The following is a 57,479-nucleotide window of genomic DNA, read 5'->3' as shown; positions in this document are numbered from 1 at the left end:
GATCTTCAGAAGCGGCCGATGCGCGTTCTTCGCGGCTTCGGCCTTCATCTCGTCCGCGGGCAGCAGTGAGATCGTGTAGGCGGTGATCTCCGGCCCCGGCGCGGGCAATCCGGCCAGTTCCCAGGCCCGCTTGCCTGCCTTCTTGCACCCAAGATCCCACAGCGCGCAATCGACGGCATTCCGCGCAGCACCCGCCGGCAGCAGGTCATACAGATCAGCGCGCGTGAACGCCTCCGGCAGCCCGGCGATCTCGGCCTCGACCGAATCCAGCGTCTCGTCATAGCGCGCGTAAGGCACGCACTCGCCCCAGCCCGCGTGATCGCCATCCTTCAGCGTCACGCTCAGCACCTGCGCTTCGGTCCTCGCCCCCCGGCTGATCGTAAAGACCTGAGCCAGGCGGAAGACATCCCGCGTCACGATCCGCTCCATGCGCCTGCCCCTTCTTCTCTTTCCAAATACTCCCGCCGGAGGCACCCGCCGGGAGACGTGTCGGACCGGCCCGCTCAGGGCTACCGGTCAGACCCGGTTTCAGATTTTCGCCAGCGCATCCACCAGCTTGCCCGCGCCGGTCCGGAACGGATCGACGGCCGGCAGGCCCATCCGGTCTTCGGTCGCCTTCAGGTGATCCAGCGCCTCGGCCTCGGACATTGCAGCGGTGTTCACCGACACGCCGATGACCTGGCAATCCGGGTTCGCAACCTGCGCCAGCGACAGCGCCATGTCCCGCACGGCTTCCAGCGTCGGCAGCTGATAGCCCGGCAGGCCGCGCATGTGGGCGCGGGTCGGCTCGTGGCTCAGCACCAGCGCGTCGGGCTGGCCACCATGGATCAGGGCCAGCGTCACGCCGGAATAGGACACGTGGAACAGGCTGCCCTGCCCTTCGATGATGTCCCAGTGATCGGGGTCATTGTCGGGCGTCAGGTATTCGATGGAGCCGGCCATGAAATCGGCAATCACGGCGTCCAGCGGCACACCATCGCCGGTGATCAGGATCCCGGTCTGGCCGGTCGCGCGGAAGGAGCTTTTCATGCCGCGCTTGCGCATTTCCTCGTCCACGGCCAGTGCCGTGTACATCTTGCCCACGGAACAGTCGGTGCCCACGGCCAGCATCCGCTTGCCGGTACGCTTCTCGCCATTGGCGATGGGGTACTGGACCGACGGGATCCGCACATCGTGCAGCATCCGGCCGTTGGCCTTGGCCGCCATCACCAAGTCGGCCTCGTTCCGCAGCAGGTTGTGCAGGCCAGACGCAAGGTCAAAGCCCATCGACAGCGCCTCGATCAACACGGCCTTCCACTTGTCCGAAATCACGCCGCCCCGGTTGGCTACGCCGATCACAAGCGTCTTGGCACCGGCGGCCTTGGCCTCTTCCAGCGTCATGTCGTTCAGGCCCACGCTCACGGCGCAGCCCGGCAGGCGGAACTGGCCCACGGCGTTGTCGGGGCGCCAGTCGCGGATGCCTTGTGCCACTTTTGCAGCCAATTGGTCCGGAGCGTCGCCCAGGAACAGAAGATACGGTGTTTCGATCATGGTGTCAGACTCCCGTCTTTGGACGAACTGTAACGCGCCGCGTCAGGCGATCCAGCCGATGAGATGGCATATCATTTCGCCCGGATTCGGGAAGGGCGAATTGCCCCGGATTGAGGCAAAGCTTTGAAACAACTGCGCGATCCGGCCCGTTCCGGCCTAGGGCCACGGCCCTGAAACCCATCGGTCCAGACCGAATGCATTGGCCTCTCATATCGGGGCCGCGCATAAGCTTCCATATCCTTTCGGCCAATTTTCTGCACTTGCACAGTAGCCCGCGTAATTTTATATCACAATCAAAGCAGGATTGAGAAAGATCCTTACCTTCACCCTTCGAATCGAACGAGGTTTTGCCCAATGAGTTTCCGTGTCCAGCCTGCTCCGCCCGCGCGTCCGAACCGGTGTCAGCTGTTCGGCCCGGGATCGCGTCCGGCGATCTTCGAAAAGATGGCAGCCGGCGCGGCCGATGTCATCAACCTCGATCTGGAAGATGCCGTAGCCCCCGATGACAAGGCCGAGGCGCGCAAGAACATCATTCAGGCCATCGGCGATATCGACTGGGGCAAGAAGACGCTGTCTGTCCGGATCAACGGTCTTGATACGCCCTATTGGTACCGCGACATCGTCGACGTCGTCGAACAGGCGGGCGAGCGACTCGACATGATCATGATCCCGAAAGTGGGCTGTGCCGGCGACATGTATGCCGTTGACGCGCTGATCACCGCGATCGAGCGTGCCAAGGGCCGGACCAAGAAGATCGCGCTTGAAGTGATCATCGAAACCGCCGCGGGCATTGCCCATGTCGAAGAAATCGCCGCCGCCTCGCCGCGCTTGCAGGCCATGTCGCTGGGGGCTGCCGATTTCGCGGCTTCGATGGGGATGCAGACCACCGGCATCGGCGGGACGCAGGAAAACTATTACATGCTGCGCGAAGGCCAGAAGTACTGGTCGGATCCGTGGCACTGGGCGCAGACCGCCATCGTCGCCGCCTGCCGGACCCATGGCGTGCTGCCTGTCGACGGGCCCTTCGGCGACTTTTCGGACCCCGAGGGCTTCAAGGCGCAGGCGCTGCGGTCGGCCACTTTGGGCATGGTCGGCAAATGGGCGATCCACCCCAACCAGGTCGCGCTGGCGAACGAGGTCTTCACCCCGTCCGAGGCCGCGGTGGCCGAAGCGCGCGAGATCCTGGCCGCGATGGAAGACGCCAAGAAATCCGGCACGGGTGCGGCCGTCTACAAGGGCCGGCTGGTCGATCTGGCGTCGATCCGTCAGGCCGAAGTGATCGTGGCGCAGTCGGAACTGATCTCCGCCGCCTGAACCATATGTACCATCAAAGCGCGCGTGGCCCCGGGGCGGCGCGCGCTTTGTCTTTCAAGTCATTGCGTTTCAGTGGATTCAGCAGCGGCCCGGATCGCCTCCGATGCGCCGGGGCACAGGTCATCGACCTCTTCGACCGTCATCTCGTCCCCGTTGGGCGCCATCGCTTCCAGCTCTCCGTCGCGGCACAAGATCACGGCCAGCGGCCATTTCGCGCCCGTGAAGCCGCTACTGCCCTCCGTCCAGACGCTCCGTTCCACCCGGACCACGGCGGCCACTGCGCCGCCCGGAATGCGCAGCGGCGTATCAAGAACGACCCGGTGCTTGCGGGAGTCACTCATCTTTTCGCGCACGGTAAAGGGCCAGGCCAAAGCGCACGGCGGGCGGGATCAGCGCGATCGGGCGCAGTTTCAACGCGGCGTCGACTTCGCCTTCCAGGACCTTCCGGTTGAAATCGGGACGCAAGGCAATCTCTGCCGGCCACACCCCGCGTGCGCCATACAGGAACGACATCGACTTGCCGTAGATCTCTCCGGTCTCGGCCGGGTCGCCGGTCCCGTAGACAATATCGGCCCGCAAGTGCACGAAATGAATGACGTTCAAAAGGTCGCGCAGCAACCGGAACGCCGCCGGAAGGATCTGGCGCACGGGCGGGATCTGACGTTTTCCCGATTTGGGCTTGGGGGATTTCTCCGGCTTCTCCGGCGCTGTCTTGGCATCCTCGACGTTCCCCCTGTCGCTGTCGAACAGAACGATCTCGGGCGCGAGGCCACCAAGGACCGCGGCGGCAACCCGCAGATGCGCCGGATCTTCGCCGATAGTGCTGCCGCGGAACCGGACGTGAACGGGGAAGATGACGAGGATCAGAACGACGGCAGCTGCCAGCCCCAGAAGGGCCAGCAGCACAAACAACACGTCCCAGATGACATCGGGCACGAGACCGCCGTCGGGGCGTCAGGTGTCCGAATCGTCCTTGTCCTTGTCGGACTTGTCCTTCCGCTCCATCGCCTTGCGCGCCACATCTGCCAGATTGGCAATGATGGCCGTGGCCGTGCCCTGCACCGCTTCGACTCGCGCGCCGGTCTTGTCGATGATGATCGCGCCCACGGGCTTGATCCCGCCACCGGCGCCGGCACCCGCACCGGGACCCGACTTCACGTTCGATCCGGCGGCGACGCCGAAACCGAAGCCGAAGCTGACCATGGGAATCACCGTGGCGCCTTCGCCCTTGATCGGCTCGCCCAGAACATTGCGGGCATTCAAAAGCTTATCCAGCTCGGCAACAGTGCCTTTCAGCAGGTTTTCGACGTCGTCCATCACATTCACTCCCAATATCGCTACAGGCACGATACTGCTGAAATATGATCTGGAAACCAATCTTCCAGTTCCGTCGCAAATTTGATTGATTGCCTGGCACCGGCTTGCATCGGCCCCACGGGCCGCAAACGCGATCGGAGCCGACCGGCAGGTCCCACCACTATGGCCCTGCCGGTGCGGCTCCGTTCAGCACGCTCTCTTGATACGGATCCCGTACCGATATCCCCATGGGCCACCCAGCCCTGAACCGGTTCGGTTATCTGCGCCGCCCACCCCTGGCCGGCACACCGTGCAGTCTTGTTGTTTTCTGTTGTTTCGCCCGGCACTTCTGCGCGGGGTTTGAATTTCTCCGTCGGGCCCGGACACCCCTATCCGGGCCCAATGAGAAATATCACCGCGGTATTCCTACCGCCTTCCGTCCTGATCCTGCGCCCGTTGCTGACCCCCCCGGCCCCAACACCCGCCACGTTTCTTCTCCGGTCTTGCCGGTTCCTGTCCGCATCCACCACAGTGCGTCGGGAACCATCGGAAAATAACGTGTTATCAAGACAGTGCCGAATTTTCCGGCGTACTCGTTAAAAGAACTTCCAGTCGTCTAACCCTTACCACTCTCACCTCGTCTCCACACATACAGGTCTAAATGATTCGCCGCCCGTGCACCTTGATCTGAGTCACATCCAACACCTGTTTTGATCCGTAACCGGCCCAGATATAAACAATTTGAAATGGGTCAGGCGGGCTGCATGGCCTGCGAAACGCATGTCACGGTCGCCGAACGGATCGGATCAGGATTTCGGGAAAGAATGTCCGCGCTGGCGGCGTCAGGGCCAGGGACGCAAACACTGCCCCTGAAAAGGCTTCGGAGCCGCCCGGCAAAACCCCACCACAGGTTCTGCCAACGCGACTCCGAAAATTCGAACTGCTCCGTGCAGGGAGAGACGGCGCCGTTGATCCATGTGAGGCCCCCGACCCCGGATCCTGTCTGCCGCTGCGTGGCCGCTTGGGCCCTGCGCTCTGCCGTGCTGCAAGTGCAGCCTTTATGTGCTATCCCGCGCCGCGTTTCGCGGGCTGATTGGCATCGCTCCGATGGGCCCGGCCACCCCTGACCGGGCCCAAGGAGAGAGTAATGCGCACGGCTTCTGAACCGTGCTGCGCGTCCCTGAAACCGCCTCTGCCGTGGACCCCCCGGCCCTGGCCAATGCGACGCGTACCTTCGGTAACCGGATCCGTTGCGCACCCACCACGATGCTTTGCCGGATCCCCGTCAGTCTGCGTTTTTCAGAGATTTGCCGAATTTCTTCCGACTGGCTGAACTTCAGCCCTTCTTGCCGTTCACCCCGGATACTCCCACCGTACCCACGGTCATAGGTGTACCTGCGCGGCCCCTTTGATTCCTTGATCTGGATCATGTTGGGGAATTTTTGTCGGGCCGGCAGCATTTTTCTGTCGGGACGAGGGTCATTTCATGTCAGGCGCGTAGATCCTTGCTCGATCCCATGACGACGTAGCTTGTCAGCGCCGTGACATGGGGCAGCGTGCCCAGCACGTCGGTGTGGAAGGTCTTGTAGGCCACCAGGTCGGCGCATTCCACACGCAGCAGGTATTCGATGGTGCCGGTGATGTTGTGGCATTCCACCACCTCGGGCACGTCCTGCAGCGCATCTTCGAACTGGGTCTGCGCGGCTTTCGTGTGTTCGTTCAACCCGACGCCGATATAGGCGACGAAGGCTTTGCCCATCGCCGCGCCGTTCAGTACCGCGCGGTAGCCCTTTATCAGGCCCGACCGCTCAAGCTCCTGCACGCGGCGCAGGCAGGCCGAGGGCGAGAGGCCGATGCGCTCCGCCAGGTCCAGGTTGGTGATCCGGGCATTGCGCTGAAGTTCCCGCAATATCCGGTCGTTTATCTTGTCTGTCTTCGTCATTTGTTGCAGGGATACCCGGTTAGGTCGCAGTTTTGCAATTTCATTCGCCGGTTTCAGGCAGATACTTGCGCCATGACCTACGAACTCCTCCTTGCGCTTGCGCTCTTTGCCTTCGTCTCGTCGATCACGCCGGGGCCGAACAACCTGATGCTGATGGCGTCGGGCGCGAATTTCGGGCTGCGGCGGACGCTGCCCCACATGCTGGGCGTGTGCCTTGGCTTCACCTTCATGGTGGCGCTGGTGGGTGCAGGGCTGATGCAGGTCTTCGACATGGTGCCCTACAGCCACATGGCGCTGAAGGTCGCGAGCGTGGGCTACCTTCTGTACCTCGCATGGAAGATCGCCAATGCCGGACCAGCGAAGGGCCGCGACGGCAGCGGGCGGCCGATGACCTTCCTGCAGGCAGCGGCGTTCCAGTGGGTGAACCCCAAGGCCTGGGCGATGGCGTTGACCGCCATCACCGCCTATGCGCCGGATCGCAGCCTGCTGGCCGTGGCGGTCGTGGCCGGCGTCTTCGGGCTGGTGAACCTGCCATCGGTCACAAGCTGGGCCGTGCTGGGCCAGCAGATGGCCCGCGTGCTGACCAACCCGCGGCGGCTGATGATCTTCAACTGGACAATGGCCGGGCTGCTGGTGCTCTCGCTCTACCCGGTGATCCGGGGGCACTGAACCTGCCGGATCGACATGCCTCTGCCACGAAACCGTGCAAGGGATCGCGCCGCGGGCCAAGGGGTGAGTTGCATCCGCCCGCCTAGCCGCCATATACCGTCCCGAACCGTTAGCGAGATCCCCGGCACATGACCCAATATCTGGAATTCGAGAAACCGCTGGCCGAAATCGAAGGCAAGGCAGAAGAACTGCGAGCGCTTGCCCGTGACAATTCCGGTATGGATGTGGGCGACGAAGCCACCGCGCTGGACGCGAAAGCGGCCACGCTGCTGGTCGATCTCTACAAGAATCTCACGCCCTGGCAGAAGTGCCAGGTGGCCCGTCACCCCGAACGTCCGCATTGCCGCGACTACATCCATGCGCTGTTCCAGGAATACACGCCGCTGGCGGGCGACCGGAACTTTGCCGACGATCTGGCCGTCATGGGCGGGCTGGCGCGGTTCAACGACCGGCCGGTGATGGTGATCGGGCACGAGAAGGGCCACGACACCAAGTCCCGGATCGAGCACAATTTCGGCATGGCGCGCCCCGAAGGCTATCGCAAGGCGATCCGGCTGATGGAGATGGCGGGCCGGTTCGGGCTGCCGGTGATCTCCATCGTCGACACGCAGGGCGCCTATCCCGGCAAGGGGGCCGAAGAACGCGGCCAGTCGGCGGCTATCGCGAAATCGACGGAAACCTGCCTGCGCATTCCCGTGCCGCTGGTCAGCGTCGTCATCGGCGAAGGCGGGTCCGGCGGGGCGGTGGCCTTTGCCACGGCCAACCGTGTCGCGATGCTGGAACATTCCGTCTACTCGGTGATCAGCCCGGAAGGCTGTGCCTCGATCCTGTGGAAGGATTCCGAGAAGATGCGCGAAGCGGCCGAGGCGATGCGCCTGACGGCGCAGGACCTGATGAAGCTGGGCGTCATCGACCGCATCATCGCCGAACCCCGCGGCGGAGCGCACCGCGATCCCGAGGCCACGATGGAAACGGTCAGCCAGGCGATCACGGCCATGCTGGATGGGCTGGACGGGCTGGACGGTCCGCAACTGGTATCGGACCGGCGGAAGAAGTTCCTTGCCATGGGCAGCCAGAAGCTGAGCGCCTGAGGCCCTCCCCCGCGTCACAGAGTTTGATTTGACACCTCCGATTCGGCGGGCCTAGCGTGGCCGTTGCCAATCGGGAGGTTTCGTCATGGATCTGGCAGAGCAGACATCGCTCGACATCGTCGATATCAGCGCGCTGTTCGGCCCGCCCGGCATGGCGCGCGATGCCACTGACGCAGCGCTGTGGACCGGGCTGCGGCGCACGGGCAGCGTGGTGATCACGGGCTACCCGGATGCCGACAAGGTCGACGGGCGGGCGCGCATCGGGTTGAAGGTCTTCGACCTCCCGCAGGACATGCAGCGGACGCTATACACGAAGCGTCTGAACCCCGGGAACACGAACCTCTATCGCGGCTTCTGGGCGCTGACGCCGAACCGGCGGCTGCAGAACGACTTCTACGACGTTGGCCCTGAAACACCGGGCACCGGCCCCGATCTGCCCGGCATCGATTTCCTAACGGAACCCACGCCGTGGCCGGATCCCGAACCGGAACCCGGCTGGCGCCAGACGGTGCAGGCGCATTTCGACCATCTGAACGGCGTGGCCATGGCGATGATCGCCTCGATCGGCCGGTCGGCGGGGTTCGATGACGCGGTGATCGCCGAACGGTTCGACGGCACGAATTCCACCCTGCGGTTCCTGCACTATCCCGCGGGCGCCGTTACCCCGATGGAGGCGGAGGACGGCGCGCTTCTATCCGCCGTGCGGCATACGGATTCGTCGGGCCTGTCGCTTCTGTGGCAGGACACGACGGGGCTACAGGCCGAAGGGCAGGACGGGATCTTCCGCAACATCCCGCGCATGGAGAACGCGATTTCCGTCCATGTCGGCGATGTGATGACCCAGATGACCAAGGGCGTCGTTCCGGCAACACCGCACCGGGTGCTGCATACCGGCGACGCATCGCGCCATTCGGTGGGCTTCTTCCTTGAACCCGCGCTGTCCGCCCCTGTCACCCCGGCCGACCACCCCGTAGGCAAACCCGCGGTGCAGGACACCTACGCCTTCCAGCTTCTCCGCACCCTGTCATCGCGCGTGGAATGGGACGGCATCGCCAAGGACCCGGCCGAAGCCCTGTAACGCCTCACCCCGCGAGGTGCCGCAGCCCTTGCGTCACATCCGACCGCACGGCAAGCCTGAGCCCGGGCTCGTCCCCTGCCCTCAGCGCGGCAAGGATCGTGCGGTGGAAGGCCGGCGGCTCCGTCCGGCCAAGGCGGCCGTACAAGGCCCGCATGGTGGGCCCCAGCTGCAGCCAGACGGTCTCTGCCATGGCGAGCATCGCGGGCGCCTGCGCCCTCAGGTACAGCGCGCGGTGGAATTCAAGGTTGGCACGGATATAGGCCACCGGATCGCGGGCGGCGACGGCGGCGCCGATGGTGGAATTGATGGTCTGCATCCGTTCAATCAGCGCGAAGTGCGCGCGCGGCAGGGCGCGACTGGCTAGCTCGACCTCCAGCAGCGCCCGCAGCGCGGCCAACTCCTCGATCCGGTCGTTCGACAGTTCCGGCGTGGATACCCGGCCCGAGCTGGAGAGCGTCAGCGCGCCTTCGGCGGTCAACCTGCGCACGGCTTCGCGTGCAGGCGTCATCGACACATCGAATTCCCGCCCGATGCCTCGCAAGGTCAGCGCCGCACCGGGGGCGAGGTCACCGTACATGATCCGCGTGCGCAGTGTCCGGTACACCCGGTCATGCGCTGCAGGGGCGGCATCGGTGGAACGTGCGGAGTTCATTGGCTCCCCTGCCCGGACCGGGCGGGCCAGCGGATCGGGCGGGCTGCGCCCCTGGCCATCATTCGGCATCGAACCGGTACCTGTGCAGATCGTTTCCTTCCGTCCTCAGCCAGGTTCGCGCCGTGTTGTAGGGGCCGTAGAGCCTCCCCACATGCGCCCAGAAGGCCGGCGAATGGTTCAGCTCGGCCAGATGCGCCACCTCGTGCGCGGCAACGTAATCCAGTATCTCGGGCGGCGCCATGACCAGCCGCCATGAATACATCAGCCCGCCATTCGACGAACACGACCCCCAGCGCGACCGCGTGTCCCGAAGCGTGATCCGCGTGTAGCCTCGGCCCAGCGTCGCGGCATGATGATCGGATGCCGCGACCAGACGTTCGCGGGCCAGCTCGCGCAGCCATGTCTTCAGGCGGACACCCGGCGAATCGCCCGGCACGGCGATCTCGCCCTCGCCCAACACCACGCGGCGGCCGCGGGCCGGCACGATCACGCGCGGCACGCCTTCGACGGGAACAGCCGCGCCGTAGCCGACCGTCACGTCGCTGCCGCGCTGTGAAAGGTGATCGCGGATCCAGTCTTCCTTGGTGCGCGCGAAGGCCAGCGCCTCGGACTCCGACACGCCACGGGGCAAGGTCAGCGTGACCCGTCCGTCCAGACGAGACACCCGGAGGATGATCCGTCTGGCCCTGGACGAACGCCGAAGTGTCAGCGTAACGGGCGGAGAGCCGGCAAGACAATGCTCAGCCATGGTCAGTGTCTTTGCTCCAAAGGCTTTGACAGTCACCATGTCATATGGCAGGAGCCCGGAATCGTCGATACCACCCAGCCAGTTTCGAGAGAGGAATCACATGCCCAAGGAAGAATGGGGTATCAAACGCGTCTGCCCGACAACCGGCCGCCGTTTCTATGATCTGAATCGCAACCCGATCGTCAGCCCCTACACGGGCGAGGTCGTGGAAGTCGATGCCGACAAGACCCGCATGATCGCGGCGGACGCCGAAGACGCGGCCACCCTGCGCGCCAAGGCCGCGCAATCGACCGAAGAGGACACGCCCATCGCCGACGATGACGACATCGACGTGGATCTGGGCGATGACGTGCTCGACGACGACGACGACAGCGATGACAACGTTTCGCTGGACGAAATCGCCGACGTCAGCAACGAAGACGACGACACCTGACACGTCAGGGACGCGGCCTGGTGTCCCTGGCTGGTTTCTTCGGCACCTTGCCAACGGATGACGCGCTTTCGGGCGCGTCGTCCCGTGTGACCTCAAGATAGATGAGCCAGCCCAGCCTGTAGGTCACGACCGCACCGGCAGCCCCGACCACGGCGCCGATGAAGCTTGCTTCGGTCCCGCAGCGGTACAGCCCCAGCATCTCGCCGCCAATGGTGGCTGCAAACGCCCCAGCCATGGCCAGGATGTGCTGGACAATGCCCTTCGGCAGCTCTGGCCGGAAGGGAAGAATGCGTTCGCCCGCCGCGCTTACGGCGAAGCCCAAAGTCAGTCCGACCCAGATACAATGCTTCATGTTGCACCCACTTGACCAAAGCAGTGCCCGTCCCCGGCACCAAGTGATGAAGCCTGTCCATGGTTTCGTCAACCGCAAGACAAGGCGGTGAAGATTGGCCTGCGAACGACGATTTTTTCGCTTGAACTCGCCTGCCCCATTCCATAGATGACCGCCTACGGTTCGGGGCCTTAGCTCAGCTGGGAGAGCGCCTGCATGGCATGCAGGAGGTCAGCGGTTCGATCCCGCTAGGCTCCACCACCGTCATCCATGAAAAGCACCAGATCGTTTTGACCTTTTCGTCAGGAGGCGTGCCCCTGACCCTGCGGACCGCTCCGAAGCCTGCGCGCCCGGACCTCGCTGATGAGACCCGCCCCGCATGTGTACGAAAACGCGTCCGGTCATTTCAGGTGAGCAACGGTTGAGTCTCGGCATGCCGTTCCCCCAAGGATCGTGGCCCGAGGCGACAGTGTTCTTCCCGCTCTGTCAATCAGGGAACCTGATCGACGCTGAGTGTCCACCGCAGGCAAAAACACCGCTACCGGACAGACGACTGGATCGTTCCTGCCGGAGCCACATCCGCCCGGTGCGTGGCGTCACCCGCGCCTCCGGGCGGCCCGGCATCCTATTTCCTGCAGATCCGAAGAACTTGCGCAAAGCGCCCTTTCTGCTGCATCTTTTACCCCGATGTTAATCCGAAATTAACGGCAGGACCGTCATCAAGAATGCAGGATAACGCGTGCGTTCGGGGCCTACTGTCCAAACGTATCCGAAGATGCGACCATGGGGCGTCACCCGGAAAAGTCGAACCGGGCAGGGCAGGAGCGGTCAGTCTCTGATCGAAGGATCAAATGAAGGCGCGGCGTCTCGAAACTGCAGTCTTCCGTTGCCTTGCCGGCATGCTGGCGGCAATCGCGCTTTGCGGCGCGGCCACCGCGCAGGATGACCCGGCGCCGCTGAGGGCGGGCTGTGTCGACGTGGCCCCGCTGTGCACGGTCGCCCAGAACGGCGAATTCCACGGCTTCATGGTCGAACTCGCCCGGGCAATCGAACGCCATACCGGGCTGGAGATCGAGTTCGAGGCGGTCCGGATCGAAGACGTGATCCGGCTTCAGAACGAAGGGCAGCTTCAGATCCTGCCCGGCACGCCGCGGCTCGACACGCTGGCCGAGACCAACGTCACCTCGGAACCCGTCGCGCAAAGCGAAACCCGGTTCTTCGTGCTTCTCGGGAACCAGGATCTCGTCGAGAGCGGTGAACCCGAAGGGCTGAACATTGCCTACGTGGAACGCGGCGCCGGTGCCAATTTTCCACAACTGTTCGAAAACAACCGCGTAGAATCCCGGAACACGCTCGATCAGATCATCATCGATCTTCTGGCGGGCCGGGCCGATGCGTCGATCAACTCCGAACTCGGCATGTCGCGCCTGCTCAGGAACCTGCGGCTCGACAGCCGCGTCGTTGCGGCGGGCGATCCCATCGCGTCGGAACCGCGGCTGGTCTACATCCACGAATCTCGCGCGGATGTGCTGGGGCCGGTGAACGACGCCATCGCAGCGATGCAGGCAAGCGGTGAACTGGCCGAGATGCGGCAGACCTGGGGCATAGATGCCCCCGACCCGGTACCCGATGTCCTCAAGGTGGGCAGCGTGGGCTTCCCGCCCAATACCATCAACAATGCCGATGGCACGTTCTCGGGTTTTGCAGTCGATGCATTGCGCAACCTTGCCGATCGCGCCGGGCTCGAAATCGAGTTCGTGGCAATCGATCGCGCGGAATTCCGGGCGGGGCCCTCTTCGGGCACATACGACATGCTGCCCTTGCTGGGCATCGGTCCCGAGCGGCGCGAGAGGATGGATTTCACCATCCCCTTCGAAACTTTCCCGCATTCGATCTTCACCCGCGTAGGCGAGGCTACAGGAATTTCGGATCTCGACAGCCTCGAAGGCCGCAAGGTGGGCGTGGGCGCCTTCAACATGTCCCGCACCGTGGCCCAGGCGCATGGCGGGCTGGACGTTCAGGTTTACAACGGCCCCGCCGCCGTTTTGAACGCGCTTCATACCGGCGAGGTCGACGCGATCCTGTTCGTCAGCTCCGCAATGCGCAAGCAGATCAAGGAAGCGGGCCTGGCCCGCGCGATAGAGGAGGTGAGCCCGCCCGTCCTCTCGGTCGACGGAGCTGCCGCGCTCCGCTTCGGGCTGGGGTCCGTGCGCGAACGGCTGAATGCGGTCATCCCGGGTTTCCTGATCTCGGAAGATTTGCAGGATCTCCGCCAGCAATATTTCGGCCCTCCCGTCTTCTGGACCCAGACGCGCATCTATTCGGGCGTTTCCGCGCTTGCCGTCCTGTTCCTGGCCATGATCGCCTTCATGATCTGGCAGCGCCTGCAACGCTACCGCCAGCAGCTGGAGATCGACCAGCAGCAAAGGGAACTGGAACGCGAACAGCGCGCGAGCGAGGAACTGGCCAAACTGGTGACCGAGCTTGAGCGTTCGAACCGGGAACTGGATGAATTCGCCTACACCGCCTCGCACGATCTGAAAGAGCCGCTGCGCGGGATCGCAATCAACGCCAATTTCATGACCCGCGAGATCGAGCCCGAAGAGATCGAGCGGCGGGTCGCGCGGATGGTGGAACTGACCCAGCGGATGGAAAAGCTGATTTCCGATCTTTTGTATTTTTCGCGCCTGGGACGGGGAGAGTCGAAATCCACCGACATCGATTGCGATCACCTGATCCGCGCAATCGAGGGGGAATTGCGCGAAACCATGCAGGAATGCAACGCCAGCATCGTGATCGAAACCGATCTGCCGGTGCTGCACGCCGATCCGTCGAAGCTGAAAACGGTGTTTCAGAATCTCATCGTCAACGGCCTGAAATACAACGATGCCGCGCAAAAGGCCGTCGAAATCGGTTTCCAGAACGATGTCATTGTTAACGGATCTTCAATGAATCGAGTCTTCTATGTGCGCGACAACGGGATCGGCATCGAAGAAAAGCAGCGCGATAAGGTGTTTCGGATTTTCAAAAGGCTTCATCCGGACAGTGCATATGGACGGGGCACTGGCGCGGGGCTCGCTTTTGTGCAGAAGATCGTCGAAGGATATGGTGGTAAAATCACATTCACAGCAAGGCCAGGGGGCGGAACCGTGTTCTATTTCTCGCTTCCCCTTGCTCAACGGGAAAACCAGGCTTCAACCGACCGTCGGGAGAATGTGCCGCCATGAAAACCGATCCGACAATTCTCATCGTTGAAGACAACGATGATGATTACGAAGCATGCTATCATTCACTCTCGAAAAGCAGCAGCCTGGCCAATCCGCTGCACCGTTGCCGGACGGGGGACGAGGCCCTGTCCTATCTTCTTGGCACGGACGCCTATGCGAACCCGCGTCCGGCCACGCCCTGCCTGATCCTGCTCGATCTCAACCTGCCGGGAACCGACGGACGGGATGTGCTTCACAGGCTCAAGATCGAACCCACGCTGAAACTGATCCCGGTGATCGTGATGACCGTCTCTGACGATGAATCCGATCTCCGCGAATGCTACAGCATCGGGGCCAGCGGCTATGTCATGAAGCCCATCGACATCGACGGTTTCTTCCAGTCCATCGCCCGCCTGCACAACCACTGGTTCAAGGTGATCCTGCAACCGGCGCCAAATGAAAAAGAAGACGAGGAAGAACTTGATTGGTAGCGTGAAGCCACGCGACCATCGCGGCGCACTACGGACACGGCAGCGAGGAGGGCGCCAGTGAACGACAGGAACAAGATCATGATCGTCGAAGACAACGACGACGATTACGAAGCCTGCGTCGTTGCCCTGACCCAGGACAACAACCTTGCCAACACCCTGCAACGCTGCACGACCGGCGACGCCGCGCTGGAATTCCTGATGGGCGCCCGGGAGGGCAATTCACGGCACCAGCTTCCCAGCCTGATCCTGCTCGATCTCAACCTGCCGGGAACGGATGGCCGCGAGGTGCTGCAACAGATCAAGGCGGACAAAGCGTTGCGCATGATCCCGGTGGTCGTGATGACCACGTCCAAGGACGAACACGATATCCAGGACTGCTACATGGCCGGCGCCAACAGCTATGTGCTGAAGCCGGTCGATCTGCAGGGTTTCTTCGAAGCCGTGGCCCGGCTGCGGGACTACTGGTTCCAGATCGTCATCCTGCCCGATCCCGGTTGAACCCGCCGCGGATCAGCCCCGCACGGCCTGCGCCGCCAGGTCCCGGATCTCGTCCCACCTGCCTTCGCTTACCAGATCGTCCGGTGCAAGCCAGCTGCCCCCGGCGCAGACGACGTTGGGCAGCGCCAGGTAATCGGCCAGGTTCTTCGGGTTCACGCCGCCCGTCGGGCAGAACCGCATGTCGGCCAGCGGCCCGTAAAGCCCCTTCAGCGCCGCGACACCGCCCACCGCCTCGGCCGGGAAGAACTTCAGCATCCGGAACCCCTGCTCGCGCAGTTTCATGACCTCCGACGCCGTGGCGGCCCCGGGCAATAGCGGCAGTCCTTCGGCCCGGCAGGCCTCTATCAGCGCATCCGTCGCACCGGGGGAGACCCCGAACTGCGCGCCGGCGGCCTTGGCCGCGGCCACGTCGGCCGCCGAAAGCAGCGTGCCCGCCCCCACGATGGCGCCCGGAACGGTGGCCATCTCGCGGATCACATCCAGCGCGTTGGGCGTGCGCAGGGTGACTTCCAGCACCGGCACGCCGCCGTCCACCAGCGCCCGCGCCAGCGGGATCGCGGCGGCGGTATCGTGCACGACAAGCACCGGGATCACCGGCGCCTTGCTGCAGATTTCTGTGATCTTGTCCGTATCGGTCATCAGCGGCAGTCCATTCTTGCCCGCCGGGGACAAGGCCCCGGGTGTGGAGGTTTCCGCCGGCACCCTACAACAAGTCGCGCGAAATGGAACTCCGCCCGGCGACCGCCGTCTCGGTCGTCCGATTGTGCCGGCGCCCCGGTTTGATATACCCCCCGAAACAGCGCGCCGCGATGTTTCGACCCTCGCCCAATCCAGGTGGATCCGCATGACATCCCTGCCCAAACGCCCCATCCGCCGGATCGCCTGCGTGGGCGAAGTGATGATCGAGCTGATCGCCGGCAGGGACGGCGCGGCCCGGCTCGGCGTGGCGGGCGATACCTACAACACCGCCGTCTACCTTGCCCGCGACTTGCTGGGGGCGGACGTTTCGGTGGCCTACATCACCGCGTTGGGGACCGATCCCTATTCCGATCGCATTCTGTCCGCGCTCACCTCGCACGGGATCGACGCGGGCCATGTCGAACGCCGGCCCGACAAGATGCCGGGCCTCTATGCCATCGACACCGACGACGAGGGGGAGCGGACGTTTTCCTACTGGCGCTCCGACTCCGCGGCGCGGTCGCTCTTCTCCGCCCCCTGCCGGATCGGGCTCGATACGCTCGACGGGTTCGACATGGTCTACCTGTCCGGCATCACGCTGGCGATCCTGCCGCCCGCCATCCGTGCCGCGCTGATCGCCCATGTCGCCCGGTTTTCGGAACAGGGCGGAACGCTGGCCTTCGACAGCAACTACCGCCCGCGCCTTTGGGAAAGCGTGGACACCGCGCGCCAGGTCTCGGCAGAACTGTGGGGATGTACCGACATCGCCCTGCCGTCGATCGACGACGAGATGGCGCTGTTCGGCGACGCAGGCCCCGACGATGTCGCCCCGCGGCTGCAGGCGCAGGGCGTGCGGCGCGGCGCGCTGAAACGCGGGCGGCAGGGGCCACTTGGCCTGCCGGGCACCAACAGCACGCAGAGGTTCGAGCCGGTGACAAAGGTCATCGACAGCACGGCCGCCGGCGACAGTTTCAACGCGGGCTACCTTGCCGCCATCGCCCGTGGCCTGCCCGAAGACCAGGCCATGATGCGCGGTCATGCGCTGGCCTCCCGCGTCGTGGGGCATCAAGGCGCGATCATCCCCGACACAGTCTGAATTCCGACAGATGGGCCCGGCGGCCCGAAACCGGAATTGTTAGCGCTATCGAAATCGGCTATCACCCTGTAGTCTGATCACGACAGGAGGCCTGAACATGACCTACAGGATCGCAATCAACGGCTTCGGTCGTATCGGCCGCATGACGCTGCGCGCCATCGTCGAACAGGAAACCCGGGATCTGGAGGTCGTCGCCATCAACGATCTCGCCCCGCCCGACACGCTGGCCCACCTGCTGCGCTATGACAGCGTGCACGGACGTCTGGCCGAACCCGTGACCATCGAAGGCGACCGCATGAAGATCGCGGGCCACTCCATCCGCCTGACCGCCGAACGCGATCCGGCAGCGCTGCCGTGGTCGGATGTCGATGTGGTGTTCGAATGCACCGGCCACTTCACGGCCCGTGACAAGGCGGCAGCGCTTCTGAAGGCCGGCGCGCGGCGGGTCCTGATCTCGGCCCCCGGCACGGATGTGGACCGGACCGTCGTCTATGGCGTCAACCATACCGCGCTGACGGCAGAGGACGAGATCGTCTCGAACGCCTCCTGCACCACGAACTGCCTGGCCCCGGTGGCCAAGGCGCTGGACGATGCCTTCGGGATCGAGACCGGCTACATGACCACGATCCATTCCTATACCGGCGACCAGCCGACACACGACAGCACCCACAAGGACCTGTACCGCGCGCGGGCCGCGGCGCTGTCGATGATCCCGACCTCGACCGGCGCCGCGCGGGCGCTGTCGCTGGTGCTACCGCAACTGAAGGGCCGGATCGAAGGTTCGGCCGTGCGGGTGCCCACGCCCAACGTCTCGCTGATCGACCTGAGCTTCATGCCGAAGCGCCCCGTCACGCGTGACGAGATCAACGAGACCATGGCCAAGGCCGCCAAGGGCGAACTGGCCGGCATCCTGTCATACGAGGACGCGCCACTGGTCTCGGTCGATTTCAACCACGACGCCCATTCATCGTGCTTCGCCGCGGCCCAGACGACGGTGACAGAAGGCGGCATGGTGCGCGTGGTCAGCTGGTACGACAACGAATGGGGCTTTTCCAACCGGATGCTCGACACCGGCCGGCACATGGCAAAGCTGCTTTAGGCGCCAGTGCCCTCACCCCGATCCTGACCGAAGCTACGGCCGCTGACATATGGCGGGGCGTTCACACAGCGAACGTCCCCGCGAAGATCTGCACAGGGGATACGAAGGCCGTCACGGACAAGCGATTAGTCCGATGGCGAGGTTCGACCGGTGCCACCGTTCTTCAAGATCCGATCGACCGGGAAGCAGACGGCGATGCGTAGCCCGTCATCGCGCCATTCCCGGGTCACGTCAGCGCGAAGCTGTGCCGATACCGTGTCGATAAGCGTGCTGCCAAAGCCTGATCTTTGCGTGGCATCGGACTTCATTGTCACCCCATGCTCGGTCCAGATGAGATGTGTCAGGCCCGATGCCTGCGTCCATTCAATATCGATGCTGCCATCTTCGCGCGACAAACTTCCGTACTTCACGGCGTTCGTGGCAAATTCGTGCAGCATGAGGGCAAGCGGAGGAACATCGTCCGCTGACAGTTCAACCTCGTCGCTGCGGACGCGGATCTCTCCCATATAGGGAGCGAGGATCTCTCGCGTCAGCTGCGCGGCATCGGTCAAACCCTCTACCTCGCTGACATCTCCCATGCTGATATCGCAGGCGCGCGACAGGGCTGACAAGCGTTGGCGCGCAATCTCGAAGGGGGAGCCTCCGTCACGCGCCGCTTCCCGCTCTGAAAGACGCAGCAGCGCGCCGGCAACGGCGAACAGGTTCTTGATCCGATGCTTCTGCTCCTGATCCAGCAGATCCCTGTCCCGGCGAGCCTGCCAGCGTTCATAGGCAACGCTGATGATATTGGCGAGGCTCTGAAGAAACGCTGTATCTTCTTGTGTGAACCGGGCGGTATCGGGGCTATCGACTTCGAGCACGCCCAATGCGATGTCCCCGTTGCGTATCGGCACGTTGATCGCTCGTGTCACGTCATGATCGCTGAGAAGCGTTGGGGTCCTGAACCGCCCCTCCTCGCTAAGATGGTTGGACACCACGGATTGACCGCTCTGGAAGGCGTAGCCGGCCGGGCTTTCCGTATCCGCGCCAAGTGTCGCTTTGCCCACGACATCGCCATCCCAGCCCACCCCGGCCACCACGAGAAGAGAATGATCTTCAGGAATGTAGCGCAGAAGCTTTGAGAACTTGGCATCGAGGCCAGACGCGGCAACGCGTGTCGCCTCCCGAAACACATCGTTCAGAACATGTGAGCGAAGTGCGAAGAGCCCGAAATCCGACACGAGCTTTTGCTGGCGCAGACGATACGCAAGTGCCTCGGCATCGGTTTTGTCAGTTTCAGCCTTAACCATGCCGGTCCTGTCTCCTGAAGTCGATCGGAAGGGTCGCAAGCTACACGCGTCGGGGTATATGCACGAGCGATTCTTTTGACGGCATTTCGGCAAAAAGAAATGGTGGTGCCAACCGGAATCGTTGGAACCGGCGCGACAGCGTCGGACCGGAAGCCCCGGCAATGTGCTATCAATTGACGACAATTCTGCGACACCTCGCGGCCATTGCGGCCATTGCTGCGTCGTCCCGGCCGGATCCACGACACATCCCGTAAGGAGCTTGCGCTGCCCGAAACGCCCCGCGGGCGGGACGACAAGGTGATGTCGGGCGTGCTCTGCCGCCGGAACGGCCCCCTGTCACGGATCTTCGGCGCGGCTGGCTCCGCTCCGAAGCAGCGGCCAGAAGCTCCGCGCTTTCCGGCGCGGTCGTCGTCGCTGGTCGCGGTTATCGCGTCTCTGCCGTTCAAGCCATGACCAGAATGGGCTTGGTTCCCTGAAATACCCGGGCTTGGTCCTGTCTCTTCACGCACCGCTTCGGTTGACTGGCATCATGGCGCGCCCCGTGCCAGTCAGAGACATGACCTCAAGGGATCCAGCCGTGACCATAACCATCTACGAAACCCGCAAGACCATCACCATGAGCCCCGCGCGCCCCGAGGCCACCCATGTGGCTGTCCGCGATGGCAGGATCCTGGGCGCGGGCACACTGGAGGAGCTGGAGCGCTGGGGCGATTACACGCTCGACACCACCTTCGCCGACAAGGTTCTGATGCCCGGTTTCGTCGAAGGCCATGCGCATTCGTCGGCCGGATCGGTCTGGGACGGGTCCTACCTGGGCTGGTTCGACCGCGCCGATCCCGATGGCACCGTCTGGGCCGGGCTGAAGGACGTCGATGCCGTCGTCGCCCGCCTGACGACCTTCGCCGAGGCCAACCCGGACGAACCGCTGGTCATCGGCTGGGGGCTCGACCCCATCTACATGGACAATGTCCGCGTCACGCGGGCCGACCTTGACCGCGCCTGCGCCGACCGGCCAATCGTGATCATGCATGCGTCGGGCCACATCATGAACATGAACACCAAGGGGCTGAAGATCGCGGGCCTGCTGAAGCCCGGCGTGAACCATCCCGGTATCCCGCTTGGGTCGGACGGCATGCCCATCGGTGAGCTGCGCAGCCCCGAGGTGATGGGCCCTGCCGGTGCCAAGGTGGGCTTTGACCGCGGCAAGGCCATCGAAGGTTCGACCGAGGGCCTGCGCTCCTACGGCCGGCTCTGCGTGCGGGCCGGCGTAACCACCGCGACGGATCTTGCGCGTTCGTTGACGGACGAGTCGGTCACGCAGGCGCTGGCCATCACCGGGGAAGCGGATTTCCCGATCTGCCTTGTGCCCTTCCGCATCATGCTGGGGATGTCGCCCGAGGATCTGGTGAATTTCACCGCCGGGATCAAGAAACGGTCGACCGAGCGTTGCGATCTGGGCCGGATCAAGGTCGTGGCCGACGGGTCCATCCAGGGCTTCACCGCGCGGCTTCTGTGGCCCGGCTATCAGAACGGCGCGCCCAACGGCCTGTGGTATGTCGCACCCGAGCAGATGGCCGAGATCTTTGAGCGCGCGCTGGACGCAGGCGTGCTGGTCCACACCCACACCAACGGGAACGAGGCCACGCAGCTCGCCGTCGAAACGCTGGAAGCGGCGCTGAAGAAGGTCCCGTCGCGCGATCACCGCTTCACGCTGCAGCATTGCCAGCTGGCAACGCCGGCCCAGTTCCGCAAGATGGCGCGGCTAGGGATGTGCGCGAACCTGTTCTCGAACCATCATTTCTACTGGGGGGACGAGCACTACGCCCTGACGGTCGGGCCGGAGCGTGCCGAGCGGATGAACGCCTGCCGGACGGCGCTGGACAGCGGCGTGGCGATGGCGATCCATTCGGACGCGCCGGTGACGCCCCTGGGGCCCTTGTTCACCGCCTGGGCCGCCGTGAATCGCATCACCGCGTCGGGCCGGACCTTGGGCGAGGGCGAGAAGATCAGCGTTGACGAAGCGCTCCGCGCCATCACCCTGGGGGCCGCCTACACATTGAAGATGGACCACCAGATCGGGTCCATCGAGGCCGGGAAACGTGCCGATTTCGCGGTGTTGGAGGAGGATCCCTACGCGGTCGCTCCGGACGCACTGAAGGACGTGCAGGTCTGGGGCACCGTTCAGGGCGGGCGTGTTTTCGCCGCGGCAGAGATCTGAGGTGCGGATGGCGGGTTTCGGTGCGTGGGAACCCCGCACCCTACGCCGGGTTTCAGGGCTTGTTCACCGGTCGAACCCGGGACCGACGGCAGGTTCGCGCTCCGGGGAATGCGACTTTCATGACAAGGACTATGGTTTCAGGTGACTAGACACATGACCACGATCTTCGAAGCCCGCAAAATCCTGACCATGAGCGCAACCCGTCCCGTGGCCACCCATGTCGCCGTGCGCGACGGCAAGATCCTGGGCGCGGGCACGCTGGAGGAACTGGAACGCTGGGACGATTACACGCTCGACACCACCTTCGCCGACAAGGTGCTGATGCCGGGCCTTGTCGAAGGCCACGCGCACAGCTTCGAAGGGCTGACATGGGACGACACCTATGTCGGCTGGTTCGACCGCCGCGATCCCGACGGCAAGACATGGGACGGCGTGCAGACCATCGATGCGCTGGTTGACCGGATGTCGGCGTCGAACGCCGCCAATCCCGGAACGGACGTGCTGGTGGGCTGGGGGCTCGATCCGATCTACATGGAAAACACCCGCGTCACGCGGCAGGACCTGGACCGGATTTCCACCGACCGGCCGATCCTGATCGTCCACGCCTCTGGGCACATGTATTCCCTGAACTCCCGCGCGTTCGAGATGCTGAACATGCTCAAGCCCGGGATGAATGCCGAAGGCATCCCGCTGGCCGATGATGGTTTGCCCATGGGCGAACTGCGCGGGCTGGAGCTGATGGTCCCCGCCTCGGTGAAGCTCGGCTATGACCGGATGTCCCGCCAGCAGACGCCCGGCGCCATGGACGCCTTCGCCCGGCTTTGCGTGCGGGCCGGCGTGACAACCTGCGCCGATCTCGCCCGGATGCTGGACGACGACCAGGTCGCGGCGTTGCTTCGCGATACCGGGGCGCCCGATTACCCCGTCTGCATCGTGCCCTACATGCACATCAACGGCCGAACCACGGACGACCTGTTCGCCTTCCTCGAAAAGATCATCCCCCAAAGCACCGACCGCTGCCGCTTCGGCGCCATTAAGGCCCATGCCGACGGTTCGATCCAGGGGTTCACGGGCCGTCTGAACTGGCCCTACTACCAGAACGGCGCGCCCAACGGGATGTGGTACGTCACGCCCGAAAAGCTGGGGGAGGTCTATGAACGCGCGTTGCAGGCGGGCATCCTCGTCCACACCCACACGAATGGCGACGAAGCTTCGCAACTGGCGATCGAGCTGACGGAGGCGGCGTTGAAGAAGCACCCTTCCTTCGATCACCGCTTCACGCTGCAGCATTGCCAGATGGCGACCCCGGCGCAGTTCCGGAAGATCAAGGCCCTTGGGATGTGCGTGAACCTTTTTGCCAACCACCATTATTTCTGGGGGGACGAGCACTACAAGTACACCGTCGGCCCCGAGCGCGCGGAACGCATGAACGCCTGCCGCACGGCGCTGGATACCGGGGTGCCGATGGCAATCCATTCGGACGCGCCGGTCACACCGCTGGGGCCGCTCTTCACCGCATGGGCCGCTGTCACCCGCCGCACCGCGTCGAACCGTGTGCAGGGGACAGGTGAACGTATCACGGTGGACGAGGCACTTTCGGCCATCACGCTGGGCGCCGCGTTCACGATGGGCATGGACCACCTCGTCGGCTCCATCGAAGCCGGCAAGCGCGCCGATTTCTGCGTGCTGGGGGACGATCCCACCGACGTCGCCCCAGAAGCCCTGAAGGACATCCCCATCTGGGGCACCGTGCAGGGCGGGCGCCTATTCGCGGCGGAAACGATCTGATGACCGGCCCGGCGCTTCCCGTCACCGTCATCGGCGGCTACCTGGGCGCGGGCAAGACGACGCTGGTCAACCACCTGCTGCGAAGCTCGGGCCTGCGGCTGGCGGTGATGGTGAACGAATTCGGTGCGCTGCCCATCGACCGCGACCTGATCGAGGCCGAAGACGAGGCGCTGATCTCGATCTCGGGCGGATGCGTCTGCTGCGAATATGGCGATGACATGGTGTCGGCGCTGATGAAGATCACCGAAATGGCGCCGGGTCTGGATCACATCCTGCTGGAAAGCTCGGGCGTGGCGATACCGGGTTCGATCATGGCGTCGCTGCTGTTTCTCGACGGGCTCCGGGGCGATGGCGTGGTGGTGATGGCCGATGCGGCCGGTATCCGCGAGACGGCGGCCAATTCCTACCTGACCGACACGATCCAGCGGCAGTTGGACGACGCCGACATCGTGGTCCTGAACAAGGCCGATCTGGTCGCGCCCGAGGATCTGGCCGCGACCCGCACATGGCTGCGCGACCACGTTCCGGGCACGCGGATCGTGGAGGCGGAGCACGGCAAGGTCTCCCCGCAGGTCCTTCTGGGCGCGATCCCCCTGCCCCGTCAGGGTCACAAGGTCACGGGCCATGCCGACGCGCTGTTCCAGTCCCGCGTGCTGCATCCTGCCGAGCCGGTCGATGCCATTGTGCTGGCGCGGGGACTGGCGGAGGGCGATCTAGGGCTGGTCCGCGCCAAGGGCTACGTGCCGAAGCCCGGCGGGGGGATGAGCCTGATCCAAGTGGTGGGCTCGCGCTGGACGGTCGAGGACGCTGGCGATAGCCACGCCCCCGGTATTGTCTGCATCGGTCTGAAGGCGACATTCGATCCGGCGCAGCTGGAGCGGCTCGGGCAACTGGATCCGGTTTAGCCCAAGACCGGCCTCTCGATTGGGTCATCAATTCGCGCCCGGGTCACGCCGAAGCCGTGCCTCCGGCACGACGAGGTGGGTCCGGCGCGAACCGGGGCCTCAAGTTGTTAGCGTGGGACGTCTGGCTCTTACGTCTTGGGCGCCAGTTGCGTGAAGGCCCCACGCTCCAAAGCGCGCTGGTAGGCCGGGCGGGCTTCGATCCGCTCGACGAACGCCTGCACCGCAGGGCGACCTTCGGCCGCCTTCGCCCGGGCAGAGGCGGCTTTGACAGGGTAGCTCATCATGATGTCGGCGGCCGAGAACTCTCCCGCGAACCAGCCCGTCCCGGACAGCGCGTCATTCCATTCGTCGAACATCGGCGGCAGCATAGGCGCCACCATCATCTGGTCCAGTTGGTCGGCGATCTTGCCCGCGATCGGGCGCAGAAGCGCGGGCGACCGGGGCTTGATCGAGCTGAAGACCAGCCGATTCACCATCACCGGCATGTCCGATCCTTCGGCGCCGTGCAGGAAATACAGGTACGCCGGATAGGTCGGATCGCCGTAGGTGCGCAGCAACTCCGATGCGCCGGCCTTCGCGATCAGGTATTCAACGATGGCCCCGCTTTCCGCCAGCCTCAGGTCGCCATCTTCGATCACCGGCGACTTGCCCAGCGGATGGGCCTTCTTCAGCTCGGGCGGCGCGCGGAAGTTCTTGTCGCGGCGGTAGAGCTTCACCTCGTAATCGAGGCCCAGTTCCTCCAGCAGCCACAGGATCCGGTGCGCGCGGGAGTTTTCAAGGTAGTGAACGACGATCATGGGGCGCCTCAATGCGTTGGTCACGTTGAACCTAGCCCCACCGCGCGCGAAAGCGAGTCCGCAACGCCCTGCCGTCACGGCAGATCAGGCGGCGCGAAGCTCGGGGATCGGCGGCTCAAGCTCTCCGGCGAAATGGCAGGCGACGCGGTGACCGCTGCCGAAATCGCGCAGGGCGGGCTTTTCCGCCACGCACTTGTCGGTCGCGAAGGGGCAGCGCGCCGCGAAACGGCAGCCAGATGGCGGATCGGTCGGGCTGGGGGGTTCCCCGCCCAGCAGCGGGCGCTTGGCCAGCGCGCCGCGTTCGGCTTCGGGCGACAGGGCCGCAGCCATCAGCGACCACGTGTAGGGATGCTTGGCGTCCTGGAACAGCTTGCCCACCGGCGCCTGTTCGACGAATTCGCCCAAGTACATCACGCCCACATCGTCGCAGATATACTGCACCACGGCGAGGTCGTGGGAGATGAAGACATAGGACAGCCCCATATCCGCCTGCAGTTGCCGCAGAAGGTTCAGGATCTGCGCCTGGATCGCCACGTCGAGCGCCGACACAGGTTCATCACACACGATCAGATCGGGGCGCGAGGCCAGCGCGCGAGCGATGCACAGGCGCTGCCGCTGCCCGCCGGAAAACTGGTGCGGGAACAGCCGGCCCGCGTCTCGATGCAGGCCCACGGCGGTCAGCATCTCTTCAGCTACCGCGTCACGCTCCGATGGCGTGCCGATCTCCAGCAGGTCCAGCGGTTCGCGGATCGCGGCGCGGGCCTTCTTGCGGGGGTTCAGGGACGAGAACGGATCCTGGAACACCATCTGGAACCTCTGCCGCGCGGCGCGCAGGCTGTCGCCCTGCAGGCCCGAAATCTGCTGGTTGCCCAGAAAGACCGACCCGTCGGTGATCGGCGCCAGCCGCATGATCGCCTGCGCGATGGTCGACTTGCCCGATCCGCTTTCACCCACGATCCCGAAACAGGTGCCCTTCGTGACGTGGAAATCCACCCCGTCGACCGCGTGCACCACGCGCCGCGCGCCGCCGGGTTTGCGGCCGACGTCGAAATGGACCTTCAGGCCGTTCACTCTCAGGATGTCGTCCGCGCTCATGCCAGGACCTCCGCTTCCGTCTTCCAGCACTTGGCCGAATGGGCCGGCGCCACACCGACATCGGGCGGCACGGCGGACCGGCAGTGATCGTCCGCCAGCGCGCAGCGGGGCGCAAAGCGGCAGCCCTGCGGCATCTGGCCCAGCTGGGGCACCATGCCCGCGATCTCGCGCAGGTCGGCGGCCCCGCCCGCCGCGGCCTTTCCCAGCCGCAGGCGCGGGGTGCAGGACATCAACCCGCTGGTATAGGGATGCGAGGCGTTGCGCAGGATCGACGCGGCAGGCCCGCTTTCGATCCGCCAGCCGGAGTAGAACACGGCCACGTCGTCGGCCAGTTCCGCCACCGCGCCCAGATCGTGGGTGATGAGCATGATGGCGGTCCCCGTCTCCTCCTGCAGCTCGCGCATCAGGGCGAAGATCTGGGCCTGCACGGTCACGTCCAGCGCCGTTGTCGGTTCGTCCGCGATGATCAGCCGGGGCTGGCAGGCCAGCGCCATGGCGATCATCACCCGTTGGCGCATGCCGCCGGAAAACTCGTGCGGGTACGAATGCAGCCGTGCCTCCGCCCCCGGGATCTGGACCGATTTCAGCATCTCGATCGCGCGTTGTTCGGCCTTGGCCTTGTCCAGACCCTGATGCTGGCGCACCGCTTCGGCGATCTGGTCGCCCACGGTGAACACGGGGTTGAGCGACGTCATCGGCTCCTGAAAGATCATCGAGATGTCGTTGCCGCGCAGCGCCCGCATCCGGGCGTCGGAGGCTCGGGTGATGTCTTCGCCGTCAAGGATGATCTGGCCGCTGGTGATCTCGAACCCCGGCGGCAGAAGGCGCATCATGGCCAGCGCCGTCATCGACTTGCCGCAGCCGGATTCGCCCACGATGCCCAGCGTCGTGCCGCGGCGGATCTGAAGCGAGACGTTGTCCAGCACCCGGATCGTGCCGGTTTCCGTCTTCATCTCGACCGACAGGTCGATGATTTCAAGGAAGGGGGCGGTGTCGGTCATGCGCGTTTCCTTGCCCGTGGGTTCAGTGCGTCGTTGATGCCGTCGCCGATCAGGCTGATGGCCAGCACGGTCAGGAAAATCGCGATGCCGGGGCACGTGACGGTCCACCATGCGTCCAGCAGGTAGTTCTGGTTCTGCCCGATGATCATCCCCCACGACAGCGTGTTGGGATCGCCCAGGCCAAGATAGCCCAGCCCCGCTTCGAACAGGATCGACGCGCCGGTGACCAGCGCCGACGACACGATGATCGGCGGCAGCGAGCCCGGCAGGATCACCCGGAACATCAGGTATCCGTCACGGGCCCCGGCGGCGCGGGCGGCCTTGACGTATTCAAGGTTGCCAATCCGCAGGAACTCCGCCCGGGTCAGGCGCGCGACCTGCGCCCAGCCGACGATGCCGATGGCGAAGATGATCGTGCCGATCGAGGGCGAGAAGATCGTGACCAGCACCATGGCCAGCAGCAGCGACGGCAGGACTTGGAAGAATTCGGTGAACTTCATCAGCGCGGCATCGACCCGCCCACCGAAGAAGCCCGAGAACGCGCCGACAAGAATGCCGATCACGATGGTCATCACGGCAGAGGCGGCGCCCACGATCAGCGTCACGCGTCCGCCGATCAGGATACCCGCAAGGATATCCCGCCCGATGTAATCGGTGCCCAGCGGCGTGCCGTCTCCGGGCGGGGACAGCGGCATCCAGACCATCTCGTACGCATCCACGCCGTAAAGCGCAGGCCCGATGGTGGTGCCAAGCAGGATGATCGTCAGCAGGATCAGCCCGCCCGCGGCAGACTTGTTCTTCAGGAAGATCTTCAGCGTTTCCCGCAGCGGGTGGTCTGGCTTCGAGGCCGGAAGGGGCGCGGTGTCGGCCCGGGCGTCCGGCGATGCGATGGCTTGGGTATTCATGCCTCAGGTCTTCCTTATGCGGGGATCGATCCAGCGGTAGGCGAGGTCGGTCAGGGCATTGGCGATCATCACAAGCACGGCCGAGAACAGGAGGATGCCCAGCAAAGTGGGATAGTCCCGCCGCAGGATGGATTCGTAGGCCAGCCGGCCAAGACCCGGCCAGTTGAAGACGGTTTCCACCAGCACGGCGCCGGCGAACAGCTGACCGAATTGCAGGCCCACCATGGTGACGATGGGGATCAGCCCGTTCTTCAGCCCGTGCTTCCAGACCACCTTGCGTTCCGAAAGCCCCTTGGCGCGCGCCGTGCGGATGTAATCCTGCCCCAGAACCTCGATCATCGAGGTGCGGGCAAGGCGGCTGTAGAAAGCGACATAGATCGTGGCCAGCGTGATCGCGGGCAGGGCCAGGTGGTGCAGGATGTCGACGTAGTAGGCAAAGCCGTCGGGCCGGCGGATCGAATACATGCCCGCCACCGGAAAGATCGGCCACATCGAGGCGAAGAGGATGATCAGCATCATCCCGATCCAGAACACAGGCGCCGAATAGCCCACCAGCGAGATGATGGTGACGATATGGCTGCCGATCCCGTCCGGCTTCTTGGCCGACACCGCGCCCGCAATGGTGCCCACCAGCACCGACAGGAACAGCGCGGTCATCACCAAGAGCACGGTCGCGGGGACGCGCTGCAGCAGCAGGTCCAGCACCGGGGTGTTGAAATAGTAGGAATAGCCCAGATCGCCCGTCAGCACCTTGCCGACATAGATCCCCAGCTGTTCGATCACGGGCCGGTCCAGCCCGTATTGCGCGCGTAGCTGGGCCATCAGCTCTTCGCTTGCGCCGCCCATCTCGCCCACGATGACCTCGACAGGGTCACCGGGGGCAAGCTGGATCAGCAGGAAGTTGAGGACCACCACCGCCATCACCAGAAGGAAGGCTTCGAGCAATCGTTTGAATGTCGATGACAGCCTTTGGAAAGTGTCCATCGGTGGAAGTCCTCTCTGTCAGAGCCCGAGTGCGATCACTCTTCCCAGGCCATGTCGTCCATCGGCGCCACGGCGCCCCAGATCCCGTCCGGCACGCCGGTCAGGCCCTTCTGGTAGACGGTGCTGTAGGGAATGACGTTCAGGAAGTAGATCGGGCTGTCGTCGACAACGATCGTCTGGAACTCGTCATAGAGCGCCTTCCGCTTGGCCGGATCGGTTTCCGTTGCCGCATCCGCAAGCAGTTGGTCGACCTTTGGGTTTTCGTACTGCTGGGTGTTCGACCAGATCACGCCCGGACGGATGTTCGACGACACGTAGGTCCGGTTCACACCGATGACCGGATCGCCCCAGTTGAAGACCTTGTCGATGGTGATGTCGAAATCGTAGTTCGAGATCCGCTTGGCCCATGTCGGGAAATCGGGCGCCAGGCGCAGTTCAAGGCCGACGCCGATCTTCTTCAGCTGGGCCTTCATGTACTGCAGCACGTTGCGGCCCATCTCTTCGTCCGCAATCGTCGTGTCGCCGGTCAGCGTGAAGCGCATGCCGTCGTCGCCGACGGGGTAGCCCGCCTCGTCCAGCATCGCCGCGGCCTTTTCGAGGTCGAGGTCATAGCCTTCGACATCCGGATTGGCGAGCGGGGAGCCCGGATCGATTGGCCCGGAGGCCAGCGGTGCCTTGCCCTGCAGCAGGACGTTCAGGATGAAATCGCGGTCGATGGCGTAGTTGATCGCCTGCCGGACCTCGACCTTGTTCAGCGGTTCCTTCTTGGTGTTGTAGGCGATCCAGTTGATCGGCCCGATGGCCTGACCCAGATCGCTTTCGACGACCAGATCGTCGTTCTCTTCCAGCCGGCTCAGGTCACGGGGCGAACTTAGGAACGTCACCATGTCGATATCGCCGCGTTCCAGCGCCAGCAGGATCGATTTCACGTCGGGGAAGATCTGGACGTAGATCTCGTCCAGCTTGGGCTTGTCTTCCAGGAAGAAGTCTTCGTTCTTCACCAGCTTGTAGAATTCGCCCTGCTTGTATTCCTCCATCTTGAACGGGCCGGACCCGACAGGCGCCAGGTTGGCCGGGTTCTCGCGGATGGGGCCGTTGTCCGGGCCGTAGATATGCTCCGGTATGATCGGCATCAGCGTGGGCGACATCGCCAGCAGCAGCGCAGGATGCGGATGCGCCAGGTTGATCACGGCGGTCAGGTCGTCGGGGGTGTCGACGCTTTCGACCGGCTCCAGCATCGTCTTGAACGGGTGGTTTTCCTTGATCGTCTCGATCGAGAACGCGACATCGGCCGAGGTCAGCGGTTCGCCATCGTGGAACGTGACGCCATCCTTCAGCTTCAGCGTGACGGTCAGTCCGTCATCCGACACTTCCCAGCTTTCGGCCAGGTAGGGCTCGGGCTCCCAGCTGTCGGAATAGCGGAGCGGCGAGGCGAAGATGTTGGCCGACGGCAGGAAGGTGTAGATACCCGACTGGATCGCGCCGTTGAAATGCCGCGGAACGCCCGGCGTGCCGATCACGACCGAGCTTTGCGCCAGCGCCGACCCGGCGCCAAGGGCCGCGAGGCAGGTCGCGGCAAGGAATGATTTCCAGTGCTTCATAATGGTTACTCCTGTTGGGGTCTGTTGGTCTTGTTGGTGTCGTTTTTTTGGGGTCAGCCGACGATGCCCGCCATCCCCCGCGCGCCCGAGGCAATCGCGGTGGCAAGAAGGACCAGCATCGCCAGCCGCCGGAATCCGGTTTCGCTGGTGCGTTTGAAAAGGAGCCCGCCCACCCAGGTGCCGACCAGCATCAGGGGAAGGGAGACCAGGGCCATGGCCACGGTCTGCACTGTCACGAGCCCGCCCCAGACAAGGCCCGGCAGGGCAAGGGCCGAGGTGGTGAAGAAGAAGATGATCAGCGACGCGCGCACCTGTCGGGCGGGGATGTCTGTCGTCAGGAAATAGGCCACGGCGGGGGGTCCGGGCATGGCCGCGAAGCCGCCAACGAAGCCCGCGGTTGCCCCGGTGACCAGCGCCAGTGGCATCGACGGCGGCTTCAGCCCCGTCTTCGGCTGCCAGACCAGCAGCGCCAGCCCGATCAGGATCATCACCGCGATCCCGATCCGCAGCATCGTTGGATCCAGCAACAGCAGAAGCGCGACCCCGAAGGGCGTGCCCACCGCGGCCCCCAGCACCAGCCGTTTCAGAACCGGCCCGTGCCACGTGCCGCGCAAGGTCACGCTGTCCTTCAGCCCGGCCATGCATTGCAGCAGCACGGCCATCGTCACCGCCTGTTGCGGCGGCAGGAAGAACGACATGGCGGGCACCGCTGCCAAGGCAAACCCGAACCCCGTCAGCCCGCGCAGCAGGGCTGCCATCAGCACGGACAGGCAGATCAGCCCTGTTTCCGGCCAGGGGAGGAATGTTTCCATGTCGGGTCCCTGCCGTCATCCGCCTCTCACATTGCCATCACGATGGTTTTCTTGCGGGTGAAATGCTCCAGCATCGCCTCCAGCGAGGCCTCCTTGCCCAGCCCCGAATTGCCGAAGCCGCCATAGGACAGGTTCGGCTGGATGGTCAGGTTCTGGTTCACCTGCACGTAGCCTGCATTCAGCCGCTTCGTGGCGTCCAGCGCGCGGGTCAGGCTGTCGGTCCAGACAGTTGCCGCCAGCCCGTAATCGGAATCGTTTGCAGCAGCTATGACCGCCTCATAGTCGCTCCACTTCTGGATCACGCAGACAGGGCCGAAGATCTCTTCCCGCGCGACGGGGCTGTCTTCCGGCAGATCCAGAATCAGCGTCGGCTGCATGAACAGATCCGGCGCAAGCCCGCCGCCCGTGGGCAGCGTCCCGCATTGCACGACGCGGGCGCCCGGCGTGGCGTCGGCCACCGCGATGTAGCGGTCGATGGTCGCTTTTTGCTTCGCGTTGATGATGGTGCCGATCTGGGTGGCCTCATCCAGCGGATCGCCGATGGTCATCGTGTCCAGCTGCGCCTGAAGCGCCTCAAGGAACGTGTCATAGAGCGTTTCGTGCACGTAGATCCGCGAGGCGGCGGTGCAGCTTTGCCCCTGCCGCGTGAACCGCATGCCGGAAATCGCCCCGGTCACGACCTTTTCAAGGTTCGCGTCCTCGCAGACGATCATGGGGGATTTGCCGCCCAGTTCCAGCGACACCGGCACGATCCGCTTGGCGCCTTCCTGGTAGACGATGCGGCCCGCGGCCTCGGACCCGGTGAAGGTGATCTTGGCGATATCGGGATGCGCCGTCAGCGCCGCGCCGCAATTGGGCCCGTCGCCCACAACGACATTGACGACACCATTCGGAAGGTACCGATCAAGGATCGCGGCACAGGCGAGCGTGGCAAAGGGCGCTTCTTCCGATGCCTTGATGACGACCGTGTTGCCGGCCACCAGCGCCGGGGCGATCTTCAGCATGGTCAGGACCAGCGGCACGTTCCACGGCACGATGGCCCCGATCACGCCCAGCGGTTCGCGGGTGGTGGTGGCGAAGACGGACGGATCGAAGGGGACGGTCTCGCCCTTCAGCTCCGACCCCAGCCCGCCGTAGAATTCCAGCAGGTCGGCCGACACGGCCAGTTCGCCCCGACATTCGGTGGCGATGGCTTTCCCGGTTTCTCGCGCCAGCAGTTTCGCGATGGCCTCGGCTTCGGCGGTGATGGCACGGCCGGCCTCGGCGATCATCTTGCCGCGCTTGCGGGCGGCGATATCGGCCCAGCCGGGCTGTGCTGCCTTGGCGGCGGCGACGGCCGCGGCGACCTCGGGCTGCCCCGATGCGGCAGCGGTCGCGAGGACCTGCATCGTCGCCGGTTCCATCACGTCGAGCGTGCCGGGCACCGGCACCAGCGCGCCGTCGACAAAGTTGTGATCGGCCAGGACGGCAAGCCAGTCCTCGGCGGTGGAGACGTCTTCGAGACGCAGGGAAGTCGGTGAGGTGTTCATGAGACTACTCTGGCGCAATCTGCCCCCGGCAATAGGACCAGCCGGGGGTAATGGACGGCTCCAGACAGATGATTGAAAAGGCGGAAAAATATCCCGCTCAAAACCTTTGATGCCCGCGGGAACATGCCAGCCACAAGAATCGGCAAGCCAACCCGTTTTCCAGACCCGGGAATTGCAGCCCCGGATCGCGAAGCGATCCGGTTCGCGCCCGACCCGCCCCCCAGGGCGGGCGCGAATGGATGACGCATTCGAGAGGGTCGGAAATCGTTCGTACACCGCAAGGCAGTCCAAGCGTTGCCGCCCACCCTCGGGTCGGGCGCGAACCTGCCGTCGTTCCTTGGCGCTGGGTGATACCGTAGGGTGCGTGCTCCGCACGCACCGAACCCCGGCCCTAATGCGTGCGCAACGACCGTGCAGCCGCAGCGATCTCGGCCACGCCGTTCGCGATCAGCTTCGCGTCAATTGCACTCAGACCCAGCCGGAAATAGCGCCCCGACTGGTCGGCCCTGACAAAAGGGTCGCCCCGTTCCACCAGCACACCACGGGCGGCGGCGGCTTCGATCAGGTCCTCGGCCTTCAGCCAGGGCGGGCATTCCAGCCACAGGCTCGACCCGCCGATGCTGGGGCTCAGGCGGAACTCGGGAAGCTCGCGCCGCACCGCGGCAACCGCCTCGCGCCAGCGTTCCGACAGCGCCTCGCGCACCGCGCGGACCATACCGGCATAGTGTCCGTTCGCCAGCAGGATCGCCGCGGTCCGCTGGTTGTTCAACGGCGCCGACCGGTGCATCAGCCGCCGCATCGCGCGGGCCTCGGCAATCAGCGGCGCGGGCGCCACGACGTAGCCGATGCGCACGCCCGGCGCCAAAACCTTGGACATGGTGCCGATGTAGATCACGCGCCCGTTCTGATCGATGCTTTTCAGCGCGGGTGGCGTCTTGGCCGACCGGACCTCGCCTTCGTAATCGTCCTCAAGGATCAGGAAATCCTCGCGCTCTGCCATGTCCAGAAGCGCGCGGCGGCGGGTGTCGGACATGGTGACCATGGTCGGGCAATGATGCGCGGGCGTGACAAACACCAACCCCGCGCCCTTCAGCAGAGCGTCCGTGTCACCATCCAGCACCAGCCCGTCATCGTCGACCGGCAAGCGGCGCAGATCGGCACCATGCGCACGGAAGATGTTGCGGGCATCCGGATAGCCCGGATCCTCGACTCCCACCCCGTCCCCGGGGTTCAACAGCAGCTTGGCCAGCAGGTAGATCCCGTGCTGCGAACCCAGCGTGACCATCACCTCGTCCCGCCGCGCGAAGATACCCCGCTGCGGCAGCACGTGACGGCAAAGCTGTTCGACAAGCAGCGGATCATCGTCCAGCGCGCGGTCGGAGGCCCAGTAGTCAATCGCCGACCGTCCCAGCGCATCGCGCGAACAGGCGCGCCACTGGTCGACGGGGAACAGGTTCCGGTCCACCTGCCCGTAGACGAAGGGATAGCGGAAATCCTGCCAGTCCCACGGTTTCTCGATATGCCGCATCTCGGACGGCATGAATTTCAGATGTTTCCGCCAGGAGACGCCGCCCGTCTGGGGCACAGTCTCGACCGTGGCAACAGGCGTGGGCTCCACCGCGCCGACGAAGAAGCCCATACGCTCGCGACTTTCCAGGTAGCCTTGCGAGACGAGTTCCTCGTACGCCGCCGTCACCGTGTTGCGACCGACGCTCAGGCTTTTGGCCAGATGGCGTGTGGCGGGCATGCGCTGGCCCTGCTGCAACTTGCCGTCCAGAATCGCGTTGACCAGCGATTGGCGGATCCAGGATTGCAGAGGCGTCCCGGGGGACCGGGGGTGAAACAGCGCATTGTCCAGCATGGGCAGATCGTGCTGAAAAACGCGCCGGACTGCAATGTGCTGCGCTGCGGCGTGTGTGGTTACCCAAGGTTCTTGGGGTGCCGCACGAAAGGATCGCCCAAGTTTTGGGCGATCCTTCAGGATAGGCTCATCTCAGACGCGTGCGGCGACCTCGGCCAGCGCGGTGTCGATGGTGCTCACGATCCGGTCGATATCCTCTGCCGTCGCGATCAGCGCGGGCGACAGGCACAGCGTGTTGTTGAAGCCCGGGATCGACCGGTTGGTCATGCCGATCAGGACGCCCTGCTTGTCGCAGGCCCCGACGACCTGCGCCACGATGGCCTCGTCCAGCGGGTCCTTCGTTGCCTTGTCGGCCACCAGCTCCAGCCCGGCGAAGAGGCCAAGGCCACGAGCGTTACCCGCCCAGGCGTGCTTTTCCGTCAGGGCTTCCAGCCCTGCCAGCAGACGCGCCCCCATGGTCTTGGTGTTGGCCAGCAGGCCCTCGTCCTCGATGATCCGCATGTTCTCGATCGCCGCTGCCGGACCAGCCGTGCAGCCGCCGAAGGTCGAGATATCGCGGAAATGGTCCAGCGGATCGGTGGCATCGGTGCGGAACATCTCGAACACGTCTTCCGTGGTCACAAGGCACGCGATCGCCGAATAGCCCGAAGCCACGCCCTTGGCCATCGTCACCATGTCGGGCTTCACGCCGTAGTTCTGGTAGCCGAACCATTCGCCCGTCCGACCGACGCCGCAGACGACCTCGTCGATATGAAGCAGGATGTCGTATTTCTTGCAGATCTCCTGCACCCGCTCCCAATAGCCTTCGGGGGGCACGATCACGCCGCCGCCTGCCGTGACGGGTTCAAGACACAGCGCGCCGATGGTGTCGGGACCTTCGCGCAGGATGACCTCCTCGATGGCATCGGCGGCACGCTGGCCGTAGTTTTCCACGTCCCACTGGGCGCGGTATTCAAGGCAATGCGGGACCTCGACGAAGCCCGGCGCGAAGGGGCCGTATTGCGCGGCCCGCTGTTCCTGTCCGCAGGCCGACAGGGTGCCGATGGTGGTGCCGTGGTAATCACGCTCGCGGAAGAGGATCTTGTGCTTCTTGCCGCCGTACTTCTTGGCCGCGATCTGGCGGACCATCTTGAACGCCTTCTCGTTCGCCTCGGACCCGGAGTTGGTGTAGTAGACGCGAGAAAGCCCCGGCATCTTGTCGGTCAGCATCTCGGCAAAGCGCGCGCCGGGGATCGAACCGGCGCTGCCGGCGAAGTAGTTCATCTTCACGACCTGATCGCGGATCGCATCGCCGATGCTTTCGCGGCCATAGCCCACGTTCACCGTCCAGACCCCGCCCGACACGGCATCCAGGAACTCGGCCCCGTTCTGGTCCCAAACCCGCATGCCGCGGCCTTCCACGATGATCCTTGGATCCTTGGTGTCGAAGGCGCGATGCTGGATCAGGTGGTGCCAGACATGGGCCCGGTCGGCCTCGACGATCCCGCCGATATCATTGTCGTACATTTCCGCCTCCGCGTGAGTTGAGTTGGAGGGGACTATTTGCCTGTCTCGGGAAACTTGACAGCGCCAGACGGGGCCAATGGGGGGAACCAGCGCTGGCTGCAGAGTTGATTGACTGGTCAGTCAATGGCTGGCAGAACACGCTAAAGCGGCAACGCGACTCGGCAACCCGGCGCCCCTGCCGTCGGGCTTTTGATTGGAAGGCGGGGCAAGAGACCCGCCGCAGCGGAAGGACTTGAAATGGCCAGTGAACTCCAACGCCGCGCCGAACTGGTCGAGGCCACGGTGCACGAAATCGGCGAAGCCGGGTCCCTGAACGTCACCGTCAGCCGGATCGCCAAGCGGGCCGGAGTCTCGTCCGCGCTTGCCTTCCACTACTTCGGCGACAAGGACCGGCTGTTCCTCGCCGCGATGCGCCATATCCTTACGATCTACAGCGCCGAGGTGCGCGGCGCGCTGATCACGGCCACCACCCCGCGCCAACGGGTCGAGGCACTGATCCGCGCCAGCTTCGGCACCACCAACTTTCGCCGCGATGTCATCGCCGCTTGGCTGAATTTTTACGTTCTTGCGCAATCGTCCGCCCCGGCGCGGCGGCTGCTGTCGGTCTACCACCGGCGGCTGCAATCGAACCTCACCCACGATCTGCGCCCGCTGATCGGCGACCGCGCCCCCGGCGTGGCGGAACGGATCGGCGGCCTGATCGACGGGCTGTACCTGCGCAGCGCCATCACGCCCGACGCGCTGGATGGGCGGGCAGCGGCAGAACAGGTCCTTGTCATGCTGGACCACGAAATCGGCACCATCGGAGACGCCAAATGACCAAACCCAACATCCTGATCCTGATGGTCGACCAGCTGAACGGCACGCTGTTCCCCGACGGGCCGGCAGACTGGCTCCATGCCCCGAACCTCAAGCGTCTCGCCGCGCAATCCGTGCGGTTCGAAAATTGCTACACCGCCTCCCCCCTCTGCGCGCCGGGGCGGGCCTCGTTCATGTCCGGGCAACTGCCGTCGATGACCGGCGTCTATGACAACGCCGCCGAATTCCCGTCGGACCTGCCGACCTATGCCCATCACCTGCGCCGGGCGGGCTATCACACCGCGCTGTCGGGCAAGATGCATTTCGTCGGCCCCGATCAACTCCACGGGTTCGAAGAACGCCTGACCACCGACATCTACCCGGCCGATTTCGGCTGGACCCCCGACTACCGCAAACCGGGCGAACGGATCGACTGGTGGTATCACAACATGGGGTCGGTCACCGGCGCGGGCGTGGCCGAGATTTCCAACCAGATGGAATACGATGACGAGGTCGCGTACGAGGCCGTCCGCAAGATCTATGACCTGTCGCGCGGCCATGATGCGCGGCCATGGTGCCTGACCGTCAGCTTCACCCATCCGCACGACCCCTACGTCGCGCGCAAGAAGTACTGGGACCTGTACGAGGATTGCGAGCACCTGCTGCCCCCGGTCCCCGCGATGGATTACGAAGACCACGACCCCCATTCCAAGCGCATTTTCGACGCGAATGACTGGCGCAGCTTCGACATCACGGAAGAGGATATCCGCCGCTCCCGCCGGGCCTATTTCGCCAATATCTCCTATCTCGACGAAAAGATCGGAGAGATCCTGGACACGCTGGAACGTACCCGTCAGGAGGCGGTGATCGTCTTCGCGTCCGACCATGGCGACATGCTGGGCGAGCGTGGGTTGTGGTTCAAGATGACCTTCTTCGAAGGCTCGGCCCGCGTGCCGATGATGATCCGGGCCCCCGGGCTCGACCCGCGCCACGAAACGGTGCCGGTGTCGAACATCGACGTGTGCCCGACGCTCTGCGATATCGCCGGGATCTCGATGGACGAGGTCGCGCCGTGGACGACGGGCGAAAGCATCATGCCGCTGGCCCGCGGCGAAGGCCGGACCAGCCCGGTGGCCATGGAATACGCGGCCGAGGCCAGCAATGCCCCGCTCGTCGCGCTGCGGCAAGGTTCGTACAAGTACACCCGTTGCGCGCTGGACCCGGAGCAGCTGTTCGACGTGGAGGCCGACCCCCACGAACTGACGAACCTGACGGACGAGCCGGCCCATGCCGACGCGCTGGCCGACCTGCGTGCAAAGGCCGATGCCCGCTGGGATCTGGACCGCTTCGACGACGAGGTCCGCCGCAGCCAGGCGCGGCGGTGGATCGTCTACGAGGCGCTGCGCAACGGCGAGTATTATCCCTGGGATTACCAGCCGCTGAAGAACGCCAGCGAGCGCTTCATGCGCAACCACATGGACCTGAACGTCGTCGAGAACAACCAGCGGTTTCCGCGCGGAGAATGATCATGACATACCAGCCCCAACCCCAGGCCAGCCACTTCATCGACGGCGCCTATGTCGAAGATACCGCAGGCGCCCCGATCCCCGTGATCTTCGCCGCCGACGGCGAGGAAATCGCGCGCCTGCATGCCGGCACGCCTGCCATCGTGGACCGGGCGATCACGGCCGCTCAGGCCGCGCAGAAGGACTGGGCAAAGTGGTCCCCGCGCGAGCGTGGCCGCGTCCTGACCCGTGCGGCGCAGATCATCCGGGAACGGAACGAGGACCTGTCGCAGCTTGAAACGCTCGACACCGGCAAGCCGATCCAGGAAACGACCGTGGCGGATGCGACCAGCGCCGCCGACGCGCTGGAATATTTCGGCGGGCTGGCCGCGACGCTGACGGGCGAACATATCCCGCTGGGCGAGGACTGGGTCTATACCATCCGCGAACCGCTGGGCGTCTGCGTCGGCATCGGCGCGTGGAACTATCCCACGCAGATCGCCTGCTGGAAGGCCGCGCCCGCGCTCGCCTGCGGCAACGCGATGGTGTTCAAACCGTCCGAGATGACGCCCCTTTGCGCGCTGAAGGTGGCCGAGATCCTGATCGAGGCCGGGCTGCCCAAGGGTGTCTTCAACGTCGTGCAGGGAATGGGCGAAACCGGCGCGGCTCTGGTGGCCGATCCGCGTGTGGCCAAGGTGTCGCTGACGGGATCGGTGCCCACCGGGCAGAAAGTCTACGCCGCCGCCGCGGCCGGCATGAAGCACGTGACGATGGAAATGGGCGGCAAGTCCCCCATGATCGTCTTCGACGACGCCGATATCGACAACGCCGTGGGCGGCGCGATCAACGGCAATTTCTACTCCACCGGCCAGGTCTGTTCGAACGGCACGCGGGTCTTCGTGCAGCGTTCCGTGCGTGACGCCTTCCTGGACCGGCTGACCGAGCGCCTGAAGGGCGCCGTGATCGGCGACCCGCGCGAGCCTGAAACCAACATCGGCCCGATGGTCAGCGAACGCCAGATGCAGATCGTGCTGGGCTATATCGAAAAGGGCAAGGCCGAAGGCGCGACTCTGGTGGCCGGTGGCAACCGCCTGAACCGGCCCGGTTTCTTCGTGGAACCCACCGTGTTCGCCGACGTGACCGACACCATGACCATCGCGCGCGAGGAAATCTTCGGCCCCGTGATGTCGGTGCTGGATTTCGACGATGAAGACGAAGCGATCGCCCGCGCCAACGACACGCAGTTCGGCCTGTCGGCGGGCGTCTTCACCCGCGATCTGTCCCGTGCGCACCGCGTGATCGGCGCGCTGGAGGCGGGCAGCTGCTTCATCAACTCCTACAACGACGCGCCTGTCGAAGCCCCCTTCGGCGGGGTGAAGATGTCAGGCGTGGGACGCGAAAACAGCCGTGCGGCGATCGAGCACTACAGCCAGATGAAATCCGTCTATGTCCGCATGGGCGATGTCGAGGCGCCGTTCTGATGGAAGCCGATTACGTCATCGTGGGCGCGGGCAGCGCCGGCTGCGCCATGGCCTACCGGCTGGCCGAGGCCGGCAAACAGGTGCTGGTGATCGAACATGGCGGATCGGACCGCGGTCCGTTCATCCAGATGCCGGGCGCGCTGTCCTACCCGATGAACATGTCGCTTTACGACTGGGGCTACCAGTCGGAACCCGAACCCCATCTGGACGGCCGCCGGCTGGCGACGCCACGGGGCAAGGTGATCGGCGGATCGTCCTCGATCAACGGGATGATCTACGTGCGCGGCCATGCCTGCGATTACGATCACTGGCGGGATACGGGGGCGAAAGGCTGGGGCTATGCCGACGTGCTGCCCTATTTCAAGCGGCTGGAGAACTGGCACGATGGTGGCCATGGCGGCGACCCTTCGTGGCGCGGCACGGACGGCCCGTTGCACATCACCCGCGGTTCGCGGGTCAATCCGCTGAACCACGCCTTTGTCGAAGCCGGGCGGCAGGCGGGCTACCCGGTGACGGGCGATTACAACGGTCACCAGCAGGAAGGCTTCGGCCCCTTCGACATGACCGTCTGGAAGGGTCAGCGCTGGTCGGCGGCGAATGCCTACCTGAAGCCCGCGCTGAAGCGCCCCAACTGCAATCTGGTCAAGGCCTTTGCCCGGCGTGTCATCATCAAGGATGGCCGCGCCACGGGCGTCGAAGTGGACCGTGGCGGCAGGACAGAAGTGATCACCGCCCGGGCCGAGGTGATCCTTGCCGCGTCCTCTCTCAATTCCCCAAAGTTGCTGATGCTGTCGGGCGTAGGCCCGGCCGCGCATCTGGCCCAGCACGGTATCGACGTGATCGCCGACCGCCCGGGCGTGGGCCAGAACCTTCAGGACCATCTTGAGCTTTACATTCAGGCGGCCTCCAGCCAGCCGGTGACGCTGTTCAGGTACTGGAACCTTCTGGGCAAGGCCTATGTCGGCGCGCGGTGGCTGCTGAACCGGACCGGCCCCGGGGCATCGAACCAGTTCGAAAGCGCGGGCTTCATCCGCAGTCAGGCCGGCGTCGAATACCCCGACATCCAGTACCATTTCCTGCCCATAGCGATCCGCTACGATGGCAAGGCCTCGCCCGAAGGGCACGGCTTTCAGGCCCATGTCGGCCCCATGCGCTCCCCATCGCGCGGGGAGGTCACGCTGCGGTCGGCCGATCCCAAGGACGCGCCCCGGATCCTTTTCAACTACATGGCGGAAGAGAAGGACTGGATAGACTTCCGCCGTTCGATCCGCCTGACGCGCGAGATCTTCGAACAGCCCGCCTTTGCGCCCTATTACAAGCACGAGATCCAGCCGGGCAAGGATTGCCAGACCGACGACGAACTCGACGAGTTTATCCGCGAGCACGTGGAAAGCGCCTATCATCCCTGCGGCACGGCCCGGATGGGCGCGGCATCTGATCCGATGTCGGTGGTCGATCCGGAATGCCGTGTGATCGGTGTCCATGGCCTTCGGCTGGCAGACAGTTCGATCTTCCCGCAGATCACCAACGGCAACCTGAACGCACCGTCGATCATGACCGGCGAAAAGGCCGCCGATCACATCCTTGGCCGCGCGCCATTGCCCCCCGAAAACGCCCAGCCCTGGATTGCGCCCGACTGGCAGACCGCCCAGCGTTAGGGCGCGGGCGGCAGGACGCCCTTCTGCTGCAGGACCTGCAGGAGAGAGATGATGGTCTCGGCGCTCAGATCGACAGATCCCTTGACGCCAAGGCCCAGACCGCCCTGCCCCACCTCGTGCGGGGAGCCTTGCGTGAATTGCGGATCGAGCGCCTGAAGCTCAACCGGCAATTCCGGACACAGGGGATGCGCCGTCAGCAGCAGGTCGATCCCCTGCACGAACGCCGTGCGCGCGGCCGCGATCAGCGCGGCCTTCTTGTCGTCCTCGTCCACCGGCGCCGAACTGTCCTGCCCAAGATCCACAAGCTGGAAGATGGCGCAATTGTCTTCGATGGTGACCGACGCGGCGGCGCGGACGTCGATGTCCTCCACCCGGGTTTCATCGCCCCGTTCCCAGTTCTGGGCGCCGGTCCGCGCGCAATCGTAGCTGCGCGCTTCCAGCTTGGCACTGGCGATCACGGTCTCGCCCTCGGCGGCAAGGTCCACATCCTTCAACTCCACCCGGGCCGCACAATTGTCCACCAGCACCGTTCCGGCGAAAAGCGTCGGCAAGTTCTGCTGAATGTCGCGGAGGTCGAGCGTTGCCCCAAGTCCGATCCGCGTGGGCGCGACCGACGTCATGCCCAGTTCGACCTGATATTCCAGTGGCGTCTCTGCCGCCTTCAGGCTGTTGTCGAAGCGGAACGCGACCGTGGGGGCCGTGGGTGCGGGCATATCAGCGGGCGCCTTGGGCAGGTGGCCGTTCTTCTGCAGCAGATCCAGCATCGTGATCAGCTGCGCCGACCCCGTCGACACCGATCCCGCCAGATCCAGACCCAGCCCGCCGTCGCCGATCTCGAACGGGCCGCCATGGGCCAGTTCCGGTTCCAGCACGGCAAGCGTGGGCGGGATCTTCGGGCAGATCGGCGTGTCGCGCAGGGCCTTGTTGCCGTGTTCCAGTATCGCCTCGCGAATGCGGTCCGTGGCGCCCACGGCCGTGCTCAGCCAGCCCAGGAAGCCCGTCGGGTCGATCTGAAGCTGGCGAAGCTCGAACTCCACGCACTGGCCCTTCAGGCCGGCGCCCATCAGCGCGTCGAACTTCACCGTCTGGGTCAGAAGGTGAATGCCGCGAACGGCGTCAGGCGTCCCGTGGCCCTTGCAGCGGTACAGATCCGCCGTGACGGAGCCCTTCGCGCGCACCGACGTATCCTCGGCCTCGGTCCGGTCCAGCCGGACGGTCAGTCCGATCCGGCAATCGGGATCCTTGCGGCCCGACAACAGGATCGGCAGGTCGCGCTGGATCTGACGCAGATCGACGGCCGCGTTCAGACCGATCCGGGTTTCGGTTTCCGCCTTGAAGCCAAGATACAGTTCGACAGGCAGCGCGCCCTTGGGCGAGGCGATGCTGTGCGCGATGTAGAACGCCACATCCCCGGCAAAGGCCTGCACGGGGACGGCCGCCCTGGACACGGCCTGGCGGACCGGCGGGCTGGTGTCGGCGCTGCCGCACCCGACCAGGGTGATGGCCGCCCAACCGGCCACCACAGGGCGCAATACCCGCCATAGTCTCTGCATCGTCACCATCCTCGAATGCGTCGCCGGATGCTGCCAAGTTTCGACACACGTGGCACGCGAATTCACGCGATAGGCGTCGCAAACTCTGCCGTTGCGCTGCATTTGCATCGCTGGCGCCTTGCGGCCCGGGAGCATTGAATGCGGCCGGTCCCAAGAGGGGCCCAGCTGCCTGATGTCCGGTGCGATCAATGATGAAATGGTGACCCCGGCAGGATTCGAACCTGCAACCTGCCCCTTAGGAGGGGCTGGGCTCCCACGCAAGACATGGCATTTTCAGCAATAGAACGGTTTTCTAAACAGTGATGTTCTCCGTTTGTGCAGGAGAATTCGGCTTCCGCAGGTTCAGCGAACCAAAGAGCATACCCTACCTGCCCTTCTTCACCTCTTCCAACTTTCGGATCGCCGTACGCAGGTCCCCCAGGGCAGAGTCGATAGACCCGCGCTGAGCCCCCCGCGTGCGCGCCAGTTCTGCAGCTGCGCCGCGTGCTTGCTCTAGCGCGGACTGTATGGGGTCACCGATCGTTGGCATGATCTATCCATAGTGCCATGCTCGCACCAAGCACAGCAGAAAAGGGCCGCGGAAAACGGAAGTTCGCCGCAGGCGCATGCTCATCGTAGGGAAATCGTTAAAGCTGCCGTTCAAACACCTCGGCAGAGATCCCGATTGAGGGTTTGCGCAGAGCCAAGAAGCGGCATGGCGTTGCGGCTGGACCACGAATTCTGAACGGCTATCCTTCCCACGGCCCCAGGCGGCGCTTGGCCATTGTTGCGGCTGGACCACGAATTCTGAACGGCTATCCTTTTTCCTCACAGAACTTGATATAAGCCTCAGTTGCGGCTGGACCACGAATTCTGAACGGCTATCCTTATCCACCGGGAACGCGGACGAACGCGCCCGTTGCGGCTGGACCACGAATTCTGAACGGCTATCCTAAATCACTTTCTGCAATAGCGCGGTGGCTCGTTGCGGCTGGACCACGAATTCTGAACGGCTATCCTCATCCTCTCCGCCCTCGACACACAGGGGGAGTTGCGGCTGGACCACGAATTCTGAACGGCTATCCTACGCCGGGCAAGGCGGCACCGATCGCCAAGTTGCGGCTGGACCACGAATTCTGAACGGCTATCCTCGCCGCGCTGACCTTTGTGCAGCCGATCCAGTTGCGGCTGGACCACGAATTCTGAACGGCTATCCTCGCCTGGGTGGTTCTAGCGCTGATCCCGGTGTTGCGGCTGGACCACGAATTCTGAACGGCTATCCTCTGGCCACCGAAGGCCGGATCGAAGCGGCGGTTGCGGCTGGACCACGAATTCTGAACGGCTATCCTGCCTTCGTCGTCGACGGGGCACCAGGTGGGTTGCGGCTGGACCACGAATTCTGAACGGCTATCCTTTTCCTTGAAATGCTTGGCGATGATCTTTTGTTGCGGCTGGACCACGAATTCTGAACGGCTATCCTATGATCGGAAAGCATATCGGCGTGAAAGCAGTTGCGGCTGGACCACGAATTCTGAACGGCTATCCTCTGGCGGGCACCGTAGCGGCGAACGTGCTGTTGCGGCTGGACCACGAATTCTGAACGGCTATCCTGAGGAGCTGGAAGCCGAAGCGATCGCTGCGGTTGCGGCTGGACCACGAATTCTGAACGGCTATCCTATGCGCTGGATCGCCCTGTTGGCTGTCACTGTTGCGGCTGGACCACGAATTCTGAACGGCTATCCTGACCTGGCACGCGTTCAGCATTACCGCTCGGTTGCGGCTGGACCACGAATTCTGAACGGCTATCCTTTCTGAATTTCAGTGTCGGCAGTCTCTATCGTTGCGGCTGGACCACGAATTCTGAACGGCTATCCTTGCGGCCACAAACATCCACTTCTTGAGCCAGTTGCGGCTGGACCACGAATTCTGAACGGCTATCCTGAACACGACCGTGACCGTGACCGGCGTGTCGTTGCGGCTGGACCACGAATTCTGAACGGCTATCCTACAACGGCTTGACTGCCGTGATGGAGATCAGTTGCGGCTGGACCACGAATTCTGAACGGCTATCCTGGTGAACATCGCGCTTTCGTCCCGGCGCAAGTTGCGGCTGGACCACGAATTCTGAACGGCTATCCTGCCCAGAGAGATTTGGGCGGGCCAATTTGAGTTGCGGCTGGACCACGAATTCTGAACGGCTATCCTCTGCCCCTTCAAGATCCGCGAAATGTGCGAGTTGCGGCTGGACCACGAATTCTGAACGGCTATCCTCGACAAGTTTCCAGTGCCGCAGCATATGCTGTTGCGGCTGGACCACGAATTCTGAACGGCTATCCTGCTTTTGTGAATGTTGCGCAGGCCGGCGCAGTTGCGGCTGGACCACGAATTCTGAACGGCTATCCTTCATGGATTATCAAGGGTTTGTACTCACCCGTTGCGGCTGGACCACGAATTCTGAACGGCTATCCTGGGAGGAATGGCGCCCCGGGCATCGCCGCGGTTGCGGCTGGACCACGAATTCTGAACGGCTATCCTTACCGGAGGCGACAATGGTAAACTCCTCAGTTGCGGCTGGACCACGAATTCTGAACGGCTATCCTCGCTCCCGAGTTGTTATGGCAATAGCTGGGTTGCGGCTGGACCACGAATTCTGAACGGCTATCCTTGATCCACCCTCAAACCCCTGACAAAACAGGGGTTTGAGGGTGCGTCGAGTGGAGCAAAATGGGGAATCATCTTCAGAAAAGCGCCAGTTGCTCTGGATTCCTGCGGGCAGCTCGTCGGCCCTGATCCGAGAAGTGGACGATATCACGATACTGGCGATCAGTGAAGTTCAGCACCTGGATGTCGCCCTTCTCAGGCAGGTTCCGCTCAATTCGGCTCACCCTTGTCTGGAAGGCCTCCTTGCCGTTGACGAAGCGGGCATAGACCGAGAACTGGCTGCGCTCGAAGCCCTCGTCGAGCAGGAAATTGCGGAACTCGGTCGCGGCCTTGCGCTGGGGCCTGGTGTCGGTTGGCAGGTCGAACATCACGAGTATCCACATGATTCGGTATCCTGAGAGATAGGGCGCCTCGGCGTTCATGCTCCCAGCCCCGCAAGGGTGAGCGGGTCAGGCGGGGCGGGCAGGGCGAGCGCGAGCTTGCCGGTCTCGAAGCTCTGCCCGAGTGAGGTGGCCAGCTTGCAGAGCGCGACGGAGACGGGCGTGAGGCCGTTGCCTAACTGCAGGTCGAGCGCGATCAGGCGAGCGAGCGTTTGCTTGGCCTCGGTATCGATCTGCACGCCGTTCCGCGCGACCAGGCCTCGCACCGCACAATCGACGAGGGGGCGGAAGGGTTCCATCAGGTCGTCGGCCAGGGCAAAAGCATTGCCGCGGTTGGCATGGTGCACGCCGATGGACGGGTGCAGTCCCGCGGCGACGACGGCGCGGGAGGTGGCGGCGCGCAAGACGGTGTAGCCGTAGTTGAGGAGCGCGTTGGTGTCTGAAGCGGCGCGGTCGCGCCGGAACTCACTGCCCATCATGAGCGGCCAGTAGAGGCGGGCGGCCTGGGCCTCGACATTTGTGGTGTCGCCGCTCGTCACCTTGCGCCGGAGCATGGTGACGGGGCCGTGCACCTCGCCCACCGCCTTGAGCGCGGCGGCCTGCATGTCGATCTTGGCCACGACGACCTGCTTCCAGACCTGTTTCAGCAGCGGTGTCCTGGCCTGCCACTGGGCCCGCAGCCGCGCGCCCTGCGCATGGTGGCCCTCGAGCGGCATCAGGACCGAGCGGGGCGCGTGATTGGCGGCACACAGGACAACCGGGGCGCCACGGTCGGCCAACTCGGTGAGAAGCGAGGCGGAGCAGGTCGTGCCGTGGGCATGCACGATGACGCCGGCGATCTGGTCAAGCGGGATGCGGCCGACCTCTGCCCCATCCTCGCTGACCTTCAGGAACCCGCGGTCGCGAGACAGGTGCCGCCCGTCCGTGGCAATGTCGATAATCTGGTCCACAAAAGCATTCCCGGAAAACCGGAGCAGGGTCCCCGACCAGCCGATTCGTTGAAATGGCGGAAATCCTTACCCTTTCGGGCCGGGATCGCGGAGGCGGCCAGCTTCGTCCACGAAGACACGGCGCAGTCTGGCCTTCACGATCGAGCCTGCGCCAAGTTGGAGGAGCCGGAACCCGCTGTCCTTGTCGCGGTGTCGCGCATCGGCATTCGCCTCAGTGTGCTCGGCGAGGAAAAGCCCATTGGCGACGTCCAGTTTCTGCACGTAACAGATCAGCGTTTGTCCATCCCGTTCCACTGCAACCATGTCGCGCTTGAAGATGCGCAGGAGCCGTTTCGCGGCGGGATGCGGGCGCTTCTCCACCCCGGTATTCGACTCGAACGTCGTGACGACCTGTGGTGTCACCTTGCCGTCGGACAGACGCCACAACTCGTAGCAATGGTTGCTGTCGCCCTTATAGGCCTTGAGCGGTCGCCCGTCGGCCCCAGTTCCGATCTCGACCCGCGCGCTTTGCTGGAGCGCCTCGATCAGGCGCACCCTTCGCAACCCCCTATATGGCCCCGGCCGGGCGGCAAACTCGGCAAGCGCCGCTTCGAACGCTTTACCGTCCTTGCCCCTCGTCGCGACCTCAAGAGCCATCTGCAGCTGCGGGTCGCGGATGTTCTTTCCCTTCGGCGTGACCACGATGTCCCCGGGCTTGAGCGACAGGAGCGGCGTCCGACTGACGACTGTCGTTGCGTCGACGATGCCGTAGGCGGTGTCGTTGTGCAGTTGCCCCGTGGTGCTGTCCCGCCCGGACTTGCGCGCCTGCGGGTCGATCCGGCCATGATCGGCGCGGTGGCTGACGATCATCGTTGTGAGGCGTGCTTTGACGTCGCTGCGGAACCCCTCCCAAGGAGGCGGGGTTTCCCGGGCGACAAGCTCGGCGGACTGGCCCGCCTCTTCCCCTTGGCCTGCCGCGCGGCTGATGCGGTTCAAGAGGCTGCGGTCGGTCGCGGCAACGACGGCCGCGTCGATCGCGTGGTGCCGGTGGTCGGTCCGGTTCTTGGCCTTGACCGCCCCGCAGTCGGCATCGCTGAGAAGCGAGTTGAGGCCCCAGTGGCGGCGCAGCATCTCGGTCATACGACCGGGAACGACCCAGACGTGGCCGCCCTTGGTATAGAGCGTGTCGAGATAGGTCCGGGCGATCCGGGCCAAGTACTGCGTGTCCACCAAGGCCCGGTCGAGGAATTCCCGTTCCCCTTCGAACCGCTCCATCGCATCCGGGGCGAAACGCCAGCGCTTGTTCTCTGACAGGTTCTTGAGGTTGGCCTCGACCGCGTCCCATAGCAAAGTGCCGCCCCAGGCTTCCCACGGCGTCCGGTTCCGCTTGTCGCGGTTCGCCTGTTGCAGGCACAGGGTCCGGTTGGCGAAGCTGTCGTCCAGAGTGCGCGAGTAGGGCAGGATGTGGTCCACATCGCAAGAGCCGTCGAACAGCATCGTCACGCTGATCGTCTCGCCCGTATAAGGGCAGCAGCGGGGTCCAACAGCCGGCCCGAGATCTTCCCAGAGACGCAGAAGCATCCGGTTGTGGCCGGTGTCTGGCTGCCTGAGCTCCTCAAGCTGTCTAGACCGACGCTGCGCATCCGCCGTCGTGTCGCGGATACGCTTCATCGCCTCGCGCTTCTGCTGCTCGGATTGCTTCAGTTCGCGTGCCAGTTCCACGACGATCTGGTCGGGCTTGCCGTGGATGTCGATGATCCTGTTCAGAAGGCGGCGCAGCTGGTTCAGGCCGATATGAACAGTCGGGTTGGTGATCCGGCCGTAGCGGGTGATCTCGTCGTCACTCTCGTCATAGGTGCCGGGGATGACGTGCCGTTCCAGCACCTCGCCATAGTAGGGAAGTCGGTCGAGGTACTCTCCGGTACGCTGATTAGAATGATGCCAGCCGCAGGCGGCCACGGCCTCGGAATAGGTCAGGACGTCGGCGCGCAGCTGTTCCAAAATCGCCTGCGTCGCCGTCAGGCCGAGTCGTCCGTAGCCTTCTGGCAAGGGCGCGTTCGCCGTTGCTGCGGCGTGATCGGCATCCAACTGGTGGGCCCCGATCAGCCAGGCCACCAGCTCCTCATGGTCGCTGTCGCTTTCCACCGCGCGGATGCGCCCGATCACCTCCCACTGGTCCCCCCACGCAAGGGCCGACCAACGCGGCCCGAACCGATCCGGATGCGACAGGCTGGCCCGAACGGGGTCGCAGGCGATGGCGTCCCGGACACCAGTTTCCAGCGTGAAGCGCTCGCCGTCCCGTAGCTTCAGGACCTTGGCGAGGGCGGCCAGCGTCATCGACATGGACGAGAGCGACTTCGTCGGCGCTTTGTTGTCAAGCGAATGGACGACCCGGTCCCGTTCTTCCCGAATCAGCGGCCGAGTCTCGCGCCCGTCGGCGGTGATGCGGAGCTGGTTGACGGTCTCGTAGAGGGTCCGGCGCTGTACAAGAGGATGCGCCTTCGGCAGGCGCTTTTCCCTGGCGGGGACGCCGTGATGGCCCGAGAACAGGCACAGGCCGACCACGGGTTCTTTCAGGGGGCGCTGGTAGAAGATCTTTTCGAAGACCAGGTCGCGGAGGCCGCCGGTCAACACATCGGGGAAATGCTCCGCCTGCGCCGCCCAAAGCGCATGAAACTCAGCCTCGAGATGGCGCCTTTCCGGGTAGAAATCGTAGCCGGCCTCTTCCTTCGCGTCCGGTCCGCCCCGGCCGGCAACCGAAAGCCGTGTTCGCACCGAGGGCACGTTCCGCGTGTCCGTTGCACGGGCTCGGCGCATGTGCAGAAACTCGCCGTAGGTCCGGGCGCAGGCGTCATGCATCGCCCAGTCGAGCCGCTGGGTCGCGTCCTTTATCTTGCCGCTTTCGTTGTCGCCCCGGTCCGTCTTGCGGTTAGATTTGAAGCCACGCCGCTGGTTGAGGTGGAACAGGGCGCGGCCCAGATGGGCGAGAGGCAGAGGTTCGTCGAGACCCCTTGCGCGCAGCTCATAGGGATCAAGGAGCGTCAGCGACCTGGCCTCGGCCGGATCGGCCGGCATCAGCCCGGCACCGGCGAGCACCTTCATCAGGGACGCGCGGCGGCGCAGATAGCGGTCGCGCCGACGGCGCATGGCCCGCGCCGCGCGGCGGTCGACGGCGAGTGAGGCCCCGGATTTCGGATCGCGGCCATCGGAAAAGATGCGCACCCCGCCGTCGATCACGCCTTTGATCGCGCTGTCGGTCCCAGCGCTTTCCGTTTCATAGAGCCACCAGCCGATTGAGTTCGTTCCAATGTCCAGACCCAAACGCATCCTGTCCCTCCAATCTTAAATGCTGAACAGGTTCTATTGGGCGGCCCAAGTTTGCAACTTGAAACTACGGCGAAACCGTGGGACAAGAAGGCCGTTCAGAATTCGCGGTCGAGCCGTTAACAAGCTCGAAGTAGCACCACATCGAAGCGCGTCCCACGGGGCGCGTTTCCTTTTGTAGCTCTGTCCCGCTCTGTAGGTGGCTTAGATGCCCATGCCTAATGCATCGCATTGTGAGCTCAGCGTCCCTAACACGTAAATTGCGTAAGGTTGGAAAGTCCGTACGGCGGACCCCGGGCTGGGCGCAGTTCTCGCTCTCGCATCGAAAGACCGCTTTGGCGAAGCTGCGATGCGGCACCGATGAAGACAATAAATGTCGGCTTCGGGCCGAAACTGACTGTTACCCACGAGCAACACCCAGGGCGGGGAGCCGACTTTCGCTGCGACGGTCACGAACGGCAGCTCCGCGCGGGAGACGCACTTTGCCGGGTCTAGAAGAAGAGTGCTTGCTTAGGCTGTGACTGCCCAGAGCTGCCGGTTGCGACTTGCCAAGCACAGCGGCGCAGCCTCAACGGAGCCGCCTTCGGCGCAACTTGCCGCATTGGCCGAAAAGTTGGCGATAGGTTGCTCGTTTATCGATGCACTTGTATGAGGGGAGGATGGAACCGTAAGGTTGTTATCTGCCTCAGCTAAGGTAGCTAGATTATCGGCGACAACTTATCGCAAAGGGTAGCCAATTGAAGATCAAAAAGGTCCGCTGCGAAAATTTTCGTCGTTTCAGAGACTTTACGGTTGATTTCGACGAGCACCTCACAGTGCTTGTCGCAAGAAATGGCGCGGGAAAGAGCTCAATACTTGATGCATTGGCGATATCGTTGGGCGCCTTCATTACTCGCATTCCTAACGTGTCAGGGATCTCGCAAAAAGAGACCGATTTTAGGGTACTTACTGATGGTTCCAAGCCGCCATACAGCAGGGTTACATGCGAAACAATTGACGGCATTGTCTGGGACCGGACAGAGCGACGTGACAAGACACGCAAGACCACCAAGCAAGTACCCTCTGGGCACGGCCTCAAAGAACTGAATGAATACGTAGATAGCATCGTTGACAAATTCAATGAAAATATCGAGGTGGAATTTCCAATTATTGCCTATTACGGGACCGGCCGCGGTGTTTTCGAGGTGCCGAAACGCAAAAGGGGGTTTAAAGGGAGTTTCACCAGGTACGACTCTTACGACGAGGCTTTGGAAAGCAAGGCGAATTTCAAGAAGTTCATTGAATACTTTTATAGTCTTGAAAATTTCGAGTCAGGCAAGCAACGCGAACTGAAGTCTTTCGATTATCAGCGTCCCGAACTTCGCGCAATCAGACAGGCGGTTGAGGCATTCATGCCTGAATTCAGCAATCCGCGAATGTCGTATCCTGCAGGAATAATGGTCGATTGGGAAAGGGACGATGGAGTTTACCCGCTTCGAGTCGAGCAACTGAGCGACGGGTATCGCATTGCACTAGTGATGGTTATGGATATTGCAGCCAGAATGGCAGAGGCAAATCCTGAAGGCAGCAACCCTCTTGCTGTACCTGGAGTGGTTTTGATTGATGAAGTTGAGCTTCATCTGCATCCGGGATGGCAGCAGAAAATCCTGTTAGATCTAACACGGGTATTTCCAGGTGTTCAATTTATTGTTTCCACCCACAGCCCACATGTAATAGCAACCGCGCGTCCAGAGCAGTTGCGTGTAATCGAGTGGAATGGATCTGAGGCCGAACTTGTGGAGGTGAAGTTCTCTGAAGGTGCCGAAAATGCACTTATTGTGGAACGAATTCTTGGTGTAAGCTCCCGCCCTGAGGGAATTCAGATCGTGGAGAAACTGAATGAGTACCAAGCTCTAGTTGAGGCTGGGAAATGGAAGACCGAGCGGGCGCTCAGCTTAAAAAAAGATTTAGATGAATGGGGTAAAGGGTACGACCCAGAGATTGATCGGCTCGAGATGGATGTTGCCATTCAAGAAATGGATTCAAAAGTTGAAGAGAGTTGACAAGCAGGATGAGCCAAACTTCATCAAATCATTCAATGAGGACAATGCCTATGATGGAGTTAATCACAACGAGCACTGGAATAAGTTTAAGCTTGAAGCGGATTATCAAGTCGAAGTAGTAGATCGTCTTTTGGAAGATCAGGGGTTTCTATGCGCATACTGTGAGATTGATATCTACCGTCGCGACGGTGTCGGCGGAATTCAGGACATCGGAGTTGAACATTTCCATCCAAAGAGCTCCTTTAAAGATAATATCGCTTGGGTCACAAAATGGAGCAACCTGTTGGCGGTATGTCTTGGGGGATCGAATAGTGCGGTTCACGATCCAGACGTAAGATATGGGGCGCCTGATCTTACTTGCGACAAGATAAAGGCAAATGCGATCCTGGACTCAGCAATCCTGAATCCCCTACATGTGCCGGGCGCTCCATTACTATTTAAGGTGAGCAGAACCAGTGGCGAACTAGGCGTCAACGCCGAAGCCTGCGCTATCGCAGGCATCGATGCTGAACTTGCCCAATGCACGATTAGCCAACTCAACCTGAACGCCGATAGGCTTAAAAAGGCGAGACGCGACACCCTAAACGATGTTGCTAACGCCCTGATTGAACAGGTAAGAAGGGGGCGGTCTCCCGCGGAGGCTCGACAAATCATTGCTAAGGCTCGGCTAACTAAAAGTAATGGACGTTATCTGCGGTTCTTCACCGCTTGCAGATCCTATCTTGGAAAAGAGGCAGAAGTAGTTCTGGGGTCATTAGATCCGCACTAAATTTTCTATCGACGCCAAGAATGCGTTTCCATTTCAGATTTGAGTTTGTCAGGAAATTACTTTTGCATTTCGGGCGAGCTAACATCGCACTCGGCGCCTGAGTTGAACGTCTGAACTGGCAGATATGAAACCGCCTGTAGCTCTCTTGTCTTAGTATGAGCTGACCGATTGCTTTTGCGCTTGGCGCAGGGACCAGTTCGGCTGGGGCCGGTCATCCGATGCGCTTCGCGCGAATGTCCGGAGATGGCCAGGACCGGCCATCCGTCGCGTCTTGCACGAAAGTCGGCTTTGGGCCGGAATTTGGCCTCGAACGGGCCATTGACCAAGCGTGCGCTGGTGTCGACTATAGACGCAGCTACTTCGACTTCAGTCATGATCAAGTCGCCATTTTCAATGGGAGTCGCGGGATGGTCTTGCTGCTCGCACCGGCACTAAGCGCCCATACCTTCAGGCTTGTCATGGCGCGTTACGTTGTGACGAGACTCGGTCGAATGCGCCGGTCGCTCGGGTATCACCCTCCAGGCGCTGACGCTGCGCGGCCTCTGCCCACCATTCCAGCTGACCGAGCGTGCGCCCGACATAGCTGTCCCATTTCGCTGAGTCCGAGGTCCATGCCCCTTCGTCGTCGAGGACTTCTTGTGCCGTGGGAAGGTGGGACATTGCCGACACCGGTAGGCACCCAAGCTCAGAGAGAAACCCGCGCATACCCATAGCCGCGCGCGCACCGCCCCATTGACCGGCCGAATATGTGACGATGGCGCTCGGTTTCCAGGCAAAGCGCGATGCCCCAAAGTGGTTCAGAAGATGTGCCAGCGCTGGGGACATGGAATGGTTGTATTCCGGGCTGGCCATCACATAGCCGTCTGCTGCCAAGATTGCCTCGGCCAGATCGCTCAGCGCCTGGGGTGCGCGTCCCTCGGCATAGGCGAAATGCGGCTTGAAGATGCCCCCCATGTCGTAATCCAACGGATCGATGATCTGCGCGCCATGGGCGCGGTCGGCGATAAGACGGTGACACATCATACTGACGCGCTGGCCCAGCCTTGCCGGTCGGGGCGGAGTACTGTCACGGGCTGAACCCAAAAAGATGAGGAATTTCATGTCTTGATGATAGAGCGGCCGGGCGATTAGCTCAACTGGGCATCCCGGATGGTCCGCAAGCTGTGAGTTCGGGGGCGCCAAGATTACGCAGCCTCAGCGAACGTCCGGTCTGATGAAGCTGCAGCGTGGCGATTGACGGTATCGACAAGGTCCGGTTTGGACCGGATGCGACGGCCCCCGCGTGCAAACGTCGCCCGAACGGATCTCAGTTCACCACGCGCAACCGGCTTCCGAGGCCAGCACAACGTCTGTGCCGGCTTCCCCGACCGAATGCGGCGTGATGGATGCTTCGCGGGCCAGAGCGGCCCGCAGGGCGGCGACAGGGCGCTGCAGGCCGTCACACAGGCCCGATGTCTCAACAGGAGTCGTGCAGGCGCTCATACCAAGCGCAGCCGACAGGGCGATCCAGCGCATTGTCTATCCTCTCTTTGGTGTCGATGTGGTTCTGCAGGTCCTGGACCCGGTCACCCCTGGCCCAGAACACAGCCCCGGCCGTGTAGGCGGCGACGATGATCGCCGCCCCGATGCCGACAAGCGCCAGCCTCATGTCAGCACCCGGCGTGACAGGATGGTCCCACCGGCGACCACGGCCAGCCCGATGGCGCCGTAGATCATCAGGTCGTAGGCATGCTCCGGCACGACAGCCTGTAGCCCGGCCGCGGCCGTGGTGATCGTCCCGACCGTCGCAGCGCCCTTGCCCACCAGTTCGGACACCCGGTCGACGGGCGTGGCCTGTTTGACCGGCGCGGCCGATGTCCGCGCTTCCAGGGCCGCCCAGGTCACCTGACCGACAACGCCGTCGACCTGCAGGCCGACCCCGCTTTGGAACCGGCGGACAGCCGTGTCCGTCTGAGGGCCGAAGCTGCCGTCCGCCTCGATCTGCAGCGCGGTCTGCAGCCGGCGAACGCCAGGCCCCGAGGATCCGAGGCGAAGCACGGCAGGCGACGCCACGCCGCCGCTGTGGCGTCGGTAGGCCGCTTCCATCTTGCGGGCATAGGCGCCGCCCTGCCCGCCCCCGTTGTAGCGGGTTTCGATCGTCTGCCAGTCGTGTGCCCGGATGGCCGATGCCAGCCCCCAGGACGTGACCAGCGTTACAAAGGCGGACAGGTGATCGCCTTCGGATGCAGCCATGGCCTTGACCATGGCGGTCGCGGTGTCGAAGCCGGCCGCCTCGCAGTTGAAGCCCATGATCTGCGGCCCGCCCCAGCTGGTGGCGCGGTACGTGGCTTCGGCATCCAGCGCTTCAGCCTTGGAGAACATCTCTTCACGTGCGGAGGTCTTGAGCCGGTACGAAGCCTTCCACGGCGCCAGCGCCCCGGGCCGGAACCCGATATGGGGCCAGAGCGAGCGTGGCATGTGGTGCGGCTCGAACCGGCGCGTCAGGCTGCCGTCGGGGCGGAAGCCCCTCCCGGCGCTTTCGACATCCCAAAGCGCGCGGATCGCGGCTTCCTCGCAGTTCAGCAGCATCGCGGCCGAAGCGAATGCACCGGCCGACATCGGCGCGGCGGTTCCTTTCCAGATGGGCATGATGGTTCTCCAATGCAGAAAACCCCGCGTAAATGCGGGGCATTTGGTACGGGTTGTCTGGTAGCGAGCGGATCTCGGGTTGGTCTTTTAACCCTTATTCAGGGTCTCGATGCGAAACGTGGCCCATGAGACCAAACATCCGCTCGATGACCTTCGACATACTGGCCTGCGCAATCGGATTGGCGATCAGCGTGGACAAGGCTCTGTGGTACGCTCGCCTGTTGTTCTGATCCGATCGGCTTTCAACGCGATCGGGTGCGATCTTCGAGGACCGCAAGGACGCGGCCGTGCTCGTCTTGCTTTTCGCTCATTTCCTGCAGGTCGCGCTGGATGACAGCCAGGACCGGTGCGATGTCGCCGGCCCGGCAGGACGCCCCCGAGACCGCGGCAGCCACCGCGGCGCTGGTCGGTTTGCCTTTCTTGACGCCACGGATCGTGACGACGATCGTTCCGATAAAGGCGCCCAGCCCTGCCCCGACGATCGCAACTTCTTCAGGCCCGAGGCCGAGCAATTCGGACATCAGCGCCGCTCCTGTATGCTGCAAGTACATCGAAGGCTGCCAGGACCAGGTACGTGCCGAACCCCGTGGTCAAAGCCACCGCGTTCTGGAAGACGGCGCCAGCCGTTAGCCAGGCCCAGCCGAAGGTGACCGCCAGCATCGTGAACACCGTGGCCCCCACGACAGCACCCGTGGCCCTCATGACAGGCGAGCGACGCCACTGCCCGTTGATGTAGAGCGCCGCAAGCCGAGCCGAGGCTATCAGCGCCAATGGCGTCGACAGCATGGCCTCGTCGAAGCCCATGCTGCGGAAGGGCGCGAACCCGGCCCGTCCCATCGTGTCGCCGGGCACCATCAGGGTGATCGCGAAGACCAGCAACACGCAGCTGGTCAGCCACTCGGTCGCGCGGCCGTGCTCGATTATCGCGAAAGCTATGCGTTTGGACATGTCGACCTTGACAGGCTCAGGTCGCGAAGCAGGCCGAGGCCTCGGCGATCCTGGCCTCGGACACCTCCGCATGATCGGGATACTCGGGCACGCCCGCGGCAATGTTGGGCTCATGGCGGATCGGCGCGCCCTCTTCGCGAAAGGTTGCCACCCGGTGACCATCCACGAAGAGACCGATCTCGCGCGGATCCTGCGAGTAGAACATGCAAAGCCGTGTCCGGTCGTCCAGGACGACATTCATGTCCGTCCGGATGTGGTTGATCCACACATTCATGTCGAAGGTGCAGAGCTGCGAAAGACTTGCCATGGGAAATTCCTTTCTGAGGGTTGAGGAGTGAAGCCGGCTATCAGCCGTTCAGGAAGATACCGGACACCTGCGCG

At 63.7% G+C, this 57,479-nt stretch carries 51 protein-coding genes, 1 tRNA gene and 1 CRISPR repeat array (1 of these 53 running past the window's edge); of the genes, 21 read left to right on the top strand and 31 right to left on the bottom strand.

Going from position 1 to position 57,479, the window contains the following annotated elements; translation table 11 throughout:
* Both dgcA and dgcN read right to left on the bottom strand, forming a co-directional pair.
* Positions 1 to 429: the 5' end (the start) of an N-acetyl-D-Glu racemase DgcA gene (gene dgcA / locus D4754_RS16180; protein WP_121065535.1), read on the bottom strand. 537 nt of this gene lie to the left of the window's left edge; the window shows 429 of its 966 coding nt (coding positions 1-429); it begins with the start codon at positions 427 to 429; its stop codon lies off the left edge, out of view.
* A gap of 99 nt (positions 430 to 528) precedes the next feature.
* A complete protein-coding gene (gene dgcN, locus D4754_RS16175; RefSeq protein ID WP_121065532.1) occupies positions 529 to 1,530 on the bottom strand; it encodes an N-acetyltransferase DgcN in 1,002 nt (333 codons plus the stop codon).
* 354 nt (positions 1,531 to 1,884) lie between these two features.
* Here dgcN and D4754_RS16170 point away from each other — a divergent pair, with 354 nt between their 5' ends.
* Positions 1,885 to 2,844 (top strand): L-malyl-CoA/beta-methylmalyl-CoA lyase, encoded by a 960-nt coding sequence (locus D4754_RS16170; RefSeq protein ID WP_121065529.1) that lies wholly within the window; start codon positions 1,885 to 1,887, stop codon positions 2,842 to 2,844.
* A gap of 59 nt (positions 2,845 to 2,903) precedes the next feature.
* On the opposite strand, the gene D4754_RS16165 is transcribed toward D4754_RS16170, so the two are convergent.
* From D4754_RS16165 to D4754_RS16150, 4 genes are all read right to left on the bottom strand, one after another.
* Entirely contained in the window at positions 2,904 to 3,185 is a 282-nt protein-coding gene (locus tag D4754_RS16165; protein ID WP_121065526.1) for a hypothetical protein, read from the bottom strand.
* Positions 3,178 to 3,780 carry a DUF2953 domain-containing protein gene (locus tag D4754_RS16160; RefSeq protein WP_121065523.1) on the bottom strand — a complete coding sequence of 201 codons (603 nt, stop codon included), beginning with the start codon at positions 3,778 to 3,780 and terminating at the stop codon, positions 3,178 to 3,180. Before D4754_RS16160 ends, D4754_RS16165 begins: the two co-directional genes overlap by 8 nt.
* Before the next feature lie 18 nt (positions 3,781 to 3,798).
* Complete coding sequence (locus D4754_RS16155) at positions 3,799 to 4,161, bottom strand: GerW family sporulation protein (RefSeq protein ID WP_121065520.1); 363 nt, start codon at positions 4,159 to 4,161, stop codon at positions 3,799 to 3,801.
* A 1,468-nt stretch (positions 4,162 to 5,629) separates the two neighbouring features.
* Positions 5,630 to 6,082, bottom strand: a complete 453-nt coding sequence (locus D4754_RS16150; RefSeq protein WP_121065517.1) for an Lrp/AsnC family transcriptional regulator — start codon at positions 6,080 to 6,082, stop codon at positions 5,630 to 5,632.
* A gap of 72 nt (positions 6,083 to 6,154) precedes the next feature.
* Here D4754_RS16150 and D4754_RS16145 point away from each other — a divergent pair, with 72 nt between their 5' ends.
* The 3 genes from D4754_RS16145 to D4754_RS16135 all read left to right on the top strand — a co-directional run bounded on the left by D4754_RS16145 (position 6,155) and on the right by D4754_RS16135 (position 8,920).
* Positions 6,155 to 6,751: a LysE family translocator gene (locus D4754_RS16145; RefSeq protein ID WP_121065514.1), complete on the top strand. Its 597-nt coding sequence runs from the start codon at positions 6,155 to 6,157 to the stop codon at positions 6,749 to 6,751.
* A 128-nt stretch (positions 6,752 to 6,879) separates the two neighbouring features.
* Positions 6,880 to 7,842 carry an acetyl-CoA carboxylase carboxyltransferase subunit alpha gene (locus D4754_RS16140; RefSeq protein ID WP_121065511.1) on the top strand — a complete coding sequence of 321 codons (963 nt, stop codon included), beginning with the start codon at positions 6,880 to 6,882 and terminating at the stop codon, positions 7,840 to 7,842.
* Between the two features lie 85 nt (positions 7,843 to 7,927).
* Positions 7,928 to 8,920: a 2OG-Fe(II) oxygenase family protein gene (locus tag D4754_RS16135; RefSeq protein WP_121065508.1), complete on the top strand. Its 993-nt coding sequence runs from the start codon at positions 7,928 to 7,930 to the stop codon at positions 8,918 to 8,920.
* Positions 8,921 to 8,924: 4 nt separating this feature from the next.
* Here D4754_RS16135 and D4754_RS16130 read toward each other — a convergent pair whose 3' ends face one another.
* Positions 8,925 to 9,572, bottom strand: coding sequence for a GntR family transcriptional regulator (locus D4754_RS16130; protein WP_121065937.1), 648 nt, complete (start codon positions 9,570 to 9,572; stop codon positions 8,925 to 8,927).
* A 58-nt stretch (positions 9,573 to 9,630) separates the two neighbouring features.
* Entirely contained in the window at positions 9,631 to 10,320 is a 690-nt protein-coding gene (locus tag D4754_RS16125) for a M48 family metallopeptidase (protein ID WP_121065505.1), read from the bottom strand.
* Between the two features lie 100 nt (positions 10,321 to 10,420).
* On the opposite strand from D4754_RS16125, the gene D4754_RS16120 reads away from it, so the two are divergent.
* Positions 10,421 to 10,753, top strand: a complete 333-nt coding sequence (locus D4754_RS16120) for a TIGR02300 family protein (protein WP_121065502.1) — start codon at positions 10,421 to 10,423, stop codon at positions 10,751 to 10,753.
* A 4-nt stretch (positions 10,754 to 10,757) separates the two neighbouring features.
* Here the strand turns inward: D4754_RS16120 and D4754_RS24250 are convergent, their stop codons facing one another.
* Positions 10,758 to 11,105: a hypothetical protein gene (locus tag D4754_RS24250; RefSeq protein WP_205589651.1), complete on the bottom strand. Its 348-nt coding sequence runs from the start codon at positions 11,103 to 11,105 to the stop codon at positions 10,758 to 10,760.
* Between the two features lie 164 nt (positions 11,106 to 11,269).
* On the opposite strand from D4754_RS24250, the gene D4754_RS16110 reads away from it, so the two are divergent.
* The 4 genes from D4754_RS16110 (at position 11,270) to D4754_RS16095 (ending at position 15,279) form a co-directional block, all read left to right on the top strand.
* Positions 11,270 to 11,345 (top strand) — tRNA-Ala (locus D4754_RS16110).
* Between the two features lie 638 nt (positions 11,346 to 11,983).
* Positions 11,984 to 14,311: a transporter substrate-binding domain-containing protein gene (locus D4754_RS16105; protein WP_163025944.1), complete on the top strand. Its 2,328-nt coding sequence runs from the start codon at positions 11,984 to 11,986 to the stop codon at positions 14,309 to 14,311.
* The gene (locus tag D4754_RS16100; protein ID WP_121065496.1) at positions 14,308 to 14,781 is read left to right on the top strand and encodes a response regulator; all 474 of its coding nucleotides are present in this window, start codon (positions 14,308 to 14,310) and stop codon (positions 14,779 to 14,781) included. Before D4754_RS16105 ends, D4754_RS16100 begins: the two co-directional genes overlap by 4 nt.
* 57 nt (positions 14,782 to 14,838) lie before the next feature.
* Complete coding sequence (locus tag D4754_RS16095; RefSeq protein WP_240453915.1) at positions 14,839 to 15,279, top strand: response regulator; 441 nt, start codon at positions 14,839 to 14,841, stop codon at positions 15,277 to 15,279.
* 12 nt (positions 15,280 to 15,291) lie between these two features.
* Here the strand turns inward: D4754_RS16095 and eda are convergent, their stop codons facing one another.
* Positions 15,292 to 15,918: a bifunctional 4-hydroxy-2-oxoglutarate aldolase/2-dehydro-3-deoxy-phosphogluconate aldolase gene (gene eda, locus D4754_RS16090; RefSeq protein ID WP_121065494.1), complete on the bottom strand. Its 627-nt coding sequence runs from the start codon at positions 15,916 to 15,918 to the stop codon at positions 15,292 to 15,294.
* Between the two features lie 205 nt (positions 15,919 to 16,123).
* Between eda and D4754_RS16085 the strand changes: the two genes are divergently transcribed.
* Complete coding sequence (locus tag D4754_RS16085) at positions 16,124 to 17,053, top strand: sugar kinase (protein WP_240453914.1); 930 nt, start codon at positions 16,124 to 16,126, stop codon at positions 17,051 to 17,053.
* A 97-nt stretch (positions 17,054 to 17,150) separates the two neighbouring features.
* Entirely contained in the window at positions 17,151 to 18,152 is a 1,002-nt protein-coding gene (gene gap / locus D4754_RS16080) for a type I glyceraldehyde-3-phosphate dehydrogenase (protein ID WP_121065491.1), read from the top strand.
* A 125-nt stretch (positions 18,153 to 18,277) separates the two neighbouring features.
* Here gap and D4754_RS16075 read toward each other — a convergent pair whose 3' ends face one another.
* Positions 18,278 to 19,441 carry a sensor histidine kinase gene (locus D4754_RS16075; protein WP_121065488.1) on the bottom strand — a complete coding sequence of 388 codons (1,164 nt, stop codon included), beginning with the start codon at positions 19,439 to 19,441 and terminating at the stop codon, positions 18,278 to 18,280.
* A gap of 213 nt (positions 19,442 to 19,654) precedes the next feature.
* On the opposite strand from D4754_RS16075, the gene D4754_RS24055 reads away from it, so the two are divergent.
* From D4754_RS24055 to D4754_RS16060, 4 genes are all read left to right on the top strand, one after another.
* Positions 19,655 to 19,894 (top strand): hypothetical protein, encoded by a 240-nt coding sequence (locus D4754_RS24055; protein WP_163025943.1) that lies wholly within the window; start codon positions 19,655 to 19,657, stop codon positions 19,892 to 19,894.
* Between the two features lie 124 nt (positions 19,895 to 20,018).
* Complete coding sequence (locus tag D4754_RS16070; protein ID WP_240453913.1) at positions 20,019 to 21,659, top strand: amidohydrolase; 1,641 nt, start codon at positions 20,019 to 20,021, stop codon at positions 21,657 to 21,659.
* 153 nt (positions 21,660 to 21,812) lie between these two features.
* Positions 21,813 to 23,447 carry an amidohydrolase gene (locus D4754_RS16065; RefSeq protein ID WP_121065482.1) on the top strand — a complete coding sequence of 545 codons (1,635 nt, stop codon included), beginning with the start codon at positions 21,813 to 21,815 and terminating at the stop codon, positions 23,445 to 23,447.
* Positions 23,447 to 24,352: a CobW family GTP-binding protein gene (locus D4754_RS16060; RefSeq protein WP_121065479.1), complete on the top strand. Its 906-nt coding sequence runs from the start codon at positions 23,447 to 23,449 to the stop codon at positions 24,350 to 24,352. Before D4754_RS16065 ends, D4754_RS16060 begins: the two co-directional genes overlap by 1 nt.
* 128 nt (positions 24,353 to 24,480) lie before the next feature.
* On the opposite strand, the gene D4754_RS16055 is transcribed toward D4754_RS16060, so the two are convergent.
* The 10 genes from D4754_RS16055 to D4754_RS16010 all read right to left on the bottom strand — a co-directional run bounded on the left by D4754_RS16055 (position 24,481) and on the right by D4754_RS16010 (position 36,443).
* Entirely contained in the window at positions 24,481 to 25,149 is a 669-nt protein-coding gene (locus D4754_RS16055) for a glutathione S-transferase family protein (RefSeq protein ID WP_121065476.1), read from the bottom strand.
* An 84-nt stretch (positions 25,150 to 25,233) separates the two neighbouring features.
* Positions 25,234 to 26,244 (bottom strand): ABC transporter ATP-binding protein, encoded by a 1,011-nt coding sequence (locus tag D4754_RS16050; protein ID WP_121065473.1) that lies wholly within the window; start codon positions 26,242 to 26,244, stop codon positions 25,234 to 25,236.
* Positions 26,241 to 27,245 (bottom strand): ABC transporter ATP-binding protein, encoded by a 1,005-nt coding sequence (locus D4754_RS16045; protein ID WP_121065470.1) that lies wholly within the window; start codon positions 27,243 to 27,245, stop codon positions 26,241 to 26,243. Before D4754_RS16045 ends, D4754_RS16050 begins: the two co-directional genes overlap by 4 nt.
* Positions 27,242 to 28,150 (bottom strand): ABC transporter permease, encoded by a 909-nt coding sequence (locus tag D4754_RS16040; protein WP_121065467.1) that lies wholly within the window; start codon positions 28,148 to 28,150, stop codon positions 27,242 to 27,244. The genes D4754_RS16045 and D4754_RS16040 overlap by 4 nt, the downstream gene beginning before the upstream one ends.
* A gap of 3 nt (positions 28,151 to 28,153) precedes the next feature.
* Entirely contained in the window at positions 28,154 to 29,134 is a 981-nt protein-coding gene (locus tag D4754_RS16035) for an ABC transporter permease (protein WP_121065464.1), read from the bottom strand.
* Positions 29,135 to 29,169: 35 nt separating this feature from the next.
* Entirely contained in the window at positions 29,170 to 30,735 is a 1,566-nt protein-coding gene (locus D4754_RS16030) for an ABC transporter substrate-binding protein (RefSeq protein ID WP_121065461.1), read from the bottom strand.
* A 53-nt stretch (positions 30,736 to 30,788) separates the two neighbouring features.
* Positions 30,789 to 31,547 (bottom strand): sulfite exporter TauE/SafE family protein, encoded by a 759-nt coding sequence (locus tag D4754_RS16025; RefSeq protein ID WP_121065458.1) that lies wholly within the window; start codon positions 31,545 to 31,547, stop codon positions 30,789 to 30,791.
* Between the two features lie 26 nt (positions 31,548 to 31,573).
* A complete protein-coding gene (locus D4754_RS16020; RefSeq protein ID WP_121065455.1) occupies positions 31,574 to 33,076 on the bottom strand; it encodes an aldehyde dehydrogenase family protein in 1,503 nt (500 codons plus the stop codon).
* A 391-nt stretch (positions 33,077 to 33,467) separates the two neighbouring features.
* Positions 33,468 to 34,937 carry a MocR-like pyridoxine biosynthesis transcription factor PdxR gene (pdxR, locus tag D4754_RS16015; protein ID WP_121065451.1) on the bottom strand — a complete coding sequence of 490 codons (1,470 nt, stop codon included), beginning with the start codon at positions 34,935 to 34,937 and terminating at the stop codon, positions 33,468 to 33,470.
* Positions 34,938 to 35,069: 132 nt separating this feature from the next.
* Entirely contained in the window at positions 35,070 to 36,443 is a 1,374-nt protein-coding gene (locus tag D4754_RS16010; protein WP_121065448.1) for an aminotransferase family protein, read from the bottom strand.
* 237 nt (positions 36,444 to 36,680) lie between these two features.
* On the opposite strand from D4754_RS16010, the gene betI reads away from it, so the two are divergent.
* Genes betI through betA form a run of 4 tightly spaced genes read left to right on the top strand, consistent with a single transcriptional unit; the run spans position 36,681 to position 41,885 of the window.
* A complete protein-coding gene (gene betI / locus D4754_RS16005; RefSeq protein WP_121065445.1) occupies positions 36,681 to 37,262 on the top strand; it encodes a choline-binding transcriptional repressor BetI in 582 nt (193 codons plus the stop codon).
* Positions 37,259 to 38,767, top strand: a complete 1,509-nt coding sequence (betC, locus tag D4754_RS16000) for a choline-sulfatase (RefSeq protein WP_121065442.1) — start codon at positions 37,259 to 37,261, stop codon at positions 38,765 to 38,767. Before betI ends, betC begins: the two co-directional genes overlap by 4 nt.
* Before the next feature lie 2 nt (positions 38,768 to 38,769).
* On the top strand, positions 38,770 to 40,227 hold the full coding sequence (gene betB, locus D4754_RS15995) for a betaine-aldehyde dehydrogenase (RefSeq protein WP_121065439.1): 1,458 nt from the start codon (positions 38,770 to 38,772) through the stop codon (positions 40,225 to 40,227).
* Positions 40,227 to 41,885, top strand: a complete 1,659-nt coding sequence (betA, locus tag D4754_RS15990) for a choline dehydrogenase (RefSeq protein WP_121065436.1) — start codon at positions 40,227 to 40,229, stop codon at positions 41,883 to 41,885. The genes betB and betA overlap by 1 nt, the downstream gene beginning before the upstream one ends.
* Here the strand turns inward: betA and D4754_RS15985 are convergent.
* From D4754_RS15985 to cas9, 4 genes are all read right to left on the bottom strand, one after another.
* Positions 41,882 to 43,438: a hypothetical protein gene (locus D4754_RS15985; protein ID WP_163025942.1), complete on the bottom strand. Its 1,557-nt coding sequence runs from the start codon at positions 43,436 to 43,438 to the stop codon at positions 41,882 to 41,884. The genes betA and D4754_RS15985 overlap by 4 nt on opposite strands.
* 699 nt (positions 43,439 to 44,137) lie before the next feature.
* A CRISPR array of direct repeats spans positions 44,138 to 46,082; the repeat unit is 36 nt; unit sequence GTTGCGGCTGGACCACGAATTCTGAACGGCTATCCT.
* Between the two features lie 73 nt (positions 46,083 to 46,155).
* Entirely contained in the window at positions 46,156 to 46,461 is a 306-nt protein-coding gene (cas2, locus tag D4754_RS15975) for a CRISPR-associated endonuclease Cas2 (RefSeq protein WP_121065430.1), read from the bottom strand.
* 35 nt (positions 46,462 to 46,496) lie between these two features.
* Complete coding sequence (cas1, locus tag D4754_RS15970; RefSeq protein WP_121065428.1) at positions 46,497 to 47,408, bottom strand: type II CRISPR-associated endonuclease Cas1; 912 nt, start codon at positions 47,406 to 47,408, stop codon at positions 46,497 to 46,499.
* Between the two features lie 66 nt (positions 47,409 to 47,474).
* A complete protein-coding gene (gene cas9 / locus D4754_RS15965; protein ID WP_121065425.1) occupies positions 47,475 to 50,714 on the bottom strand; it encodes a type II CRISPR RNA-guided endonuclease Cas9 in 3,240 nt (1,079 codons plus the stop codon).
* Between the two features lie 734 nt (positions 50,715 to 51,448).
* Here cas9 and D4754_RS15960 point away from each other — a divergent pair.
* Together D4754_RS15960 and D4754_RS15955 are read left to right on the top strand one after the other, a co-directional pair.
* Positions 51,449 to 52,753, top strand: coding sequence for an AAA family ATPase (locus D4754_RS15960; protein ID WP_121065422.1), 1,305 nt, complete (start codon positions 51,449 to 51,451; stop codon positions 52,751 to 52,753).
* Positions 52,740 to 53,522, top strand: coding sequence for a retron system putative HNH endonuclease (locus tag D4754_RS15955; protein WP_163025941.1), 783 nt, complete (start codon positions 52,740 to 52,742; stop codon positions 53,520 to 53,522). Before D4754_RS15960 ends, D4754_RS15955 begins: the two co-directional genes overlap by 14 nt.
* Before the next feature lie 456 nt (positions 53,523 to 53,978).
* Here the strand turns inward: D4754_RS15955 and D4754_RS15950 are convergent, their stop codons facing one another.
* The 6 genes from D4754_RS15950 to D4754_RS15925 form a co-directional block, all read right to left on the bottom strand.
* A complete protein-coding gene (locus D4754_RS15950) occupies positions 53,979 to 54,623 on the bottom strand; it encodes an NADPH-dependent FMN reductase (RefSeq protein ID WP_121065416.1) in 645 nt (214 codons plus the stop codon).
* Positions 54,624 to 54,833: 210 nt separating this feature from the next.
* Positions 54,834 to 55,037: a hypothetical protein gene (locus D4754_RS24050; RefSeq protein ID WP_163025940.1), complete on the bottom strand. Its 204-nt coding sequence runs from the start codon at positions 55,035 to 55,037 to the stop codon at positions 54,834 to 54,836.
* Positions 55,038 to 55,166: 129 nt separating this feature from the next.
* On the bottom strand, positions 55,167 to 56,150 hold the full coding sequence (locus D4754_RS15940; protein ID WP_121065410.1) for an N-acetylmuramidase domain-containing protein: 984 nt from the start codon (positions 56,148 to 56,150) through the stop codon (positions 55,167 to 55,169).
* Between the two features lie 242 nt (positions 56,151 to 56,392).
* A complete protein-coding gene (locus D4754_RS15935; RefSeq protein ID WP_121065407.1) occupies positions 56,393 to 56,671 on the bottom strand; it encodes a hypothetical protein in 279 nt (92 codons plus the stop codon).
* Positions 56,643 to 57,098, bottom strand: coding sequence for a hypothetical protein (locus D4754_RS15930; protein WP_121065404.1), 456 nt, complete (start codon positions 57,096 to 57,098; stop codon positions 56,643 to 56,645). The genes D4754_RS15935 and D4754_RS15930 overlap by 29 nt, the downstream gene beginning before the upstream one ends.
* 16 nt (positions 57,099 to 57,114) lie before the next feature.
* On the bottom strand, positions 57,115 to 57,405 hold the full coding sequence (locus D4754_RS15925) for a hypothetical protein (protein ID WP_121065401.1): 291 nt from the start codon (positions 57,403 to 57,405) through the stop codon (positions 57,115 to 57,117).
* Between the last annotated feature and the right edge of the window lie 74 nt (positions 57,406 to 57,479).

The organism is Chachezhania antarctica (assembly GCF_003646465.1).
Lineage (GTDB): Bacteria > Pseudomonadota > Alphaproteobacteria > Rhodobacterales > Rhodobacteraceae > Chachezhania > Chachezhania antarctica.
Note: the sequence above shows the minus strand (reverse complement) of the source record. Positions and strands in the feature narration are given on the sequence as shown.

Coding starts and splice junctions, on each gene's coding strand:
- D4754_RS16105 (WP_163025944.1), top strand. CDS start 11,984: ATGCTGGCGGCAATCGCGCTTTGCGGCGCGGCCACCGCGCAGGATGAC.
- D4754_RS15950 (WP_121065416.1), bottom strand. CDS start 54,623: ATGAAATTCCTCATCTTTTTGGGTTCAGCCCGTGACAGTACTCCGCCC.
- dgcN (WP_121065532.1), bottom strand. CDS start 1,530: ATGATCGAAACACCGTATCTTCTGTTCCTGGGCGACGCTCCGGACCAA.
- D4754_RS16100 (WP_121065496.1), top strand. CDS start 14,308: ATGAAAACCGATCCGACAATTCTCATCGTTGAAGACAACGATGATGAT.
- D4754_RS16120 (WP_121065502.1), top strand. CDS start 10,421: ATGCCCAAGGAAGAATGGGGTATCAAACGCGTCTGCCCGACAACCGGC.
- gap (WP_121065491.1), top strand. CDS start 17,151: ATGACCTACAGGATCGCAATCAACGGCTTCGGTCGTATCGGCCGCATG.
- D4754_RS16060 (WP_121065479.1), top strand. CDS start 23,447: ATGACCGGCCCGGCGCTTCCCGTCACCGTCATCGGCGGCTACCTGGGC.
- D4754_RS24250 (WP_205589651.1), bottom strand. CDS start 11,105: ATGAAGCATTGTATCTGGGTCGGACTGACTTTGGGCTTCGCCGTAAGC.
- D4754_RS16030 (WP_121065461.1), bottom strand. CDS start 30,735: ATGAAGCACTGGAAATCATTCCTTGCCGCGACCTGCCTCGCGGCCCTT.
- D4754_RS15930 (WP_121065404.1), bottom strand. CDS start 57,098: ATGTCCAAACGCATAGCTTTCGCGATAATCGAGCACGGCCGCGCGACC.
- cas2 (WP_121065430.1), bottom strand. CDS start 46,461: ATGTGGATACTCGTGATGTTCGACCTGCCAACCGACACCAGGCCCCAG.
- D4754_RS16085 (WP_240453914.1), top strand. CDS start 16,124: ATGACATCCCTGCCCAAACGCCCCATCCGCCGGATCGCCTGCGTGGGC.
- eda (WP_121065494.1), bottom strand. CDS start 15,918: ATGACCGATACGGACAAGATCACAGAAATCTGCAGCAAGGCGCCGGTG.
- D4754_RS16050 (WP_121065473.1), bottom strand. CDS start 26,244: ATGAGCGCGGACGACATCCTGAGAGTGAACGGCCTGAAGGTCCATTTC.
- D4754_RS16140 (WP_121065511.1), top strand. CDS start 6,880: ATGACCCAATATCTGGAATTCGAGAAACCGCTGGCCGAAATCGAAGGC.
- D4754_RS16025 (WP_121065458.1), bottom strand. CDS start 31,547: ATGGAAACATTCCTCCCCTGGCCGGAAACAGGGCTGATCTGCCTGTCC.
- D4754_RS24050 (WP_163025940.1), bottom strand. CDS start 55,037: ATGCGCTGGATCGCCCTGTCGGCTGCGCTTGGTATGAGCGCCTGCACG.
- D4754_RS15925 (WP_121065401.1), bottom strand. CDS start 57,405: ATGGCAAGTCTTTCGCAGCTCTGCACCTTCGACATGAATGTGTGGATC.
- pdxR (WP_121065451.1), bottom strand. CDS start 34,937: ATGCTGGACAATGCGCTGTTTCACCCCCGGTCCCCCGGGACGCCTCTG.
- D4754_RS16125 (WP_121065505.1), bottom strand. CDS start 10,320: ATGGCTGAGCATTGTCTTGCCGGCTCTCCGCCCGTTACGCTGACACTT.
- betA (WP_121065436.1), top strand. CDS start 40,227: ATGGAAGCCGATTACGTCATCGTGGGCGCGGGCAGCGCCGGCTGCGCC.
- D4754_RS16150 (WP_121065517.1), bottom strand. CDS start 6,082: ATGACGAAGACAGACAAGATAAACGACCGGATATTGCGGGAACTTCAG.
- betB (WP_121065439.1), top strand. CDS start 38,770: ATGACATACCAGCCCCAACCCCAGGCCAGCCACTTCATCGACGGCGCC.
- D4754_RS16055 (WP_121065476.1), bottom strand. CDS start 25,149: ATGATCGTCGTTCACTACCTTGAAAACTCCCGCGCGCACCGGATCCTG.
- cas9 (WP_121065425.1), bottom strand. CDS start 50,714: ATGCGTTTGGGTCTGGACATTGGAACGAACTCAATCGGCTGGTGGCTC.
- D4754_RS16165 (WP_121065526.1), bottom strand. CDS start 3,185: ATGAGTGACTCCCGCAAGCACCGGGTCGTTCTTGATACGCCGCTGCGC.
- D4754_RS16045 (WP_121065470.1), bottom strand. CDS start 27,245: ATGACCGACACCGCCCCCTTCCTTGAAATCATCGACCTGTCGGTCGAG.
- D4754_RS16130 (WP_121065937.1), bottom strand. CDS start 9,572: ATGAACTCCGCACGTTCCACCGATGCCGCCCCTGCAGCGCATGACCGG.
- D4754_RS16010 (WP_121065448.1), bottom strand. CDS start 36,443: ATGTACGACAATGATATCGGCGGGATCGTCGAGGCCGACCGGGCCCAT.
- D4754_RS16035 (WP_121065464.1), bottom strand. CDS start 29,134: ATGGACACTTTCCAAAGGCTGTCATCGACATTCAAACGATTGCTCGAA.
- D4754_RS15985 (WP_163025942.1), bottom strand. CDS start 43,438: ATGCAGAGACTATGGCGGGTATTGCGCCCTGTGGTGGCCGGTTGGGCG.
- D4754_RS16065 (WP_121065482.1), top strand. CDS start 21,813: ATGACCACGATCTTCGAAGCCCGCAAAATCCTGACCATGAGCGCAACC.
- D4754_RS15940 (WP_121065410.1), bottom strand. CDS start 56,150: ATGCCCATCTGGAAAGGAACCGCCGCGCCGATGTCGGCCGGTGCATTC.
- betC (WP_121065442.1), top strand. CDS start 37,259: ATGACCAAACCCAACATCCTGATCCTGATGGTCGACCAGCTGAACGGC.
- D4754_RS16155 (WP_121065520.1), bottom strand. CDS start 4,161: ATGGACGACGTCGAAAACCTGCTGAAAGGCACTGTTGCCGAGCTGGAT.
- D4754_RS16170 (WP_121065529.1), top strand. CDS start 1,885: ATGAGTTTCCGTGTCCAGCCTGCTCCGCCCGCGCGTCCGAACCGGTGT.
- D4754_RS16040 (WP_121065467.1), bottom strand. CDS start 28,150: ATGAATACCCAAGCCATCGCATCGCCGGACGCCCGGGCCGACACCGCG.
- D4754_RS16075 (WP_121065488.1), bottom strand. CDS start 19,441: ATGGTTAAGGCTGAAACTGACAAAACCGATGCCGAGGCACTTGCGTAT.
- betI (WP_121065445.1), top strand. CDS start 36,681: ATGGCCAGTGAACTCCAACGCCGCGCCGAACTGGTCGAGGCCACGGTG.
- D4754_RS16145 (WP_121065514.1), top strand. CDS start 6,155: ATGACCTACGAACTCCTCCTTGCGCTTGCGCTCTTTGCCTTCGTCTCG.
- D4754_RS16020 (WP_121065455.1), bottom strand. CDS start 33,076: ATGAACACCTCACCGACTTCCCTGCGTCTCGAAGACGTCTCCACCGCC.
- D4754_RS15935 (WP_121065407.1), bottom strand. CDS start 56,671: ATGTCCGAATTGCTCGGCCTCGGGCCTGAAGAAGTTGCGATCGTCGGG.
- D4754_RS16135 (WP_121065508.1), top strand. CDS start 7,928: ATGGATCTGGCAGAGCAGACATCGCTCGACATCGTCGATATCAGCGCG.